This window comes from Corynebacterium parakroppenstedtii, from assembly GCF_019754935.1.
GTDB lineage: Bacteria > Actinomycetota > Actinomycetes > Mycobacteriales > Mycobacteriaceae > Corynebacterium > Corynebacterium parakroppenstedtii.
This window is the reverse complement of sequence record NZ_JAGSOA010000002.1, coordinates 230,687-288,357: the sequence shown is the minus strand read 5'-3', so window position 1 is coordinate 288,357 and position 57,671 is coordinate 230,687. Positions and strand designations below refer to the sequence as shown.

At 57.9% G+C, this 57,671-nt stretch carries 50 protein-coding genes, 3 tRNA genes and 1 other RNA gene (2 of these 54 running past the window's edge); 22 read left to right on the top strand and 32 right to left on the bottom strand.

Annotated features, from left to right (window positions below):
- A protein-coding gene (gene glnA / locus KCQ76_RS07810; protein ID WP_046205233.1) for a type I glutamate--ammonia ligase crosses the window boundary here: on the bottom strand, positions 1-1,134 show its 5' portion. The gene continues 204 nt to the left of window position 1, outside the view; the window shows 1,134 of its 1,338 coding nt (coding positions 1-1,134); it begins with the start codon at positions 1,132-1,134; the stop codon falls past the left edge of the window.
- A 180-nt stretch (positions 1,135-1,314) separates the two neighbouring features.
- Here glnA and panB point away from each other — a divergent pair, with 180 nt between their 5' ends.
- Both panB and KCQ76_RS07800 read left to right on the top strand, forming a co-directional pair.
- Positions 1,315-2,172, top strand: a complete 858-nt coding sequence (panB, locus tag KCQ76_RS07805) for a 3-methyl-2-oxobutanoate hydroxymethyltransferase (RefSeq protein ID WP_046203037.1) — start codon at positions 1,315-1,317, stop codon at positions 2,170-2,172.
- A gap of 28 nt (positions 2,173-2,200) precedes the next feature.
- The gene (locus KCQ76_RS07800) at positions 2,201-2,944 is read left to right on the top strand and encodes a CYTH domain-containing protein (protein WP_052722330.1); all 744 of its coding nucleotides are present in this window, start codon (positions 2,201-2,203) and stop codon (positions 2,942-2,944) included.
- 33 nt (positions 2,945-2,977) lie between these two features.
- Here the strand turns inward: KCQ76_RS07800 and KCQ76_RS07795 are convergent, their stop codons facing one another.
- On the bottom strand, positions 2,978-3,172 hold the full coding sequence (locus KCQ76_RS07795; protein WP_046203038.1) for a hypothetical protein: 195 nt from the start codon (positions 3,170-3,172) through the stop codon (positions 2,978-2,980).
- 181 nt (positions 3,173-3,353) lie between these two features.
- Between KCQ76_RS07795 and KCQ76_RS07790 the strand changes: the two genes are divergently transcribed.
- Entirely contained in the window at positions 3,354-4,664 is a 1,311-nt protein-coding gene (locus KCQ76_RS07790; protein WP_046205234.1) for a hypothetical protein, read from the top strand.
- A gap of 58 nt (positions 4,665-4,722) precedes the next feature.
- Here KCQ76_RS07790 and rnpB read toward each other — a convergent pair.
- The 5 genes from rnpB to cobC form a co-directional block, all read right to left on the bottom strand.
- Positions 4,723-5,182: RNase P RNA component class A (rnpB, locus tag KCQ76_RS07785), an RNA gene on the bottom strand.
- A gap of 11 nt (positions 5,183-5,193) precedes the next feature.
- A complete protein-coding gene (locus KCQ76_RS07780; protein WP_046203040.1) occupies positions 5,194-5,871 on the bottom strand; it encodes a histidine phosphatase family protein in 678 nt (225 codons plus the stop codon).
- Complete coding sequence (locus KCQ76_RS07775; RefSeq protein WP_052722332.1) at positions 5,780-6,619, bottom strand: zinc ribbon domain-containing protein; 840 nt, start codon at positions 6,617-6,619, stop codon at positions 5,780-5,782. The genes KCQ76_RS07780 and KCQ76_RS07775 overlap by 92 nt, the downstream gene beginning before the upstream one ends.
- Before the next feature lie 157 nt (positions 6,620-6,776).
- Entirely contained in the window at positions 6,777-7,895 is a 1,119-nt protein-coding gene (locus KCQ76_RS07770; RefSeq protein WP_060941944.1) for a Nif3-like dinuclear metal center hexameric protein, read from the bottom strand.
- A gap of 74 nt (positions 7,896-7,969) precedes the next feature.
- Complete coding sequence (gene cobC / locus KCQ76_RS07765) at positions 7,970-9,130, bottom strand: pyridoxal phosphate-dependent aminotransferase (RefSeq protein WP_046203168.1); 1,161 nt, start codon at positions 9,128-9,130, stop codon at positions 7,970-7,972.
- 234 nt (positions 9,131-9,364) lie between these two features.
- Here cobC and KCQ76_RS07760 point away from each other — a divergent pair, with 234 nt between their 5' ends.
- Both KCQ76_RS07760 and KCQ76_RS07755 read left to right on the top strand, forming a co-directional pair.
- Positions 9,365-9,862: a low molecular weight protein-tyrosine-phosphatase gene (locus KCQ76_RS07760; protein WP_046203041.1), complete on the top strand. Its 498-nt coding sequence runs from the start codon at positions 9,365-9,367 to the stop codon at positions 9,860-9,862.
- 2 nt (positions 9,863-9,864) lie between these two features.
- On the top strand, positions 9,865-10,989 hold the full coding sequence (locus KCQ76_RS07755) for an SURF1 family cytochrome oxidase biogenesis protein (protein ID WP_046203042.1): 1,125 nt from the start codon (positions 9,865-9,867) through the stop codon (positions 10,987-10,989).
- Between the two features lie 17 nt (positions 10,990-11,006).
- On the opposite strand, the gene KCQ76_RS07750 is transcribed toward KCQ76_RS07755, so the two are convergent.
- The 5 genes from KCQ76_RS07750 to KCQ76_RS07730 all read right to left on the bottom strand — a co-directional run bounded on the left by KCQ76_RS07750 (position 11,007) and on the right by KCQ76_RS07730 (position 14,811).
- A complete protein-coding gene (locus KCQ76_RS07750) occupies positions 11,007-11,960 on the bottom strand; it encodes a CobD/CbiB family cobalamin biosynthesis protein (protein ID WP_060941943.1) in 954 nt (317 codons plus the stop codon).
- Complete coding sequence (locus KCQ76_RS07745; RefSeq protein ID WP_052722334.1) at positions 11,954-12,928, bottom strand: hypothetical protein; 975 nt, start codon at positions 12,926-12,928, stop codon at positions 11,954-11,956. Before KCQ76_RS07745 ends, KCQ76_RS07750 begins: the two co-directional genes overlap by 7 nt.
- Positions 12,929-12,999: 71 nt before the next feature.
- On the bottom strand, positions 13,000-13,842 hold the full coding sequence (locus tag KCQ76_RS07740; protein WP_146003171.1) for a hypothetical protein: 843 nt from the start codon (positions 13,840-13,842) through the stop codon (positions 13,000-13,002).
- A gap of 316 nt (positions 13,843-14,158) precedes the next feature.
- A tRNA-Val gene (locus tag KCQ76_RS07735) sits at positions 14,159-14,231 on the bottom strand.
- 199 nt (positions 14,232-14,430) lie between these two features.
- Positions 14,431-14,811, bottom strand: coding sequence for a DUF3052 domain-containing protein (locus KCQ76_RS07730; RefSeq protein ID WP_082089925.1), 381 nt, complete (start codon positions 14,809-14,811; stop codon positions 14,431-14,433).
- A 293-nt stretch (positions 14,812-15,104) separates the two neighbouring features.
- On the opposite strand from KCQ76_RS07730, the gene aceE reads away from it, so the two are divergent.
- Positions 15,105-17,825: a pyruvate dehydrogenase (acetyl-transferring), homodimeric type gene (gene aceE / locus KCQ76_RS07725; protein ID WP_046203044.1), complete on the top strand. Its 2,721-nt coding sequence runs from the start codon at positions 15,105-15,107 to the stop codon at positions 17,823-17,825.
- Between the two features lie 102 nt (positions 17,826-17,927).
- Positions 17,928-18,155, top strand: a complete 228-nt coding sequence (locus KCQ76_RS07720; RefSeq protein WP_046203045.1) for an acyl carrier protein — start codon at positions 17,928-17,930, stop codon at positions 18,153-18,155.
- 44 nt (positions 18,156-18,199) lie between these two features.
- Here the strand turns inward: KCQ76_RS07720 and KCQ76_RS07715 are convergent, their stop codons facing one another.
- From KCQ76_RS07715 to KCQ76_RS07695, 5 genes are all read right to left on the bottom strand, one after another.
- Positions 18,200-18,619 carry a DUF3145 family protein gene (locus tag KCQ76_RS07715; protein ID WP_082089896.1) on the bottom strand — a complete coding sequence of 140 codons (420 nt, stop codon included), beginning with the start codon at positions 18,617-18,619 and terminating at the stop codon, positions 18,200-18,202.
- A gap of 194 nt (positions 18,620-18,813) precedes the next feature.
- Positions 18,814-19,608: a serine hydrolase domain-containing protein gene (locus KCQ76_RS07710; protein ID WP_046203046.1), complete on the bottom strand. Its 795-nt coding sequence runs from the start codon at positions 19,606-19,608 to the stop codon at positions 18,814-18,816.
- Entirely contained in the window at positions 19,532-20,290 is a 759-nt protein-coding gene (locus tag KCQ76_RS07705; RefSeq protein ID WP_046203047.1) for a trimeric intracellular cation channel family protein, read from the bottom strand. The genes KCQ76_RS07710 and KCQ76_RS07705 overlap by 77 nt, the downstream gene beginning before the upstream one ends.
- Positions 20,291-20,359: 69 nt before the next feature.
- A tRNA-Ile gene (locus tag KCQ76_RS07700) sits at positions 20,360-20,433 on the bottom strand.
- Positions 20,434-20,582: 149 nt separating this feature from the next.
- Positions 20,583-20,655, bottom strand: a tRNA-Asn gene (locus tag KCQ76_RS07695).
- A 210-nt stretch (positions 20,656-20,865) separates the two neighbouring features.
- Here KCQ76_RS07695 and KCQ76_RS07690 point away from each other — a divergent pair.
- Both KCQ76_RS07690 and KCQ76_RS07685 read left to right on the top strand, forming a co-directional pair.
- Positions 20,866-21,576 (top strand): hypothetical protein, encoded by a 711-nt coding sequence (locus KCQ76_RS07690; RefSeq protein WP_046203048.1) that lies wholly within the window; start codon positions 20,866-20,868, stop codon positions 21,574-21,576.
- Between the two features lie 82 nt (positions 21,577-21,658).
- Entirely contained in the window at positions 21,659-22,051 is a 393-nt protein-coding gene (locus KCQ76_RS07685) for a hypothetical protein (protein ID WP_146003170.1), read from the top strand.
- A gap of 126 nt (positions 22,052-22,177) precedes the next feature.
- On the opposite strand, the gene KCQ76_RS07680 is transcribed toward KCQ76_RS07685, so the two are convergent.
- Both KCQ76_RS07680 and KCQ76_RS07675 read right to left on the bottom strand, forming a co-directional pair.
- Entirely contained in the window at positions 22,178-23,071 is an 894-nt protein-coding gene (locus tag KCQ76_RS07680; protein WP_046203050.1) for a hypothetical protein, read from the bottom strand.
- Between the two features lie 231 nt (positions 23,072-23,302).
- Positions 23,303-25,741 (bottom strand): MFS transporter, encoded by a 2,439-nt coding sequence (locus KCQ76_RS07675; RefSeq protein ID WP_060941942.1) that lies wholly within the window; start codon positions 25,739-25,741, stop codon positions 23,303-23,305.
- Between the two features lie 366 nt (positions 25,742-26,107).
- Here KCQ76_RS07675 and KCQ76_RS07670 point away from each other — a divergent pair, with 366 nt between their 5' ends.
- Positions 26,108-26,980: an aldo/keto reductase gene (locus KCQ76_RS07670; protein WP_231725383.1), complete on the top strand. Its 873-nt coding sequence runs from the start codon at positions 26,108-26,110 to the stop codon at positions 26,978-26,980.
- Between the two features lie 33 nt (positions 26,981-27,013).
- Positions 27,014-27,271 carry a hypothetical protein gene (locus KCQ76_RS07665; protein ID WP_046203051.1) on the top strand — a complete coding sequence of 86 codons (258 nt, stop codon included), beginning with the start codon at positions 27,014-27,016 and terminating at the stop codon, positions 27,269-27,271.
- An 82-nt stretch (positions 27,272-27,353) separates the two neighbouring features.
- Here KCQ76_RS07665 and dnaG read toward each other — a convergent pair whose 3' ends face one another.
- On the bottom strand, positions 27,354-29,291 hold the full coding sequence (dnaG, locus tag KCQ76_RS07660; RefSeq protein ID WP_046203052.1) for a DNA primase: 1,938 nt from the start codon (positions 29,289-29,291) through the stop codon (positions 27,354-27,356).
- A gap of 75 nt (positions 29,292-29,366) precedes the next feature.
- Between dnaG and KCQ76_RS10865 the strand changes: the two genes are divergently transcribed.
- Entirely contained in the window at positions 29,367-29,918 is a 552-nt protein-coding gene (locus KCQ76_RS10865) for a guanyl-specific ribonuclease (protein WP_082089897.1), read from the top strand.
- On the opposite strand, the gene KCQ76_RS07650 is transcribed toward KCQ76_RS10865, so the two are convergent.
- Together KCQ76_RS07650 and KCQ76_RS07645 are read right to left on the bottom strand one after the other, a co-directional pair.
- Positions 29,915-31,225 (bottom strand): deoxyguanosinetriphosphate triphosphohydrolase, encoded by a 1,311-nt coding sequence (locus KCQ76_RS07650; protein WP_102215053.1) that lies wholly within the window; start codon positions 31,223-31,225, stop codon positions 29,915-29,917. The genes KCQ76_RS10865 and KCQ76_RS07650 overlap by 4 nt on opposite strands.
- Before the next feature lie 60 nt (positions 31,226-31,285).
- Positions 31,286-31,936: a YdcF family protein gene (locus KCQ76_RS07645; RefSeq protein WP_052722338.1), complete on the bottom strand. Its 651-nt coding sequence runs from the start codon at positions 31,934-31,936 to the stop codon at positions 31,286-31,288.
- A gap of 98 nt (positions 31,937-32,034) precedes the next feature.
- Here KCQ76_RS07645 and KCQ76_RS07640 point away from each other — a divergent pair, with 98 nt between their 5' ends.
- Positions 32,035-34,305: a TPM domain-containing protein gene (locus KCQ76_RS07640; protein WP_052722339.1), complete on the top strand. Its 2,271-nt coding sequence runs from the start codon at positions 32,035-32,037 to the stop codon at positions 34,303-34,305.
- Between the two features lie 86 nt (positions 34,306-34,391).
- On the opposite strand, the gene KCQ76_RS07635 is transcribed toward KCQ76_RS07640, so the two are convergent.
- Entirely contained in the window at positions 34,392-35,054 is a 663-nt protein-coding gene (locus KCQ76_RS07635; RefSeq protein WP_052722340.1) for a hypothetical protein, read from the bottom strand.
- On the bottom strand, positions 35,055-36,437 hold the full coding sequence (locus KCQ76_RS07630) for a glycine--tRNA ligase (protein ID WP_046203056.1): 1,383 nt from the start codon (positions 36,435-36,437) through the stop codon (positions 35,055-35,057). It lies immediately after the preceding gene.
- 203 nt (positions 36,438-36,640) lie between these two features.
- Here KCQ76_RS07630 and KCQ76_RS07625 point away from each other — a divergent pair, with 203 nt between their 5' ends.
- From KCQ76_RS07625 to KCQ76_RS07615, 3 genes are all read left to right on the top strand, one after another.
- Positions 36,641-37,531 carry a hypothetical protein gene (locus KCQ76_RS07625; protein ID WP_052722341.1) on the top strand — a complete coding sequence of 297 codons (891 nt, stop codon included), beginning with the start codon at positions 36,641-36,643 and terminating at the stop codon, positions 37,529-37,531.
- 50 nt (positions 37,532-37,581) lie between these two features.
- A complete protein-coding gene (locus KCQ76_RS07620) occupies positions 37,582-41,616 on the top strand; it encodes an ABC transporter ATP-binding protein (protein WP_221914844.1) in 4,035 nt (1,344 codons plus the stop codon).
- Positions 41,617-41,748: 132 nt separating this feature from the next.
- The gene (locus KCQ76_RS07615) at positions 41,749-45,651 is read left to right on the top strand and encodes a multifunctional oxoglutarate decarboxylase/oxoglutarate dehydrogenase thiamine pyrophosphate-binding subunit/dihydrolipoyllysine-residue succinyltransferase subunit (protein ID WP_414017601.1); all 3,903 of its coding nucleotides are present in this window, start codon (positions 41,749-41,751) and stop codon (positions 45,649-45,651) included.
- A 129-nt stretch (positions 45,652-45,780) separates the two neighbouring features.
- Here the strand turns inward: KCQ76_RS07615 and KCQ76_RS07610 are convergent, their stop codons facing one another.
- A complete protein-coding gene (locus KCQ76_RS07610) occupies positions 45,781-46,560 on the bottom strand; it encodes a type 1 glutamine amidotransferase family protein (RefSeq protein WP_146003169.1) in 780 nt (259 codons plus the stop codon).
- A gap of 19 nt (positions 46,561-46,579) precedes the next feature.
- Entirely contained in the window at positions 46,580-46,909 is a 330-nt protein-coding gene (locus tag KCQ76_RS07605) for a hypothetical protein (protein ID WP_046203059.1), read from the bottom strand.
- 133 nt (positions 46,910-47,042) lie between these two features.
- On the opposite strand from KCQ76_RS07605, the gene KCQ76_RS07600 reads away from it, so the two are divergent.
- The gene (locus KCQ76_RS07600; protein WP_052722343.1) at positions 47,043-48,215 is read left to right on the top strand and encodes a magnesium and cobalt transport protein CorA; all 1,173 of its coding nucleotides are present in this window, start codon (positions 47,043-47,045) and stop codon (positions 48,213-48,215) included.
- A 30-nt stretch (positions 48,216-48,245) separates the two neighbouring features.
- Here KCQ76_RS07600 and KCQ76_RS07595 read toward each other — a convergent pair whose 3' ends face one another.
- Positions 48,246-48,767 (bottom strand): general stress protein, encoded by a 522-nt coding sequence (locus KCQ76_RS07595; protein ID WP_046203060.1) that lies wholly within the window; start codon positions 48,765-48,767, stop codon positions 48,246-48,248.
- A gap of 55 nt (positions 48,768-48,822) precedes the next feature.
- Between KCQ76_RS07595 and KCQ76_RS07590 the strand changes: the two genes are divergently transcribed.
- From KCQ76_RS07590 to KCQ76_RS07580, 3 genes are read left to right on the top strand one after another with little or no spacing between them, the layout of a single operon-like run.
- On the top strand, positions 48,823-50,283 hold the full coding sequence (locus tag KCQ76_RS07590) for a magnesium transporter MgtE N-terminal domain-containing protein (protein WP_046203061.1): 1,461 nt from the start codon (positions 48,823-48,825) through the stop codon (positions 50,281-50,283).
- Between the two features lie 22 nt (positions 50,284-50,305).
- Complete coding sequence (locus KCQ76_RS07585; protein ID WP_012731297.1) at positions 50,306-50,893, top strand: DUF1003 domain-containing protein; 588 nt, start codon at positions 50,306-50,308, stop codon at positions 50,891-50,893.
- 12 nt (positions 50,894-50,905) lie between these two features.
- A complete protein-coding gene (locus KCQ76_RS07580; protein ID WP_046203062.1) occupies positions 50,906-52,042 on the top strand; it encodes an Mrp/NBP35 family ATP-binding protein in 1,137 nt (378 codons plus the stop codon).
- A 19-nt stretch (positions 52,043-52,061) separates the two neighbouring features.
- On the opposite strand, the gene KCQ76_RS07575 is transcribed toward KCQ76_RS07580, so the two are convergent.
- The 3 genes from KCQ76_RS07575 to sigE form a co-directional block, all read right to left on the bottom strand.
- Positions 52,062-52,706, bottom strand: a complete 645-nt coding sequence (locus tag KCQ76_RS07575) for a twin-arginine translocase TatA/TatE family subunit (protein WP_146003168.1) — start codon at positions 52,704-52,706, stop codon at positions 52,062-52,064.
- A gap of 60 nt (positions 52,707-52,766) precedes the next feature.
- Positions 52,767-53,321 (bottom strand): anti-sigma factor family protein, encoded by a 555-nt coding sequence (locus tag KCQ76_RS07570; RefSeq protein ID WP_102215035.1) that lies wholly within the window; start codon positions 53,319-53,321, stop codon positions 52,767-52,769.
- 117 nt (positions 53,322-53,438) lie between these two features.
- Positions 53,439-54,122, bottom strand: coding sequence for an RNA polymerase sigma factor SigE (sigE, locus tag KCQ76_RS07565; protein WP_082089900.1), 684 nt, complete (start codon positions 54,120-54,122; stop codon positions 53,439-53,441).
- Positions 54,123-54,337: 215 nt separating this feature from the next.
- Here sigE and KCQ76_RS07560 point away from each other — a divergent pair, with 215 nt between their 5' ends.
- A complete protein-coding gene (locus KCQ76_RS07560; protein ID WP_046203063.1) occupies positions 54,338-54,994 on the top strand; it encodes an O-methyltransferase in 657 nt (218 codons plus the stop codon).
- A gap of 9 nt (positions 54,995-55,003) precedes the next feature.
- Here the strand turns inward: KCQ76_RS07560 and glgC are convergent, their stop codons facing one another.
- A complete protein-coding gene (gene glgC, locus KCQ76_RS07555; protein ID WP_012731291.1) occupies positions 55,004-56,239 on the bottom strand; it encodes a glucose-1-phosphate adenylyltransferase in 1,236 nt (411 codons plus the stop codon).
- A 113-nt stretch (positions 56,240-56,352) separates the two neighbouring features.
- Here glgC and glgA point away from each other — a divergent pair, with 113 nt between their 5' ends.
- Positions 56,353-57,531 carry a glycogen synthase gene (gene glgA, locus KCQ76_RS07550; protein WP_046203064.1) on the top strand — a complete coding sequence of 393 codons (1,179 nt, stop codon included), beginning with the start codon at positions 56,353-56,355 and terminating at the stop codon, positions 57,529-57,531.
- 106 nt (positions 57,532-57,637) lie between these two features.
- On the opposite strand, the gene KCQ76_RS07545 is transcribed toward glgA, so the two are convergent.
- A protein-coding gene (locus tag KCQ76_RS07545; RefSeq protein WP_082089901.1) for a MarR family winged helix-turn-helix transcriptional regulator crosses the window boundary here: on the bottom strand, positions 57,638-57,671 show its end. 863 nt of this gene lie beyond the right edge of the window; the window shows 34 of its 897 coding nt (coding positions 864-897); its start codon lies off the right edge, out of view — the gene reads right to left on this strand; its stop codon occupies positions 57,638-57,640.

The window sequence follows — 57,671 nt, the reverse complement described above, 5'->3', positions numbered from 1 at the left end:
TGTCAGGGACGATATATCGTCCTCAGCCTGTGGCGGGAGGTCGTACCCTTCGCGCACGCCTTTCAATCCCGCCGCGAGGAGCACCGAGAATGCCAGATAGGGGTTACATGCGCAGTCGGGGCTTCTCACTTCGACGCGACGTGATGAGGCCTTTGTCGAGGTGTATCGGGGTACACGAACCAACGCCGATCGGTTAGACAAGCCCCACGTTGCCGACGTCGGCGCCTCATCCCCAAAGACCACGCGCTTATACGAGTTGACCCACTGGTTCGTCACGGCCGAAATCTCGTTGGCGTGCTCCAAGATTCCGGCAACAAAGGACCGCGCGGTGGCCGACAAATTGAATTCGTCATCGGGATCGTGGAATGCGTTGGTGTCGCCTTCAAAGAGGGACATGTGGGTGTGCATGGCGGAGCCCGCTCTATTAGCGAATGGCTTGGGCATGAACGTCGCCCGAACCCCGCTTTGCAAAGCAACCTGCTTAATGAGGAAGCGGAAGGTCATAATGTTGTCCGCCATGGAGAGCACATCGTCATAGCGGAGGTCGATTTCTTGCTGGCCCGGCGCGGTTTCATGGTGCGAAAACTCGACGGATATGCCCATCGACTCGAGGGCTGTGATAGCATCCCGTCGGAAGCCCGGGGCTTCATCGTGAACGGCCTGGTCAAAGTATCCGCCATTATCGGTCGGGGTCGGTTCTTTGCCTTCCGTCATGAGGCTTCTGACGAGGAAGAACTCAATTTCGGGGTGGACGTAGGAGGTGAATCCGTCGTCGGCTGCTCTGTTTAATTGCCGACGTAGGACTTGGCGGGGGTCGGCGTAGGAGGGTTGACCGTCCGGCAGGGCGATATCGCAGAACATTCGTGCGGACGTGAGTTGGCCGTCGTACGGGAAGGGCAGCATTTGGAATGTGGATGGGTCCGGCCGGGCGATGGTGTCGGACTCCGAGACGCGGGAGAAGCCCTCGATGGCTGACCCGTCGAATCCGATGCCTTCGGCGAATGCGCCTTCGAGCTCGGCGGGAGCGATGGCCACGGATTTTAAGTATCCCTGAACATCGGTGAACCAGAGGCGCACAAAGCGGATGTCGCGTTCGTCAAAGGTTCGGAGGACAAATTCTTGTTGCCGATTCATACCTACAGGGTAGTCGGTGGGTGGGACATGGGCGCGTGTTAGCCACAGAGCGCGTGTATGTGAATAGAGTTTGATGCGTGGGAAAGCCCCCACCCCCCTGGCACATACGGTGGTCACACCAGTAGAAATACCCAGAGAAAAACCCGAAAACCCTGTTTATTTGAGAGAGGAATCTAGCCTATGTCTGCTCACCCCGACGCTCCGCAACAGTCAGAAAAGCCGAGGCGGAAAACTCGGATTCATCACCTCGATCAGTTCAAGCGTGAGGGTAAACGCTGGGCAATGCTGACTGCCTATGATTTCACGACGGCTCGCATTTTTGACGACGCCGACATCCCCGTGCTTCTGGTCGGTGATTCCGCGGCCAACGTCGTTTATGGGTATTCATCGACGACGACGATCACGATGGAGGAGCTCATCCCTCTGGCTGCAGCTGTGGTGAGGGGCGCTCCCCACGCACTCGTCCTCGCGGATCTGCCGTTCGGCGCCTACGAGCAATCGGATGAGCACGCCGTCGCTAATGCTGTGCGGATGGTTCATGGTTCTGGTGCCGACATGGTGAAAATCGAAGGTGGCGAGCGAATCGCGCCACGTATTCGGGCGATTACTCAGGCCGGGATTGCCGTGATGGCGCATATTGGGTTTACGCCTCAGTCGGTGTCTTCGCTGGGTGGTTTCCGGGTGCAAGGGCGTGGCAGTGGTGCTGAGCAGCTGAGCCGCGACGCGAAGGCTGTGTGTGAGGCCGGCGCGTCTGCCGTCGTTCTTGAAATGGTGCCGGAGGACATTGCCCGGGAGATCACGAAGGAGCTTCCCATCCCCACTATCGGCATTGGTGCTGGCGCTGGCACTGACGGCCAAGTACTCGTGTGGCAGGATATGGCGGCGATGCCAGCGGGTCGACGCACTCCGTCGTTCGTCGAGGAATTCGGGCAGATCGGCCAGGAATTACGCGACGCTGCTCAGCGGTATCGGGAACGAGTAGCCGAAGGCACTTTCCCCGACGCTGACCATGCTTTCTCGGACAACCCGAAGGCTTAAACGGCGGCGCGCACCTACACTTAGCGTCATGAGTTCTACTGATCAGCTGGAAGTCGAAGTTAAGTTTTCCGTGGACGACGCCACCCCGGTGCCTGATTTTTCCTCGGTGGAGGGAGTCGCTGGGGTTGGGGCTGAACAGCGGTTTACGCTCTCGGCGACGTACTACGACACGCCAGACCTCCAGTTGACCAGGAATAAGATCACGTTGCGACGTCGCAGCGGGGGCCCCGACGAAGGATGGCATCTCAAACTTCCGGGAACGCGCGGGCGTCGCGAAGTCCATGCCCCATTGGACGCGGGGGACGCAACGGATTCCCACCATGTTCGTCCGCCTCGTGCGCTCCTTGAGACACTTCATGAGGCACTGCCTGCTGCACCGGCGGACGATGACTCGGCGGACTTTATCGCCATCGCACAAGTTGACAATGAGCGGCACGTGACCGACGTGATGGTGGACTCCCCTAGCTCGCGCGGAGATGCTGAATCAGGCAAAAGTGCTACCTCATACAAGGGAGCTGAATTCTGCGATGACCACGTCTCATCGCGCGGGCTCCTCGAAGGCGGACAAGCCCAGCACTGGCGGGAATGGGAAATTGAGCTCAGCCCCGAGATCCTCGACGATCGCAACGATGGTGACGGCCAACGCGATAATCATAGCTTTGCTGATGACTTCTTAGACCGACTCTCTCAGCACGCTCTAGCAGCTGGGGCGAAGAAATCGTCGAGCCCGTCCAAGCTCGTCATGGCTATGGGCGACACCATGCCCGACTAGGCGTCGATAAGACCTCGGCCGTGGAGCCGTCGGCTAGTCCTCCTCGTCTTCCCACTCTTCATCGGCTTCGTCGGCCTCTTGATTGCGCTCGTGAGCTCGCTCAAGCGCGTGCTCGGCTTCTTCTTTGGAGTCGTACGGCCCCATGCGGTTAAGCCAGCTCGACTTCTTCCCCTGCGAAACTTCCTTAGTTTCTGAATTGAAGTACCACTTTTGATCGTCGGTGGCCATGGTGAGTGCCCTTTCTGCAGTATGTGGAAACCGTCACCGCGCAAAAATCGCAGTTTTTTCACAGGCGCATAACAAGTTTATTTCACTCTCGCCTACATCGCCCGCAATAGACCATTATCTACCTACCATTGTTCGTAGGCCTCAGCGTCTCAGAAAACAGTCTCACAGCAGAAAGGATTTCATGTCCGGTTCACCCTCCCCTGCTTTGCTTACTGATGCGCATACTCGGGCATGGGGTGTTGATCCGACATGGATTGTTTCTACACCCGGAACACTGGCCTGGCTGGGCGAATATGTCGCGCCCATTGGTGGAACCACGATCGCGCAGACGATCGAGCCGTCGGTTCAGGTCGCGATCAGTCTCACAACGACACCACCTCAGGGCAACCACGATCAGCTAAACCCATCTGAAACCGGTATGTCCTTCGGTGTTCATTCGGCCGGTCCTTACCCCATTGCCGACGCTGACGACGTGGTGCGCACCGTGCTGGACACTGTGGCACACCAGCAAAGTGGGCTTCGACGGTCGATTCTCCTCTACGTGACGATCATGTCCTCTATTCCACCCGGTGAAGGTTTCGGTGAACACGCTGCGGCCACTGCCGCGATAACCATGGCACTAGCGACGGCGCTCTCCGGCAAGGATGACCCACCGTGCCCGCCCGCGCTGGCCACACTCACGGCGAAGGCACTCCGACAGTCCGCGTACTCCCCCACATCGTGGTGGCGACCGTCGGTCATTTTCCGCAGTCAGCCCGGAACGCTCACTCATCTCACACAGTTCGACGACGCCGTCACCGCGCTGCCTTTTACTGACAAACGGGAGCCTCTCCACCCAGTAATGCTCTCTGCTACGCCTACCGACGAAGACCTCGATCACGCACAGGGATGGGCATCGAAAACCCAGCGTAACGATGCTTTCTTGTGGCGCGCATGTTCCACCTTCGGCGTCGAAACGCTATGGGACTTGCCGTCTGCTCCGCAGCGTGTTCTGGAGTGGCTTGATATTTCCCGGCGCGACACGACTGCTGATGAACAGCAGCCGGACTATCCGTCAGTCATGGAGGCGCGCCGGTGGCTGCAGTTATGCGGGCGGGATAGTTCACGTGCGCGCCACGCGGCGATGGACGTGAAATCGCGACGCACGACTCGGGTGGCCTCGACGCTCACGACGTCAGGCCGCGAACTGATCGAGCTGGTTTCTGCTGCAACGCCCACCCAGCAGCGAATACTGAGAGACATTGCAACGCCAGCTGGCTGTGACGTTATCGGGGAAATTCCCGGCCAGAGGATTGTTGCTGCACGGCCTGTCACCGGCGCGTCCACGTCGGTACTCGCATTGGTGAAGCCGAATAAGGATGAGACTCAACCACAAACTGGCGACAAGATGCGGAGCGACGGGCCACGGAGCGAAAGCGCGAGAAACAGCGGAATAACAGTCACGGAACTATCTTTCGCCGAGCCGGCACACATACAGCTCTCACTCACGTAGCCAACAAAGCCACAGCCCCCACACATGTAGCCAACAACCCTGCACTCCCGCACAAAAACGAATGAGCCGGCCTATAAGCCGGATTTTGTCTGCCATGCGGGGTCTCCCCTGGCATGGGAGGTAATCATCTATCTCGGGCTGCCATCGCTAGCAGCCTCACGCGGCTTACCCGCGGACTTGGACGAGCAGCCCTCAAACGCCCGCGCCGGCGCACCAAAGCAGCGGTGCGCCATCATGCCTTGCTCCCGGAAGGGTTTACCTAGCCACCACAGTCACCTGCAGTGCTGGTGCGCTCTTACCGCACCCTTTCACCCTTACCTGCAGATGTTGCGTCTGCAGGCGGTCTACTTTCTGTTGCACGTGCCCTCAGGTCGCCCTGGGTTGCTGTTAGCAACATCCGTGCTCTGTGGAGTCCGGACTTTCCTCGACGACGGTCTGCGCAGCATCAGGCACGGTCTCTGCAATCAGAGATCTCGCTCTGCTGTCGATTCCGCCCCCGCGATTACCCGGCCGGCTCAATCGCGAGGCTTCACTCTACCCCATCAACAAGGTGCGCGGTGGAATTGATAGCCTGCACGCAGATCGGGCCGTCGCTATAAAAATCAACGATGCTGATTGACGACGTATCCAGGTGAAGCCGAACAAAGAAGTCAGAGTCGGCACACAAAGCGCGACGCAGAACCGACTTGATGGGGGTCACATGGCTAACAAGGAGCAGGTTATCTCCCCAGTGCTGGTCAACGAGTTCCGTCACCGCCTTGTGAACCCGCTGATCAACAGCCTGAACACTTTCTCCACCCGGTACGGGCATGGTCCAATCCGTGAACCACTTTTCTTGTGTTTCGCCGAAATGGTCATGAACGTCCTTGAACGTCCGCCCGTCCCATTCGCCGAAATCAAGTTCGATGAGGTTATCGACGACGTCGACGGGCAACTCCGCGGGCTGGTCCGCCCCAGGGACTAATTCGTCTGTGAGGTCATCAAGGGTTTGACGGCAACGCAACGCTGGCGATGTCACCGCGGCGGTTAAGTCGGCGTCGCGCAGCCATCGGCCAGCTCGACGTGCCTGGCGGTGTCCTTCATCGGTGAGAGGTATGTCGTCGCGGCCCGCGTACTTACCTTGTGTGGAGTACGGCGTTTGCCCATGACGGAGCAACACTAACCGGCAGCGCTGCGTCTCGGATGATCCCGGTAGCCAGGCAGCCATCAGACCGCTCCTTCCAGTTCGGGGTTGTACCGAATGAGGTACGTATTGCACTCCGGGCATTGGAGGAGCTCGTCGGCGGGGCCTTGCGAAATGCCGTTAACGTGGCATTATCCAGCGACATGTGGCACCCCTGGCACACGCGGTCTATCAGCTGAGCGGCTCCGACTCCGTGATCCTCACGCTGTATGTCGTAGGCCTCGACAATCTCGTCGGGCAACTCGTGTTTAATAACCTGAACTTTTCGATGCTTTTCGTCTATCCGCCGACGCACCGCCATGATCGAGTCATCCAATGCGCGACGAGCGGCTGCAACGGAATCACCTGAGTCAATTGTTTCCGGCGGCTGGTCCTGACCCTCAGGGCTTTTGAGGTGCTGGTCACGCTGGGTTTCGACGTCATCCCGTCGAGATTCTAACCGTGCTCGGATCCGCTGGGCAGCGTTAATGTCGTGGTTAAGGTCGCGTCGTCGCTCTCGGTCTGAGGTCACGGTGAGCCGTTGACGATCATCGGCCTCTCGGCGACGAAGCTTGGCAATATCACTATTGAGCTTGAATAATTCAGCATCCATCTCTGAGAGCGTGACCGAAGCCGCGACAGTGCGGGACCGTGCCAAGGCTTTCTGCCTCAGGACTTCATCAAGCCGCTGTTTTTCTGGCAGGTTGACTGCCCGCGCTTCCAGAACCTCAATGTCGTTGTGGAGCCGGGACATATCAAGAAGCCTCTTTTGATTCCGCACTGAGCATTTCATGCTGTCCTCCTCCATCGTGACGGTTGAAGCGCCTGGTGCGCCAGCACTAGCAGTTATATCTCTAGAACACTGATCTCTAGTAAACCAGCAAACCGGCCGTCCGTGTGGCACTTAATGCCGCGCATCTCGGCAGGCCGTTGAGCTATTCGGACTCGTCCTACCGCTTCTTGGTGGCGTGGACTGTCCAGGGATCCGTCCTCACCTCAATCACCTCGGCGGGCAGACCCAACTGCTCACGCATCATGGTGGCGACGGATGCACACCACGGGAACTCGCTGGCCCAGTGCGCTGTATCCACCAAAACAGGCCTTCCGCGGCGAAGGTGCTCGTCGGCAGGATGGTGGCGGAGGTCCGAGGTCACATACACATCGGCACCCACCGCCCGCGCTTGATCCAAGAAACTGTCACCCGCTCCCGAGCACAACGCCACTGTTTCAATGCGCGTATCGGGATCGCCAGCTGCTCTGATTCCCTCCACGGTTTCCGGTAGCGCGTCCGCAACCCTCTGGGCGAATTCCTTCAGCGTCGTCGGGCTAGCGAGTTTCCCGACGCGGCCAATCCCACCGATCACACCGCCGCTCATGGTGACGCAATCAAAAGCGGGTTCTTCATATGGATGAGCGCGAGCAATAGCGTCGATAATGTCGTTGTCGAGGTTTGGACGAGCAACAAATTCCACTCTTACCTCGGTGGCATGCTCGATCTTGCCGACGCTACCTAACGCCGGGTGGGAACCGTCCTCCGGCAAAAACTGGCCTGTGCCCTCGGTCTCGAAGCTGCAGTGGGAGTACTGGCCGATCTTTCCCGCCCCCACGGCGAATACTGCGTCCTTCACCTTCTCAACATGGTCGACGGGGACCATTACGCCCCACTTGTGCAGCGTCGACTTAATAGGGTTGAGCGGCTTTGTCTCTGTCACGCCTAGGAGGTCTGCCAAGATATCGTTGACGCCGCCCTGAGCAGCGTCGGCATTGGTGTGGGCGGCGAATAACGCGCAGTCGTTTTTAATCAACCGGTGCAGTAACCGGCCCTTCGGATCATCCGTCGCCACGGAATGAGTGCCCCTCAACAACAAAGGGTGGTGGACAATGAGTATGTCCGCGTCCTGGTCGATGGCGTGATCGACGACGGCATCCGTGGCCTCTAACGCGACGGCGACTCGGGAAACACTCGCGGATGGATCCCCGCAGATGAGGCCCACGCGATCCCACTCTTCTGCCAGGGGCGGGGGGAAGGCGGCATCCATGGTCTGACGAATATCAGCGACTGTAGTCATAGACCTATTGTGACATGAGGCTAGGACACGACTGAGGCAATAACGCTTCGTGGGTGTGCGCGACGGCCACGTGGCTATGCCCGACGGCTACTTTGAATGTGCTGCACAGCGTCAATGAGTTGTTCCACGTCACTCGGGGGCCGCACAGCTAGTCGGAGTGCGCTGCCGTCGAGTCCGGGGAACGTGTCTGTACGCCGAACCGCAATGCTGTGTGCAGCGAGTTCCTGAGTCAGACGACGCGTCGATTCCGGCGATACCGGGCCATCGTTTTCCGGAGGAATGACCAGCATAAATGGCGCTGCAGAGGGGTAAACATTCCAGCCCGCCGCGGTCAAGGCCTCCGCCATCGCCGCCCGGTTGCGCACCATCTCTTCTTTATCGCGTCGGGACCACTCGATGCCGCGGGGACTCACCGCTTGACGCATCGCTTCCAATGCCAACGTTCCCACAGACCAGGGCGGGCGTCCGTGGCTAAGTCTCTCGATCACGTCCGCGTCACCGACGAAATATCCGCACCGCAGCCCAGCCACCGAGAATGTCTTCGTCAACGATCGTGCTACCACCCCCCCGGTCGGCCGATGAGGCACAAGCGACTCGGGGCACTCACTCTGGTTCGCAGACTGGTTTTCAGAACACACACCAACACTGCAATCAGTGTTATCAGTAGGCCCTGACGTGGCCATATCGATAAACGCCTCATCCACCAGAACGATCCGTCCCGGTTTCAGCGCCCGCTCAATATCCTCCCGGCGGTGAAGAACTCCTGTCGGATTCGTCGGATTACCAATCACCACGAGATTCGCATCGGCAGGAATCACGCCGGGCCAATCTTCGTCGGTAAGAGACCACCGAATAACACGCGTGACCGGAATATTAGCGCTGGTCAGCGCAAGATCGGGCTCGGTGAAGGAAGGATGCAGAAGAGCCGCTCGAACGCCATCCCCCCGTCGGCTAGCGGGACTCCCTGTGGCAGCAACTCGGCCTCCACCAAAAATCTGGGGAAGCAACGAAAAGCCCTCAGCCACACCATTAAGAAGCATGATTTCCGACGGATCACACCCATGAAAATCGGCGATGACCTCACACGTTTCCTGCTCTTCCCACGGATACGCGCCGAGATCACCCAAGCGATGTGCCAAGGCCTCCTGCAGCCACGCCGGGGGCACAGGGTGCCGAACATTCACTGCGAAATCAAGGTCCGCCCCCCGGGCGGCTTGATCCCCATGAATCTTCATCACGTCATTCACAGTGAACACAGTACCCACGGGGCACGGCCCCCCATCCCAACAGCACCCAGAGGTCACGGTCCCCATCCCAAGCGCGGCTCATCCCAATCCCTGCTGATCCCATGCCGCACTTCAGCGAGCCCCACGCCACCACTACGATAGATAGTCGCGTCGGCAATAGGCTCTTCCTGCACCGTGGATATCCCCATTGTTGGCGTCAACACCACCACGAAAGGATCACCTGTGACGGGTACCGAAACCTTAAAAATTGTCTTCGTATGCACGGGTAATATTTGCCGTTCGGCAATGGCTGACGTGATGGCGCGTGATGCCCTCGAGCGCGAAGGACTCCTCAGCCAAGTGCGCGTGGAATCGTGCGGGCTTGGTGGCTGGCATGTGGGACAAGGCGCCGACAATCGTGCCGTCGAAACCCTCCGCGAGCACGGGCTCGATGGGACTGAGCACCGCGCAAAACAATATGGTCCCCAATTTGCCGACGCGAACTTGTTCATCGTCATGGACGACGGCCATCGACGTGCCCTCCGGAATGATGGTGTCCCGTCGCACAAGATCCGTTTCCTTCGCTCCTTCGATCCCGCTGGTGGGCGCCATGAACCACTGCAGGATCCCTACTACGGGACGAAAGAGGATTTCACTGATGTTTATCACTCCATCGAAGCTGCGCTGCCGGGGCTATTGTCGTGGGTGACACGTGAATTAGAGGATCGATCGGACCGATAAGAATGGCTCAACGGGGTTGGCGAACATTCCTCAAACCAGGATGGGTAATTACCGCAATCCTGGTGATCGCGTTCGCCTATGTGGCGTTCACAGTCCTAGCACCGTGGCAACTCGGGAAAAATTCACGGACGCAGGCGACCAATCACAGGTTGGAAAAAGCGTTCCATGCGGACCCCGTACCTTTGTCGAAGGTCATCACGAAGACGGCGTCGGCACCAACCGGTACCATCGACGAATCGAATGAATGGAAGCGCGTCAAACTCCAAGGTTCTTTTCTTGCCGACGAGGAGCTGGTGCTGCGCAATCGCCCGGTCAATTCTGATGCCGCGTACCAGATTCTGACGCCGTTCCGTGCCGACGATGGCACGGTCATCATGGTGAACCGCGGCTATGTGAGGCCTGAATCCGGAAGCAGGATTCCATCCTTTGCTCCGCCACCCAGCGGGAAAGTGACGATCCAAGGCTATACTCGGTTGGACGAGCCCGCCCCCGAAGAGCCGAAAACAACTCATGACGATGGCTACACAGAGATCACGAACCTATCGTCATCCTGGTATAAGAAAGAGATTCCCCAGGAAAATTTTGTTAAAGGTTATGTCCAGCTTGAAGAGAATCAGCCGGGGGCGCTCAACGCTATTCCGCTTCCTCAGTTGGATTCTGGCCCCTACCTGTCCTACGGCATCCAGTGGATTACGTTCGGGATTTTAGCTCCTCTGGGGCTGGGATATTTTGCGTGGGCTGAGATTCGGGAACGCCGCAAAGCCCGCGAAGAAGAGCAAGAATACGGTGCACTGGGTGAGGAAGACATCACCTCAGATGGCACGCCAACAACCGACGAGACAGCTGCCGATGATCGGGATGCTGGAGAGAGTGCAACGATTTCCGGCGAGGATGCTGGCTCGGTTAAGCGCGTGGACTCCGAGGAAGGCCAAGGACCGACGTCGGAGCACGTGCCCTCAGACCAGCGAAGTCAGGACAAACCATCCAGTGCCGACGAGGACACCACCGACCGCGACTCACAACCGGAGCCGACGTATCAGCAGGATTTGTACGATAACCGCTACGGGGGAACTAAACGCCGTAACGCTTTCGCCCAGCGTTTTAAGAAGGACGAAGAGCGGTTCTAGTTGGAGACTGGTTATAGTTATCGCCGGTCCATGCATCGCTGAAGAACAAGCGCGATCCCCAAGGCCGCGTATTGAACACCGCGTGACAGTGTGACCGCGCGTCGGACGTCGGCAATAGTTGGCGCGGGGCCCTCCCCCATGACTGGGCGCATTTCAACTCCGTAGGAGTACTGTGTGGCGCCACCCAATTGCACGCCTAAAGCACCGGCGGCGGTAGATTCCACAACTCCCGCATTAGGGCTGGGATGGTTTTGTTTCCGCCACGCCGTGATCGATCGTCGCCCGCCAACGGCGGAGTGAATGAGCGCTGTTACCCGCGCGACCGGCCAATTTGCCAGGTCGTCCAGCTTGGCAGCAGCCCACCCGAAATTCATATATCGGTCGCTCTTGTAGCCCACCATCGCGTCGAGGGTGTTAATGCAGCGGTGCGCCACGACTCCGGGAGCTCCCGCCAGCGCTCCCCAGATCAGGGTTCCGACGCCGGCATCGGAGGTATTTTCGGCCAGGGACTCGACCGCAGCGCGGGCAATGCCATCGGCATCGAGTGAGTTAGAGTCGCGGGAACACAGCCACGGAACCCACTGGCGTGGCTCGTCGATAGTAGTCATGCCGGATTGGTACTGCTCCAGTGCCGTGGCAACCCGGCCTCCTGTCCGAGCAAGGCTTGTCCCGCCGAGGCTAAAGAATGTGACGACGCCGAGCACAACCGCGTGTCGTGTGGTGCGACGAGGGCCGGCGAGCGCTGTGGTGACAAGTACGGGGATACCGACTGACAACGCTTCGAAAGCGACGCCGCGTGGACGGGAATCTGCATAAATCCGCTTTTCCAGGGCTTGTGCCGCGCGCCCAAATAATGCCACGGGGTGATAGGACGCTGGGTCTCCAAGGATAGCGTCGGCAAGAAAGCCCCCGGCTAGCCCATATTGTTCCGGAGCGAGATGAAGGGAGCGATGCGCACCACGGCTTAGCATGGCGATGAATAACTATCGTCATTGTTGAGCCGACGGGGGAAAGCACCACTTGTCCTTGAAGCGGCCTCGCATACAGCATCAAGATCGTTCCCATAATCGACTAACACGGGATAGACCAGGTTGCCGTTGGAATCCTTCTTCCGCAATGACGGGCAGGCACCGGGGTAGGTGTAATAGGCGTCAGAGTTGCTCGCCAACGCTGACCGCAACTTCCCTTTCGTGTCCCCACCCGGTTGGTCGATGACGGATTGCACGATCAAGACATAATCACCGTCACACCTGACATTGCGAATGGAGCGGGTGCTTCCATTAACCGACACCGAGGTGATAGTTCCGTCGCTGTTGTTATTGTTGGAATGTTTTTCTTCTGTCCATTCAGGCACGCACCGACCAAACCGGGTCTGAAGGTTTTTAGGAACACCATCGCGCTGCATTCTTTCATCGCTGTAGCATCGGCCACCTAAATGCGAATTGGGGTTATCTTTGTCTGGCATATACGCTTCCCATTTGGACCCCGTCCAATGAAGCGGAAAAAGCCAATCCGTACCGTGCTGGTTTGCTATCGCCCAGGTGCCGTCGCACTCTAATACATCATTAAGATCGTCGTAGATCGCACCGGTTTCGTGCATATAATCAATGGTGCACCGCTCGCTTACTGACGGGCCACTTTTGCTGTCGTTATCGTCAGCCGCTTCTGCAGAGCTGGTTGTCTGATTCTCTTCAGCCGGCGAGGTCGTGGATTCTGAGGACGCCGCACCACCGTCGGCAGAAGTGTTGTTATTGGCACGGTTGTTAATGAATTGCACCGTAACTACAACGACCGCGGCGATCACAATCAGCGCCAGAATGGTCCACAAGAGGGGGATGGCACGTGAGCGTTTTTTCGGCTGCTGGGGAACCTGCTGGTTCGGGGCACCACCATTAACACCCCATTGATTGTTTCCATCAGGTCTGCTGGTGTCACTCATTGTTTCATCCTTGGTGGGCTATCACAGTGTGATTAGCACGGGGAGCTAAAGTCACCACGATCGTTGAGGGTTCATGGATACCAGTTACTTCTCGACTTCGCTTCTTGGCACATGGCGCTTCTGTCGGAGCCGAAATCTCCATATACAGGATAAATGTCATCGCCATTGAGCTGTCCACGTAATGACGAGCAATGTCCCGGCGTCATAAATTCAGAACCAGGGTTGGCTGCGAGTGCCCGTGAAATATCCCCGGCTGTGGCGTCTTTATTCGTATCAACGATTGAATTCTTGATAACAATATTTCTTCCGTCACACGCCGGCGACGAGGCACGCACTGTCCGACCCGAGACGGTTACCGACGAAATATAGCCATTAGAATCGGTGTTGCTGGACGAATCTGACTGATTGCTCTTCGCGGTGTCATCGGGGCCGCATTCGGTGAATCGTGATCGTATCTCTGATGGCACCTGATCAGCATCTAACCGTGAGCTAAGGTAACAACCATATCCGCTGATTCCGGAAACTCCGTCCCGTTCATATTTGGACCAGTGGCCATTGGCCCAGTGGTAGTAACTCACGTCGTCAGTTCGGGGAACTCCGAACAACAACCAGTCCCCGGAGCAATACACCACTTCATGTTCGCCGGTCATCTGCGGAATATTTTTGCGCAAGTAGGATTCAGAGCAACGATCAGTCGCAGCTGCACCTTCATCATCAGACGCAGATTGAGATGAGGGGTTGGCGGAAGCCAACTGGTGCGGTGACTCTGACTGGCTTTCCAGTGTTCCACTACTGGCCGCTGCGACGGATTCATCCTGGCCGTTGTTCTTATCGGCATTCTTCAATGCAATCCAAATGATTGAAGCCCCAATGACAAGAGCGACCGTTATGACGGCTGTGATGCCAATGGGCATGAGGTTCCGCTTTTTTGGAGGCCCGGGCTCGTTATTTGGGGGGGTATAAAAGGATCCCCATTCGCCATCAGTTCCAGAAGTCGAATTCTCCAAACGTCGACCGGGCTCGTGATTCATGGAGAATACCCCTTTATAAAAAGTCAGCGCGTGAGCAATGGAAGGCAGTTGGTCACAAGCAGTGTACCCAGACGACCACAGCGACATAGAGTCCGGTACATGTATCAGCCAGGCCCTCTACCCCAGCCTGAGGGTGAAAATGGGGGTCTATATGACAAAACCTCCATCCGCTGTGCGAATAGAGGTTTTTATTTTGCTGTGCGCCCTGACGGGTTCGAACCGCCGACCTGCTGGGTGTAAACCAGCTGCTCTTCCAGCTGAGCTAAAGGCGCTTAAGTGCTCATGGCTCAAGGCCTGACTGCTCTTAAGCCGTAGACAAAGCTAGCATATGCCGTACTGGAAAGAGAAAACCGCTGAAAACCGGACTTTCCGCACCGGCGAAAATCGCAAGCGAGCGCAGAAAACCAACACCGGCCTTACGTCGCAAGGCCAGCACCTGCTCTAGCTTGGGAGCCTGCGTTAATTCCCGCTTTAGTTCCGACGCACCCCACGCTGAACCAGGCAGGAACCTTGCCAGTCCCCCAGCCGCAATGCGGAGGTCTGCACCAGCCCGGCCAATTGAGCGTTCTCAGCGATATCTCCCGGCGGAACGGTGCCTGCTTGCCCTGCTCCTGGGGTCACCAACCAGATTTGGCCGTCTTCCGCTAGTGCACGTGTGGCATCTACGAGTCCATCAACGAGGTCTCCGTCGTCGTCTCGCCACCATAACAAGACGACGTCGACGATTTCGTCGGTGTCGGGGTCATCCAAGAGAGGTTCGCCTATGGCATCTTCAAGTGATTCGCTTACTGCTGAATCGCAGTCGTCATCCCACCCGAGTTCCAGGATGATGTTTCCTTTTGTCACGCCCATGCGATCAGCAAAGTCTTTGTCGCGCGTGGCCGCCTCGCCCACGGTTTGGTGCCTCCTTGACAATATGGATTGAATTATTAGCGAGGTTACCGTTTTTACGTGAAATTATCTCATCGACTCTCCCACGAAGTCCCCCAGAATGACGCCCCTGGGATCAATAATGCTGTCACCCCCACCCAAATTGATTGGTTTCTGCTGGAAAGAGTGCTGCTGCGTAGAATCGATTCAGATAAAGATTTTGGCCATTATCCAAGAATCTTGGCCACATTCCACAAGTTCAGGAGTACACGTCGATGACTGATACCTCGCCCGATTCGTCGCGCGACAGCAATTTCGCCCTCATTCGTGATGGCGTCGCGTCCTACCTCAATGACAGCGACCCCGAAGAAACTCGTGAATGGCTTGAGTCCCTGGACGGGATGCTGGAGAACGCAGATAGTGATCGTGCGCGCTACATCATGTTGCGCATGATTGAGCGCGCAACGGCGAAACGCGTTTCCCTCCCGTCACTCACATCGACCGACTATGTCAACACTATTCCGACGACGATGGAGCCCGAGTTCCCCGGCGACGAGGACATCGAGAAGCGCTATCGTCGCTGGATCCGGTGGAATGCAGCGATCATGGTTCACCGCGCTCAGCGCCCAGGTATTGGAGTCGGGGGACACATTTCCACCTATGCCGGCGCTGCCCCCCTCTACGAAGTTGGGTTTAACCACTTCTTCAAAGGCAAGGATCATCCGGGCGGCGGGGACCAGGTATTTTTCCAGGGACATGCTTCGCCCGGAATGTACGCCCGTGCATTCCTTGAGGGCCGACTAAGCGAAGAAGACATGGACGGCTTCCGCCAGGAAGTCTCCCGCGAACACCGTGGCCTCCCCTCCTATCCTCACCCGCATGGGATGCCCAACTTCTGGGAGTTCCCGACGGTGTCCATGGGACTCGGCCCCATGGAAGCAATCTTCCAGGCGCGGTTCAACCGCTACCTCCTTAACCGTGGCATTAAGGACACATCACAGCAGCACGTGTGGGCGTTCCTCGGCGATGGCGAGATGGATGAGCCAGAATCGCGTGGCCTCCTGCAGATCGCGTCGCTCAACAACCTGGACAACCTCACCTTCGTCGTGAACTGTAACCTACAGCGTCTCGACGGCCCTGTCCGCGGTAACACGAAGATCATCCAGGAATTGGAATCCTTCTTCCGCGGAGCCGGCTGGTCCGTCATCAAGGTCGTGTGGGGACGTGAGTGGGACAAGCTCTTTGCCGCCGACAAAGAAGGCGCCCTGGTCGACCTCATGAACAACACGCATGACGGCGATTTCCAGACCTTCAAGGCCAACGACGGTGCCTACATCCGCGAGCACTTCTTCGGCCGCGATCCCCGCACCGCGAAACTCGTCGAAAATATGTCGGATGAGGACATTTGGCATCTTCGCCGCGGTGGCCATGACTACCGCAAGATTTTCGCCGCCTACCAGCGTGCATTGGCGACGAAGGACCGGCCGACCGTCATTCTGGCCCACACGATTAAGGGCTACGGCCTGGGCCACAACTTCGAGGGCCGCAACGCCACCCACCAGATGAAGAAGCTGACCCTCGATGACCTCAAGCTCTTCCGGACGAAGCAGGACATTCCGATCTCTGATGAGGAATTAGAGAAGGATCCGAAGCTGCCTCCGTACTACAACCCCGGCCCCGACGCCCCCGAAATCAAGTACATGCTGGAGCGCAGGAAAGAGCTGGGCGGTTTCCTGCCAGAGCGACGCAACACGTTCACGCCGCTCTCGGTTCCTGGCGTGGACAAGCTCAAGCAGATGCGTAAAGATTCCGGCAAGCAGGAAGTGGCTACCACGATGGCCATTGTCCGCATCATGAAAGCGCTGATGCGTGACAAGGAAATCAAACGTCGCGTGGTGCCGATTGTTCCGGATGAGGCTCGTACATTCGGGTTGGATTCATGGTTCCCGACGAACAAGATTTACAACCCGCATGGTCAGCGGTACACGGCTGTGGATCATGATTTGATGCTGTCTTATACCGAGGCTACCGACGGACAGATGATGCATGAGGGCATCGATGAGGCCGGATCGGTGGCGGAGTTCCAGGCGGCGGGTACGTCGTATGCCACCCATGGCGAACCGATGATTCCGCTGTACATCTTCTACTCCATGTTTGGGTTCCAGCGCACTGGTGATTCGATCTGGGCTGCCGGCGATCAGATGGCACGTGGATTCCTCATCGGGGCCACAGCCGGACGGACCACCTTGACCGGCGAAGGCCTCCAGCACATGGACGGCAACAGCTTGACACTCGCCACGACCAACCCGTCCGTCGTCTCCTACGACTGCGCGTTCTCCTACGAGTTGGCGCACATTATTCCTCGCGGAATTGAACGCATGTACGGGGATTGCCCTGGTGAAAACGTCATCTACTACCTCACCTGCTACAACGAGCCGATACACCAGCCCGCTGAGCCGGAGAACCTCGACGTCGAGGGCGTTCACAACGGTATTTATCAGTACCAGGATGGTAAGGATGCGACCATCATGGCGTCGGGCATCGGTATGCAGGCTGCTCTGAAGGCCCGCGATATTCTTGCCAACAAGTTCGACGTCGATGCGGCTATCTACTCGGTGACGTCGTGGACGGAATTGGCTCGTGATGGTGTCCGCCATGATCGCGAACAGTTGCGTCATCCGTCGAAGGATGTGGGCACGGCCTTCCTGGAGAAGCAGCTGAGCGGCGCCCACGGGCCGTTTGTTGCTGCGTCCGATTTTGATACGACGATTGGTGAAACAATCCGCAAGTGGGTGCCCGGTGATTACACCGTGCTCGGCTGCGACGGTTTCGGGTTCTCCGATACTCGTGCCGCTGCCCGCCGGTACTTCAACACCGATGCGGAGTCGATTGTCGTCGCCGTCTTAGCTGGGTTGGCCCGGGAAGGGAAGATCGACGTCTCGGTGGCTGATCAAGCTGCGAAGGACTTCCACATCGACGACCCCACTAAGGCATAACAACCTGGGCCGGCTCTGGGTACGGGGCCGACCCGCGACACACCAATTTGTTGACAGTCCACGGGGCACGGCATCAGGCTTCACGCCTGGTAGCCTGGCCTCGTGGACGTTTTTCATGAGGTCAAAAGCATTGTGGCGAAATATGGACACGTTGACCCGGACGACATCACCCTCGACTCCACCGTGGACAGCCTTGGCCTGGATTCGCTGTCGGTGATCGATATCGGCGTGGGTATTGAGGAGCACTCAGGGCGCCAGGTGGACCAAGAACAGATCGATTCGTTCACGTCGATTAGGGACATGGTCGACTTCATGGAGCAGGATTCCTAACCGCCACGGTGTCACCCGCATCCCCGCGCAGCATCACAGGCTTGTCATGTTTGACGCACGAGCGTCGCGTCGTAGTCGTGGTCTAGATCCACGCCCGCACCGTCGTCGGCGGCGGGCACGAGTTCTGGAGCATAGTCCCAGGCCTCACCTAATGCGCTGCGGATGGCAGCGTCGATGCCCTGACGGGTTGTTGCCTCGGCAAGAATTGCGCGAAGCCGGTGCTCCGTCAGGACGACATTTCCTAATTCATCAATATCTGCAACGTGCAGCCCTAGGCTTGGCGTAAACCTCCACATGCTTTTTCCGTGTTCAATAACGCAAAAGGGCTCCCCGGTACGCAAAAGTTGGCGCACCAATTCGGCCCCACCGTTGTCGACGTAAATCATCACCGTTCTCCTTAGTTTGTCACCAAGAAGCGCGGTGAGCTGGCTTCCCTCCAGCTCCGACGGCTTGCTTTCTCCCATATTCCGGAACAAATTCCCGACGTCGCAACCTCAAGTAGGGCTTTATCCCCCGTGTGGGTTTGCTGCATAAGCGCAGGTCATAACACATGTTGCGCATGTTAACTAGTGTGACCGATGGTACTAGTCGGCGAGTCCCTCGTTAGCGGTCCACTCCCCCGCTCATAACCCGCTCATGGCCAGTAACAACCGGTGAGTTACGCACCGTATCCGAGTTCACGGGCCTTTTCATCGTTCCATTCGCTCCACAACGGTTTAGCCCAGTCGCCGAAGTCCCGGTCGGTGAGGACCACAGCGTAGTGCTCACCTGGGACGGTCCACAGGAATGTTCCGCTTTGCCCGAAATGGCCAACGGTGTGTGAGGGCAAAGCGGTGCCGGTCCAGTGTTCACGGCCCGACCCTCCCCGTTCGCGCGGGAGTCCTTTCTTCCCCTTCACTTCAGGCCCCAGAGCCCACGGGCACGGTTTGAACATGCCGTAGCCGGGGACGACGCCGGCCAGATCCGGGTACCACACTTCATAGTGAGGGTCCGCCACCAGTTGGGGATTAATCATTTCCTGGGCGAACAAATCCATGTCGTGCAGTGTGGATCGCGCGCCGTGACCAGCCGATCCATAGAGTTCAGTCTGGGTCATTCCCAGGGGCTGGCACACCGCTTCTTGCAGATACTCCGGGAAGGGAATCTCGGTTTCTTTTTCGATGTAGTCCGCGAGGATATCGTAACCGGCTGACGAGTAGATGCGTCGAGTTTCCGGGGCCTTTTCAGGTTCGGTCGTGGCAAACCCGACGCCGCTAGCGTGGGCGAGCAAATGCGCCACAGTCGCTGGACCTACGGGGGTTGTCAGGTCGCAGACTCCCTCTTCCACGGCGACTAGCACAGCGCGGGAAGTCAGGAGTTTGGTGACGCTAGCGAGCTCAAATACTCGAGTGGGATCCCCCGTCATCTTTCCGTCGACGGAGCTTGCGGCGTTGTTTACGGGCCAATCGTTCATCAGGTTCAACCATAGCGCGCGTGAGCATGAGCCGTCGGAGTTGACCTGCTGTCATGGTAACTGGTGCCCAATCGGGGTTATTGGGCAAGCCCCACCCTTTGAAGTAGGCGACGATGGACAAGATGGAGGCAAACGACGCTGAGACCACCATGCCCACGGTTTGAAGTTGGAAGCTATTAAAAAGCACCATCATCCCGCTACCGAGCAGTGCCGACGTCGCATAAAGGGTGTTACCGCCGAAAATCGCGGGGACAACACCGATGGTGATATCGCGGATCATCCCGCCGCCGACCGCGGTGATCATGCCAAGGAGCATCGCGGAGGGCCATAGCAACCCGGCGTTGAGGGCTTTTATTGTTCCGGTTACTGCCCACACTCCGAGGACAATGCCGTCGCCGATTTTGAGGAGTTTGTTCCACTGTTCCCGCTCTAGCGAGACTGTCATGGCGACGAGTCCGCCCGATAATGCGACGCCGAGGTAAATGGGCTCTTTTAATGCAGCGGGGAGACCGTGTTGAAGGAGCGTATCTCGGAGCAAACCGCCGCCGAGGCCAGACAAAATAGCAAGGAGGCCGAACCCGATAGCGTCGAATTTTCGACGACGCGCGATGGCGCCTCCCAGAATGCCGTTGATGAAGACGCCGGTTAAGTCGATAATGCGATAGACGGAGATAATGTCCATGGTTATTCACCAATCTGAACCATGTGAAGCTAAAAATCCCTTGCCTACGAGAATAGACAAGGGATGATGTGGGGCCAGCGGGGCTCGAACCCGCGACCAACGGATTATGAGTCCGTGGCTCTAACCTACTGAGCTATAGCCCCGTGAGGATGATAGCAAACGATCGGGAGAATACCGCTATTGCTTCACCCGGTTTCTACGCCACGTGAAAGACACGGGTGACCAGCCGGGAAAAGAAGGTAAAAAATAAAAACACGGGCCGTTACAGCACAGGCCCGTGGATATGAAAAAGCTCCCCCAACTGGACTCGAACCAGTAACCCTTCGATTAACAGTCGAATGCTCTGCCAATTGAGCTATGGGGGATTCTGCGGATGATGTCCGCAACGAGATAGAACTGTACAGAGAGACCACAGCAGAGGCAAATCAGTGGATTGAACTGGGCTTATGCGCGCGAACCGCTAAGCACGGTTCCATAGTGTCGCCGCCTCATCCATCCATACGACGCCCACCATAATGCGGGTACCGTACCCTAAGGCCATAGACCGAAGTTAGCGACAATGATAAAAATAGAATATGTCTGATCTCAACGTTTCTTTGCGCCCCAACGAAAATGGCGTCCACCTTACTAAGGTTCCATCGAGACTGATTACCTTCTGGCAGAAAACCACGTTAGCGGTTACTGACAAGCGCATCGCCATTAACCGGCCACGTTTATTGTTCGGTTTAATTCCCCTCGGTAATCGGCTCAATAACATCGAGTTGGGCTCAGTATCACATACCGAACCGAAGAAAACGTTTGACCTCACCTATTTAATTACGTCGGCGTTCCTTTTTGTTCTCAGCCTGATTTGGTTTATCAGCTCTTTCCATGCGAAGAAGCCTGGAATCGACGAATACTACAGCGAACATCCCAACGGAACGATCAGCCCACTGATTCTGATCGTGTCACTGATCTGCATGCTGCTCACCATCTGCCTGGCTGCCAACTCATACCGATCGAGGCTGGTGATTGCCGATAACTTTGATGGCCAAGACGAAGTCGACCTTTCCGCCCTGGCGCACGCGGACGTGACCAACTTTTCCAATGGGTTTAACCAGTACATCGGTTACAACCCACAAAACCAAGCCCCACAGTCGCAATTCAACACTCCGCAACAGGGAGGAGGCCAGCAAGCAAACCCATCCAACTATCAAAATCCTGGTGTCGCTGGCGGATACAACCAGCCGCAACAGACCAACGGAAATTCCTCAAACACCCAAACAGCGGAAAATGGCTGGGGCTAGCACAACACGGGGATAGCTCTCCGACCACACCGACATAACCCAAAGCTCCCTATGCCTCTCCTTTACGACGATTAGGCCCCCAATGCGCAATAAACTACTCCCCCTCGTTAGCATTTCTCTCGTCTCCTCAGTTTTACTCTCTGGATGTTCATCGAACGACAAGCTTTCAGACGGAAAATGGAGTAAGTCCGACTCGAGCGGCAATGAAGTGATATTAAAGGTTGACGGAGATAATTTCAGTCTGAAATCGTATGACGACGATGACCTTGAAGCCAAACTTGCCGGTAAAGTAAATCGCCCAAAAAGAGCATTCCTAATACATAAACAAGATTGGGGCGACGGACGCGCATTTTCACTCAGCACTCAAGAAAAGAAATCCATCACCAAGGACGATGTGATTGAGTACAGATTTGAAGGGAAAGCCCTCAGTCTTAAAGGAGAGAACGATGAGGAGTTGGGCTTGGCAAAAGAGTAAACCTACTCACACACCCAAAGAATGGCGATATATAAATACTGAAGTGCCCTTCCCGGTGCAAGAATTTCCACCGGGAAGGGCACTTTCATGCCTTAGCGTGGTTCAATTCCAGCAAACGATAAAACCTTATTCACCGGTTGATTGGGCGCCATCTTTGTGAACCCTTTTCCACAACAAGACGCGAATGTTCCAAAACAGCTGCAAAAACACCAGCATTGCGACGGTGTGAAGCAGGGTAAACACGATGTTTAAGAGCACACCCAACGAAGCGTCAGCTTTATTCGCTGAGTCAACAAGGTCAGACATCCAGCTATCGTCACCCGATGATGAAGAACCGGATGTGAACGCAACTCCCAACAGCCGAATACCCAGATACAGCCACACAATGGCAATAATCCCCAGACCGATGGTCCACATCAGCGATTCACGCCGTTTACGCTCCGGGCTTACCGCGAATTTTGCCAAATCAATGTTGACAGATGATGACGAACTCGATTGCCCGAAGGCATCATTTCCGTTATTCGGTTGTGGACTACCGAAATCGTTGGACTGAAAACCCGCTGGGGAATTATTCTCGACAGAATTGTTACTCCCATTCCTGAAGCTAGCCGCACCTCGGTTAACCGAGGTTGTTGGCTTACTAGGCGATTCGTATGACAGTGCCGAATGCCTAGCAAAAGTTCCTTCGCCTGTAGACTCGGCCGACGAACTCCCAATATCAGCTTGCGTAGGAGTGAACCCTGATGTCACGGAACCATTTGAATCAGCGTCTTTACCACTAGCTAGGCTGTGCAAACGGCGAACAGTCCACTCGGGCGAGTTGGGATCGGCAAGACCCTTATCATAAACAGCCCGACGCTGCGAATTACCCAAAATAGCTCGCGAGGTTGCCAACATATCCCGGCGCGCATTGTCACTCTCAGGCGTTTCTGCAAGCTGTTGAGCTAACCGTTTATCAATCTCTTCACTATCTAGCGAACGATCCAAAGAAAGCTCGCTATATAAATCGATGTGACTCATCGTCCTAGAAACCCTTTCAATCAATGGAGAGCATATGGAACATAAGTGGCAGCACGCTCACTACATGAACTGATGCTAACTCATTTATGTTAATTAAGACACTGTTTTTGATTAATTGTTACTGTTTCTTCACAGTGTGCAGGGTTCCTATTAAAATAACTCCAAGCCAACCACAAAAATAACGGCCACATCAATATGTGTGAGTGGCCGTTTCGCTGTTAACGATAAGTCCTAGCTGTGCTCTTTCTGGCTCCGAATTTCATAACGGTCTTTGTCGCGAATAAAAATCAGTGCGACAAGAGCACCGACAGCAGCCAGCACCGCAGCGATAATCAGCACGTTATGTAACCCGTTGATGTACGACTCCAAAGCCTTGTCAGCAAACATCGGGGCGTGCTGGCGAATCAGCGGGAACTGCCCACTCGACGCTAAATCGACAATCTTCTGCGGAGCATCCATCGTGATAGTCGATTTATCCGGCGACAACACCGCTCCCGGCGGCAACTGAGGCGCAGGCGCCGGAACTCCCGGCGGCAACTGCTGCGCACCCGCCTGCGTATTCATCACCGATGCCGTCGGGAAGGACACTGCCTTCAACCCCGATGACGTTGCCGCTGTCAGAATCGCACCATAAATGGCCACACCGAAACTCGTCCCCAAGGGGAAAGCTGTGTTGGCAATACCAGTCGCGGTACCCGTTTTACGCGGAGAAACAACAGAGACAGCAACGTCCATCAAGTGCGGAAGCATCAGGCCGGTCCCGATGCCGACCACGATGTACATCGGAATGATATCCACCCAGCCAGAGTTGGAGTTCAGCTTCAGGCCGAGAAGCAGACCAGCGGCAATAATGATCATTCCCAAGGCCTGAATGGCAGAAACCCTGATCTTCTTACCCAGCTGAATCGCTACAGGCGAGAACAGAATAATCGGGATAGCGAGCGCCGTCGTCACGTACCCAACTTCTAGAGAGCTTAAGCCGACCGCCCCGGATAGCCAGAGAACGATGTACGGCATCATCCCGAAACTGAACAGTCGGGCGGCAAACGCAACAATGGTCACTGCAGAGAAGGACGGGATGGCGAACATGCGGACGTCGATCATGGCCTTGTCGCCCTTGGCCAATTGCATCCACACCAAGAGGACCAAACCAGCCAGGCTGACGCCGAAACCAATGAAGACTTTGCCGTCAGTCCAGCCATCATCCGGGCCGGTCAGGAGGGCATAGTTCAGGGCAAAGAGGAACACCGACGCCACGATGAGCGTGAGCCACGAGATCGGCGGCACCGTCTCTTCAACCTGCTGGTCTTCAAGCTTTTCTGCTTCGTCGACGTGCCCTTCAGCGAGTAGCCGCGCTTTCCTGTCTTCCAAAGCTTGCCGACGCCACTGCTGCGCGTCTTTTGGCACACCGATCAACGTTCCCACAATGATCAGTAGCCCGATCGGAATATTGATCGCGAAGATCCAACGCCAGTCGAAGAATTCAACAATGGCGCCACCGACGAGTGGACCCAACGCCACCGCCGCAGCACCGGCTGCCATGAACACAGCTACCGCGCTCGTCCGCTGTTTTTCCTCGCCAGGGCCAAAAACGTCGGAAAGGAGGGGCAAACTGGACCCGAAGACCATGGCACCCCCGGCGCCCTGGATAGCTCGAGCCACAATCATCCAGTTTTCGGCATCCGCCGTCATACATCCGACCGATGCCGCGACGAACACCAACTGCCCGACTATGAAGATGCCTCGGCGTCCCACGAGGTCGGAGAGGCTGCCGACGCCCAGCAACAGTGCTGCGAACGCCAGGGTGTACGCGTTGACGATCCACTGTGAACCCGACAACGACAACTTGAGGCTCTCGCCAATATCCGGCAGTGCCACCAGGACGATCGTCATGTCAAGGGTCATCATAAGCGAGGCAACAGATCCCGCTACGGTGGACCAAAACTTCGCGTGAGGGTAACGACGGCCGGTCGGTTTCTTGACCGATTCGGCCGGCTTTGTCTTCGCTGCGGAGGATTTAGCCTTCTTTGTGGAAGGCTTCGTCTTTGTTGCAGGCTTGGTCTTCACTGCAGAGGACTGTGGCGCTGCTGCATCAGTGGCAGGCACCTCATCACTGTCGACGTCTCCGTCTCCACCCATGAGGTCGTCGGGACGAGCATCCGTGTCCCGAACTTCAGGACGATCGAACGCATCTTGCGAGGCGTGGGTATAAAGGCCCTGATCATGGGAAGAACCATTATCTCGGCCCGGCGCGTCGTCTGCCGCGGCGTCGGTACCGAGGACTTCGCCCTCTAGGATTTCGCCGTCATAGCCCGACGCATCCGTCGGCGATGAAGGAAACCCCGGGTAACCCGCGCCCGAGGGCCCCGACTCATCCTGCCGCTGGCGCTGTCCGCCACCGGTAAGCGGGTGCCCCATGAAAGAAATCTCGTCTTCGGGGCGGAGAACATCGACTTCACGGCGCCGGTGGCGGCCACCCGACGAGGTCAATTCCTTCAAACTTGGATCGAACGTAAGAAACGGAAACACCGGCGCATTTCGTTCTTCCGGCGCTGACGCGTCATCCACGCCTGACGGATCACCCTTCCACGGGTCATACGCACTGTCCACACTACCAGCTCGGCCAGCGAATTGGCTGTCCGACGCAGACGATGGCTCCTTAGAGTCCACGAGGTCCTCCCAGTGGTTAAAGCCGTCCCGGCCCTACGCAAACGCAGTGCGACCACAGCTAACTGCTACCCCGCCACCTATATGACCACGAGGCAGACGTCGCCACTAAAAGAGGAGCAACCACCGTGGGTGCGCGCCTTCGCTCGCGGCGATACGAAAAACGTAGAACAGAAACGCATTTAAGTTCGCTATCAACACTAGCTGTTCCTTGTCTGCCACGAACAACCGGACAACGTGTTAAACGAACATCGGGCTGGTCTCGACACAGAGTTTGGCCCGACATTGGCGCGCGTGAGGCCTACTCGGATCGCGGGATCCCACGACTTCCCATGGCCGGTCATCAGCGAGCGTGGTTACACTAGCCCTATGACCGATTCCTCCGCGACAAATAACCAACAATCAATTCCCATTCTGTCCACCGAGCGGTACACCCTTCCTGCGCTGGGATTTGGTACGTACCGGCTCTGGGGAAAAAGCGGGGCGCAGTCCACTGAGACTGCGCTCACGATGGGCTATCGGCTCATCGACTCTGCCTACAACTACGAAAATGAAGGCACCATCGGCGCGGGGATTCGCGCGGCCATTGATAAAGGAATTGTCTCGCGCGGCGACGTCACCGTGACCAGTAAACTTCCCGGCCGATACCACGAACATGACCAGGCACTGAGCGCCATTGAGGAATCCCTATATCGCACTGGGCTGGATTACATCGACCTGTACCTCATCCACTGGCCAAATCCGAAGCAGGGCAAATACGTTGAGGCGTGGAAAGCATTAATGGAAGCCCGGGACCGCGGACTTATCCGCAACATCGGTGTATGCAACTTCACACCGGAGCACCTGGACACCCTCGAACGGGAAACCGGCGAACTTCCCGTCATTAACCAAGTCGAGCTACACCCGTACTTCAACCAGACTGAAACCCGCGCCTATGACACGGAACACGGAATCATCACAGAGGCGTGGAGCCCCCTCGCCCGAGGCGCCGTCTTTGAAGAAGACACCATTGTTTCCATCGCGAAGAACCATGACGCTTCCGTCAGCCAGGTTGTTCTTGCATGGCATCGGGCAATCGGGAGCCTCGCCATTCCGAAATCCGCGTCGGAAAAACGTCAAAAAGAAAACCTCGATTCCCTACATGTCACGCTGACGAGCGATGAGATCGAGGCGATCAATGCTCTCACGAAGCCCGACGGCCGTGAGAAGGACCAAGACCCCGACGAGTACGAAGAGTTCTAATTCCAACCGAAGACACCACACGAAAGAAAACACATGCGTTTGACTACGTTCATCGCCGGTGCCACAGCGGGCTACGTCATGGGCACGAAGGCAGGTCGGAAGCGTTACGACCAGATCCGACGAGGCTATGAGGCAGCGATCAACTCCCCCGTCGCCAAATCGGCCCTCCACGCGGGGAGGAAGGCATTAGCCAACGCTCTGGACCCGGAACCGCGGATGCGAGAACTCCGGGCACGGAATATCAGGACCCGGCACGACGACACCACCATCTACGTCCCCGACGAGGACTGACACGGCGGCGGGACACGCCGCGCAGGTAACACAGGGTGGGGCGTGTACGAAATACGGTCGCAACAGATGCATCCAGCTGGCCTCATAGAGGCCGCTGCGTCGCCTGCTTAATTAAACCGGTCCTATATTGCTCTAGCGCCACCAAATCGCCAAACAAGTTGTTGTACTCATCGTCGCTAGGCCGCAGCCGTTCCAGCGTCGACTTGAGTTCGGCAATCTGGTTGCCCACCCACACTGCCTGAAGACGGACCATCGTGCTCCGCACGAACCACTCCATGTTTTCACCCTCATAGTGGATAGGCTCCACCATGAGCTCAGTCACCATCGACTCCCCCATCGGCTGCGGAAGATTCTCAATAACCTTCGTCACCCACGAGTTCCCGCCGGACTCGACATCCGCGGCTGCGGCACACCCCCCGGCGCGACGGATCCCTTCGGATACTTCCCGATAGGTCGGGTGCCGGAAGCTCTGGGCGGGCAATACATCGAACAATTCAGCGGCGGCAGCTGGTTCTTGCAGGGCGATCTTGAGCGCCTCACGTTCGCCGGCGAGTTCACCATTACGAGGGTTCGGCCTGGTGAAACGCGGCTGGCTGGAACTCTGTGGGCCATTCGCGGCTGGGGATTTCACGCTCCAGGTATTCCTCTGCTGACGCGCCCGTCCACGCTTCAGCCCGGACGATTGTGGCTTGCGAGCGGCTCGTCGGACAGCGGCTTCGACGTCGCTCACGTCATCCCAACCGAGCCACCCAGACAGCTTCCGGGCGTACGCCTTCTGCAACGTGGTGTCTTTGACGCTCGCGACCGCGGGCGCAACAGCTTCCATGGCCTGCAAACGCCCTTCCGGTGTGTGAAGGTCAAATGAGGCAAGCGTCGTACGCACGACAAACTCCACCATCGGAATCCGGGACATCACCAAATCCCGAACTGCGGCATCACCGCCGGACAAGCGCAAGTCGCATGGGTCCTGACCATTCGGCGCGACCGAGACGAAACTTTTACCCAGAAACTCTTGATTTCCCTCGAAGGCGCGCATAGCGGCTTTCTGCCCGGCTTCATCACCGTCAAAGGTATAAATCATCTCGCCGCGAAAATGGGAATCATCCAACATAAGACGCCGCACCATCTGCAAGTGTTCCGCCCCAAATGCTGTTCCACACGCGGCGACGGCTGTGGTCACCCCAGCGGCGTGCATAGCCATCACATCGGTGTAGCCCTCAACAATGACCGCCTGGTGGCGCTCGGCAATGTTCTTCTTCGCCTGGTCAATCCCGAACAGTACCTTCGACTTCTTGTACAACAAGGTCTCTGGGGTGTTCATATATTTCCCCAGCTTGTCGTCGTCGAAGAGTTTGCGAGCGCCGAAACCAATCACATCATTCGCAGTGTTACGAATCGGCCACGTTAGGCGTCGATGAAAACGGTCGATCGGCCCACGACGTCCCTGAGAAGTTACCCCAGCGGCCTCCAACTCTTTGACATCGAAACCCTTGCGAAGCAGGAACTTTGTCAACGTATCCCATCCGCCTGGCGCGTAGCCGCACCCGAATTGCTCCGCATGTTCCTGAGAGAACCCACGATCAAGTAAGAATTGCCGTGCCGGCGCAGCTTCATCGGTATCCAGGTGCTCGCGGTAAAACTCCTGGGTGGCTTTGTTAATCGCGACGAGCCGCTGACGAGTCCCAGGCTCCTCCCGACGCCCCGGTCCGCCACCCTGATAGTTAATGGTGTAGCCAATACGCTCCGCACACTGCTCCACAGCCTCAGGAAACGACACCTGCTCCATTTCCATGAGGAAGCTGAAAACGTCGCCACCCTTCCCCGTCGAAAAGCAGTGGTAGTAGCCCTTGTTCGGGCGGACATGGAAACTGGGGGTCTTTTCATCCTTAAAGGGCGATAGCCCCTTGAGCGAATCTGAGCCGGCGGGTTTCAGCTGCACATATTCGCCCACGACCTCCTCAATGGGCGTGCGCTCACGGATCGCATCGATGTCACTCTCCGGGATTCGTCCTCTGGCCATGGCAACTATGCTACGTCGTCATGTCAAGCTCGAGGAGTGCCGTGACCTTCGCCAGATTATGACACAATATCGACCATGCCGGATGCACCTCAGAAGAACACACAAGGCGGATCACAGAACGCTCGACGAGGGCGTCACGTGTTGTCCCTTCGTACGTTGACATCGATTCTTGGTGCTGTGGTGGCGGGTGCATTCGGCCTGTGGGGATGGGATTCCGTCAACAACCCGAGCCACAACGGATCACAGAGCAACGAGTCATCAACTGAGCCATCGAGCGGATCGGGAGGCTCGGGCGGCAGCTCGTCGCATATGGGGCGGTCGAACTCCATCCCAGCATGCAACGCGAACCAGCTGCCTGATCAGGCACGCGTGGTCGTCGACGATATCAAGTCCGGCGGGCCATTTGATTACCCACAGAAGGACGGTTCCCACTTCGGGAATTACGAGAACGCACTCCCCCACAAGAAGAACAACTACTACCGCGAATACACCGTCGACGAGGATAAGATGGATCACAGCCGCGGGCCTGCCAGGATCATTACGGGTGGTTCGACCGCCACGCACCCCGACGTGTGGTATTACACCAGCGACCACTACTCATCATTCTGTGAGATGCAGGAAAACTAACTCCACCCTACTGACCAATCCCGAGCCGACCTATCCAACCGCTCGAGCCGCGACTCTGTCATCGAAGCCAACTGGTCAATGACGACGCGCAACCGCTCGGCATCCGTCGAGGCCTCATTCCACCAGCCTTGGTACAGAGGATCCAAGCTCGTCGGCGCGCCCGCATACAGATAATCCTTCACGCGAAAGAGCCGATCACGCTGACGCTCCTGGTTCTTCTGATGCAGCGACTGATCCATGACGTAGAGCACGGCCACGGACTTCAACAGCGTGATTTCGGCCACAATATCAGGTGGCACAACCAAATCGTTGGAAAACCTCCCCGCGGCCATTTCCTCCGTCCACGCCGACTCGTCCCCATTCGTCATCGCACGTCGAGTAGCAGCGACCGTCGCAGAAATATAGCGGCCCACCAGCTGCGATGTCATCGCCTTCAAAGACACCGACGCGGCCAATGTTCCGTCATAATCAGCCGCCTCGGCAATGACCGGCAGCTGGCGCAACCGATCAGCAGCGTCGACGAGCTCATCGGGATCGCCGCCAAAAACACCCGCGCCCTCTTCCGCTAACTGGGCAATCTCGACCAGATCCCACAACACGTTGAGGCTGACGCGGCCGGACAAAACGGCGTCCTCCACGTCATGTACCGAGTACGCGATGTCGTCGCTGACATCCATAATCTGGGCTTCCAGGCACTTCCTGCCCTTGGGAGCACCACGACGGATCCACTCCAACAATGGAGCATCCTCGTCATAGGCCGAATACTTCTTCCTCGCCACCCCTTGCGGGCTCGATGCCGTCCACGGATACTTACACGTCGCATCCAACGACACACGCGTCAAATTCAACCCAACACTCACCGGGTGACCGTCGCGAACATCGCATACTTTCGCTTCCAGACGGCTCAAAATACGCAATGTCTGAGCATTCCCCTCAAACCCTCCACAATCCTGCGCTAGCTCATCCAAAGCCCGCTCCCCGTTGTGACCATAGGGCGGATGGCCAATGTCATGACTAAGCCCCGCTAACTCGGCTAAATCAGTATCCACCCCCAACCCGGCCGCAATACCCCGACTGATCTGAGCCACCTCAAGACTGTGGGTCAAACGGGTCCGCGGCGTATCCCCCGTCTGCGGAGTGACCACCTGCGTCTTATCCGCTAACCGACGCAACGCAGCGGAATGCAGCACCCGGGCACGATCCCGATCGAAATCGTCCCGCATTTCCGGCGTCGAACCCGCCGGTTGGGCCCCCTTCGGCCCCTCCACCACACGACGCTCATGATCCTGCTCTGAATACGGGTACACCATCCGCAATCTCATACCCGCTATTGTCGCACTACACGCCGCAAAAAATTAGAGGCGCGCCTACTTCAACAAATCCTCAACATTCTGCTCCGAGATCACATTGGATCGATGCGTCGCCTGATAAAAAATCAAACCTCCGGTCTCATGCAGAATCCCCGAAAACTGCGCGTCGCGCGACCATACCGACGGCCCGTGACGAGTCGACACAGAATGCGTCGTAAACCCTTGATCCCGAACCATCGTGCGCGCACGCAACGCGTGCCACGGATCGGTCACCACCACGGCCGAAGACCAATGACGATTCTCATTGTGCGAGTACTCCGCAAGGGTCCGCGCAGAGGTCAAGGTATCCGAGCCATCACTGATGGGAACAATTGCCGACGACGGGACGCCCAGCTTCTCCAAGTACATTTTTCCGGCCTCAGCCTCCGTGTACTGGTCACCCTCCTGTTTGCCGCCCAAAGTCGCGATAACGGGGGCAGTGCCCTCCTGGTACATCGTGGCCGCCTTGTCTAGGCGCGCAGCGAACCATTCACTCGGCGTGCCGTTGTACTGTGCGGCCCCCATCACGACGATCACATCAGAGGGAGTGTCGTCATCATGGCGGGCAAACTGCCAAATTCGCAACGCCGTACCGCAGACCAATACAGCGGTGACCAATACGGCACCAACCACCACACGCCAGAGAGTCCGGCCCAACCAACGCCCCACACGTCCTCCATCCACGACCGCCAGGTACAGCCCGCTAACCTACACCCATGCACACGCGTGTAGGCAAACACTCCACAGTTTTCTCTATTCTTTAGATCATGGCAGTCATCCGGAACGACCACTACACCACTGAGCACACCACACACGTCGCCCATTCGGCGAGCACCGCCCGCAGACGTGGTGCGCGGCTCACGGCAACCGCAGCCGCGCTCACACTCACGGGCGGGGTACTCCTGGGCAGCGCAACCATGCCCGAAGCCTCAGCTCAGGTGGCACAAACCGCGCAGACCAACGTCGTCGCTCAAAGTGACTCCACAGGATCAACCACCGACACTAGCGGTTCTAGTGTGGCCACCCGTGAACGCATCAATGACAGCGTTGGGGCCCTCACCGACAGTCAGAAGAAAGACCTGACGGAGAAAATCAAGAAGCTACAGGTCGACGATGACATCGCCATGACTGTCTACATCGCCAACAGCTTTGGCAGCATGTCGGGGAAAGAATGGGCGCACGAGCGGTTCCAGGAGAACCCGCAGTCCAATGTGCTTATCGTGGCTTTCGACGTCACTAAGCGCACGCAGGGGGTGTACGGGGGGCGGAACGTCGGCAATGCCGTGACAAAGAAGACGTATGAGGCCGCCAAGGAGCCTCTCGCGGAGGATAACCCCGACTGGAATACCGTCATTAGCGACAAGATCGACGCCGCGAAGGATGCGAATGATAATTCGGCGGCACTGTTCTGGCTGGGCGGTGGAGCTATCGCCATCATTGCGGCAGGTGGCGGCGTGTGGTACATGAACCGGCGGCGCACCAAGAAGCAGCAGGAAACGATGGTCAAAGATGCTCAAACCATCAATCCGGATGACACGACGTCGCTCAACGAATTGCCGTATTCCGTGCTGGAGGAACGCGCACAGGAAGAACTCACGAGTACGGACGCGTCGATTCGAACAGCCGATGATGAACTCCGGCTGGCCATTGCGGAATTCGGAGAAGACCGGGCACGGCCCTTCATGCGAGCCATGGATCACTCAAAGCGGACCCTGGAAAGGGCGTTCCAGCTGCGCAGCAAAATTAATTCAGGAACGGTGCGTTCCGAAGAAGAGCGCAAGGCCATGCTTGTAGATATTGTGAGCTCATGTGGGCAAGCTGACCGTGGCCTTGATAAGCAATCGGACGAGTTCGCTCGCCTTCGCGGACTGCTCATCGATTCAGACCGACGGCTCGACGAACTTACCCAACGCATTGTGTCTCTTCGCGCCCGGCTTCCCCAAGCGTCATCAACGCTGAGCGAGCTGCGTACGAAATACGCCTCCGATGCCCTGGCTTCCATTGCGGACAATGTTGATATTGCCACCGAGCACCTCGATAACGCCGAGCGCGCCGTCGATAAAGGCCGCGCCCTCACCCGCCAACCCGCAGGTGAACAGGGCGGGCTCGTGGAATATATCCGCACCGCGGAAATGACCACCGGCCAAGCGGACGACCTCCTCACAGATATCGAGCAGGCCGACGAGCGCATTGCCGAGGCCCGGAGCAATATTCGCTCCCTCATTGACGAGATCACTGACGAGCTCACCGAGGCCGGAAAGCTTCGCGCGCGGGCAAGTGCTCAGGGTTCGCAGTTCGACTTCGACAAGATGGACGCGATCGCGACTGAAGCATGGGATGCGATAGAGGATGCGCGCGCTATCGATGCGCCGACGGGGACGCCAGCGGCTGCTCTTACTACGGGTGGCGACCAGAACGAAAGTGGATCAACCAGCGCGAAGGGTGGAGAGCTCACGCGAGCCGGTGCTGATCCTCTGGCGATGTACAAGCGGTTGTTGGAGGCGGATGAAAAGCTCGACGCGCTGCTTGAACAAGCGCGTGACTCTGATCGGGACCGTAACCGGGCGCTTCGTGTTTTCGATCGGACGCGCGATGATGCGGCCGCACAGATTGAGGCAGCGGATAGTTTGATCTCGACCCGTGGTCAAGCTGTCGGCTCGCAGGCGCGAACTCTGCTCTCTGACGCTCAACGGCAATTGAGTCAGGCGCAGTCGATGCGGACCACTGACACGCGACGTGCGATCTCGGAGGCACGCCACGCTGGCGAATTAGGCAGGCGGGCCGAGCAAGCCACGCGTAACGACATCGATGACTTCACTCGACGCAATCAGAGTTACTTCGGTGGCGGCGGCAACGGCGGCGCCTTCATCGCCGGAATGCTGATCTCGTCGCTCTTCCACGGCGGTGGCCACTACGGAGGATACGGAAACTACGGCGGCGGGTTCGGCGATGGCTTCGGCGACGACTTTGGTGGCTTCGGCGGATTTGGCGACGGCGGTTTCAGCGACGGGGGCAGCGGATTCGACGGAGCGTTCTAACGCGCCCCGACGGTCCTCTGTGGTCGGCGGTCGCCCGGTGGCCGCCGCTCTCCTAGTGGCCACCCCCGCTTCCCGGCCATCGGGTCTTACAGCAAGAAAACCAACAACATAAATGGCAGGAGCACGATCAACAGCACCGTCCACATCCAGGTGCTCGTGACCAACTGCGACTCCAACTGCATCCGGGCAACCCAGGCCAGGAACACCTGTTGCTCGGTGGTCATCGCCGACTCCTGGCCAGGCTCTAACTCAACAACCACGTGCCGGACGCCACGATTACCGCCGGTGAACTGCCCTAATTTCGTCTCATCGGGTGTCTCGAACACGAAGTCCAACTTGCCGCAGTTGACGATGTTCACCGCGGGTACGCCATCCGACGTGCCAATGGATTCGGATACTCCCGCATTGTCCGAAGCAGGATCGGCAGATGACGTCTCGGCGCTCCCCATGTCAAGCGCCACGCGTTTCGCACGCCCGATCTGCCCTTCTTCCCCCTCGCGCTGAGATTGCGGGTCAGCGTGGAAATTCTGCCCATCAGGCCCTGACGCGGACAGTCTCCCCTTCGTGTGTGGAACAAATGTCCACTCCGACCATGACTCCGGATCCATACTCGGTTCCGAAGATGGCTTCACCCGCGCCGATGTCAGCTCCCTCGACTGAGAAAACCGCGCGATTAATTCGTCGTCACGGAAAAGATCGAGGTGGGCAACGCCACCGTCTTCTTTACGAGGACCCCACGATAGTTTCATTTAGCACCCTGCCAACCGCTCAGCCAGGTAACCCTGCAACTTGTCAATGCTGACGCGCTCCTGCTCCATCGTGTCGCGCTCGCGGACAGTCACCGCGTGATCATCCAGCGTGTCGAAATCGACGGTCACACAGAACGGCGTACCGATCTCATCTTGGCGGCGGTAGCGCCGGCCAATCGCACCCGAAATGTCATAGTCGACGTTCCACAAACCGCGCAGGTCCTGCGCCACCTTCTCCGCCGTCGGCGTCAACGTGTCCTTCTTCGACAGCGGCAGAACCGCCACTTTCACCGGAGCCAGGCGACGATCCAGACGCAGCACCGTGCGCTTATCCACGCCACCCTTGGCGTTGGGAGCTTCATCCTCGTGGTAAGCGTCGATAAGGAAGGCCATCAATGAGCGTGTCAGGCCAAACGACGGCTCAATGACGTAGGGGACATAGCGCTCGCCGGTGGGCTGATCAAAGAAGCTAAGGTCCTCGCCCGAGCCCTTAATGTGGCTCTGCAGGTCAAAGTCGGTACGGTTCGCAATGCCCATGAGCTCACCCCAGCCTGAGCCAGCGAAACCGAACTGATACTCCAGGTCGATCGTCCGATCGGAGTAGTGAGCGCGCTCATCCTCCGGAACATCGAACTTCCGCAGGTGATCGGGATCAATGCCCAGGTCAACAAACCAATTCCAGCAATCTTCAACCCAGCGGTCAAAGTGCTGCGGGGCATCAGCAGGCGGAACGAAATACTCGATCTCCATCTGCTCAAACTCACGGGTCCGGAAAATGAAGTTCCCCGGCGTGATCTCATTGCGGAAGGCCTTGCCCAGCTGGCCAATACCGAACGGCGGTTTCTTGCGGGACGTCGTCTGAACATTCTTGAAGTTCACAAAAATGCCCTGGGCCGTCTCCGGGCGGAGATAATGCAGCCCCTCTTCATTGTCGACGGGACCGAGGTAGGTCTTCATCAAGCCGGAGAACATCTGCGGCTCCGTCCACTCCCCCGGCTGTCCGGTCTCTGGATCGGGGACATCCGCAAGACCGTTAGCCGGCGGGTGGCCATGCTTGGCCTCATAGGCCTCGATGAGGTGGTCAGCCCGGTACCGCTTGTGCGTGTGCAAAGACTCGACTAGCGGATCTGTGAACGTCTTCACGTGGCCCGAGGACACCCAGACTTCACGCGGAAGAATAATGGACGAATCAAGGCCCACCATGTCACCGCGGGACTGAACGAATGTCCGCCACCACTGTTTCTTGATGTTTTCCTTCAGTTCAACGCCGAGCGGACCGTAATCCCACGCCGACCGAGTTCCCCCGTAGATTTCACCACTCGGATACACCAAGCCCCTGCGTTTACACAGGTTCACCACAGTGTCAATTACCGATGCAGCCACGCAAATCTCCTTGTACTTCACACGACGCGGTACGCCGAACGACGCGTTCTTCACTTCCGGTACATTCTGCGTCATGCGCCCAGCGATAAGCCGCCGACGCACCACACATAATCGCGTCCACCAGCCTAGCCCACAGGCACGACACGTCCACACACGGACACAGGAGAACCCGCTTGTCATAGGCTCCTAATAGAATTGTCTTCATGGCTTCATTACTTAACGTTGTACCCAGCGCGATAAAAGACCGTTTCTCATCAAAAAAGCACTCTGACAAGCACTCCGACGACGAGCTCGATGGCAGCGATAACGTCGAGAATGACAACCTCGAAGCTAATGAAAAGCCGTCGCGGATCCTTTCGGCTGTCGAACGCGCCGCAGAAATACAGGTGAGACCCATTGCGCGTTATGTCGACATGGTGAAATCCAAGCACGAAGGGGATCGCCCCGCCCAGGTCCAGGAAGTCATTAATAAACACTTCCGACGCCTCGCGACGACGACAGGTGTGGGTGCTGGAGCGTCCGCTGCGGTTCCCGGCGTTGGCACACTCGCGTCTTTAGGTGTCTCGACGGGCGATGCGTTCTTATTCCTCGAGCTCACGACGTGGTACACGCTGTCCTCGGCGTACCTTCGAGGAATCGACATTTCGCGTCACAAGGACCGCACCGCGCTCGTTTTGCTCGCGATCAATGGGTCGTCGGCAAACGAAGCCATCGCGACAGTGTTGGGAAGCGGAAGTGTGTTCCGCTTGAGGTCTTTGAGCCAGCCGGCTGTTGGGCAGGTCAATAACCAGCTGGCCTCGATGGCGCTGAAGAAGATTCGTAAACGGGCCGCCACCAGCATGGTTGCCAAGGCTCTACCGCTGGGTATTGGCGCGGTCATGGGCGGCACCCTCAACAGGAAAATCGCGTCGAAAGCCATCGAGCACGTCAGCGCAACTTTGGGCGACCCGCCGCTCGTGTGGCCCGACACGAACCGTGCCCTGGAGCAAGGTGACTCCGGAACATCCGACGCCGCCACGGCGTTAGAAAACGCATGGGAAAAGATGGCCCAGAGCGGGGATGACAAGAGCGACGACAAAAGTAGCAGCGATTAACGAGCAAACGCTAACAATCATCAGAAGCAAGGGACACAACAACGACGAACATCAAGGACACCTCCACTGGCGCCGTCGCCAGTGAGAAGACTGATGCCGAAGCCCCACGGAAGCATGATCTACGTGGACTTTTCCACGTATGCATGATTCACCCGTACTACACGTGGGGAGCGATGGCGGCCACGTTGGCCGTTACCATCGCAGAAATCTTGATTCCGCTTGTCACCGCGCGGGCCGTCGACACGGCAACGGAGCAAGCACGCCCGACCGCCTTGTGGTCGTGGATAACGTCGTCGACCGGGTGGACGCCACTGACCGCTGTGATCGTTGTCATGGTGGTTATCGCGCTCTTGAGGTACGCGTTCCAGTTCTCGCGACGCTACCTAGCTGGGCAGATGAGCCAATGGGCGCAGCATGAGCTCAGGATTCGTGTCCTTAGCAGCCTTGTTCGACTCGGCGGTAAGGATCAGGACGATATCCGCACGGGGCAAGTTGTATCCCGTTCAATTTCCGACCTCAATATGGTCCAGGGGCTCCTCGCGATGTTTCCGCTCGCCGCAGGAAGCGTCGTCAAGTTTGCCATCATTCTTGTGGTCATGTTCACACTGTCGTGGCAGATGTCGCTGGCTGCGGTGATCGTGACGCCGATCCTGGTCATCGTCGGTTTATGGAGTAAGCGATCGATTTTCGCGTCGACCTGGACGGCTCAGCAGCAGGCCGCGAATGTTGCTACCCACGTTGAGCAAACCGTGACAGGTGTGCGAGTGGTTAAGGGGTTCGCGCAGGAGGAGCGCGAGATCACCACTCTGGACAAGCTGGGGCGGACGCTCTACGCGCTGCAGATGCGCGCTGCTAATCAACAGGCGAAATTCTTGCCGACGCTTGCTGAGCTGCCGAACCTGGCGTTGGTGGCCAATGTGGCGATCGGTGGTTGGCTGGCATTGAACGGGCACATCACCATTGGTATTTTCCTTGCGTTTTCGACGTACTTGACGACGCTGACCGGCATTTGCCGCATGTTATCCAACATGGCGATCTCGATGCAGATGGCCTTGTCATCCGTGTCCCGCGTCTTCGATGTTGTCGATCTGGAGGCGGATTCTGATCCCGCTTCCCCCTCGCGTATTCCCGACGGGCCGCTGGGGATTTCCTTCGATAACGTGTCTTTCTACCAGCCGCAGACGGACGTGGATACTCAAACGGGCATTGGCAGTGAGCCGTCGGACAGTACAACGACGAACTCGACGGACGCCTCAAAGCCCGCGGGTGAGCGTATTCTCAACCACTTCTCCCTAGACATTGCTCCCGGCGAGACCACTGTGCTGGTCGGCCCGCCTGGCGCGGGTAAAAGTATGCTCGTCCAGCTCGCCGAGGGATTTTACCCAGCCTCAGAGGGGACAATTCAATTAGCAACCTCGGGGCATCCCTCCCCTGCACACGACGGCACCCACGACGGCACCGAAGTCGATGGTGACGATAGTGACGTCGGCGCTGGCGTCGGCACGCACGAATCACTCGTCGGCCGATCTGGATCCGACCACGAGTCCGTCGATATCACGGATGTCCGGAAATGCGATCTACGGCACGCAGTCTCCGCTGTCTTCGATGAGCCCTTCCTGTATTCGCGGTCTGTGCGCGAGAACATTGCGCTGGCGAACCCGCGGGCGACGGATGAGGACATTATCTCCGCAGCTAAGGATGCCAGCGCCCATGACTTCATTATGGAGCTGGAGGACGGCTACGACACCGTCGCTGGGGAACGTGGCCTGACGCTATCGGGTGGTCAGCGACAGCGGATCGCATTAGCGCGGGCACTGGTCTCTGGTGCGCGGGTGCTTATTTTGGACGACGCGACCTCGGCTATCGACGCCACGACCGAAGCGGCCATCATCGCGGCGTTGAAGGCCCGCAAGGGGTCCGTCGCTCTGCTCCTTATCGCGCACCGCCATTCCACTCTTGCGCTGGCCGACCACATCGCACTCGTCGAAGCCGGCACCGTCACCGCGTACGGAACGCTGGAGGAGCTTCAGGAATCGAGCCCACACTTTTCCGAGCTCATGGCCTTGCCCCGCCACGACGCCGACGCATCCGTCGTCCCGTTCGACGACGGACACGAACCGGACTTGGCGACGCTGTGGCCCGCGGATCAGGACATGGATGAACCCGGCGCAGCAGCCACCGCGGGGGACGACCTGTCTGCGTCGGGAACCGCACTTGCAGGTAGCGGTTTAGGCGCTGGCCTGGGCCAAGGAAGCTCAGCCACCGGAATGCCCGCCACACCCGAAGTCCTAGCGATGGTGGAGAAGCTCTCCCCCGCTACCGAACAACCCAAGATTGATGCGGAATCGTTCCGCAATGACTCAACGCCGTTCAGTTTGCGCGGGTTACTTAGCACAGTGAAGTGGCTACTCGTAGCGATCATCGCCACGTTATGCGTCCTCGTGACTGCCGACGTCGTCTTCCCCACCCTCGTGCGTCACGCCATTGATGCCGGCGTCGGCAATAAAGATACGGGCGCTCTGGTCACCGCAACCGTGTTGGGGCTGATCATCGTGGTGGCGGCATGGATTGCCAGCACGATCAACACCATTTTGACCTCGCGGGCGGGTGAACGGTTGCTCTATGGGCTTCGTTTACGGTCCTTTGCTCATGTTCAGCGGCTCGGGCTCGATTACTTCGAAACGACTCAGTCCGGGCGGATCATGACCCGCATGACCACAGATATCGACTCCCTGTCGAAGTTCCTTCAGGAGGGGTTGGCCCAGGCCATCGTGTCGGGGGCGACCTTGATCGGTGTCAGCATCATGCTGCTGGTGACCGCTCCTCGCCTGGCGCTGGTGGCACTGACGTCGTTACCCATTGTCATCGTGGCCACGGTGATCTTCCGGCGGATTTCGTCGCGGTTGTATTCCGAGGCTCGCGGCCAAATTTCGACGGTGAATGCGGATTTTCAGGAACTGGTTAATGGCATCCGCACCTCGCAGGTGTACAACCAGCAGGACTCCGATGTCGAGCGCTTTACGCATAGTGCGCTGGAATATCGGCGGTTGCGTATGCAGGCGCAAACCGTGGTCTCCATTTATTTCCCTGGCATTAATGCGCTCTCCGAATTGGCTTCCGCTGCTGTCGTGGGAGTGGGCGCGGTCATGGTGCTCAATGGCACGGTGACGGCCGGTGTGCTTGTGGCGTTCATGATCTACATGAACCTCCTTTTCGCGCCCATCCAGCAGTTATCTCAGGTTTTCGACATGTATCAGCAGGCCGAGGTCGGGTTGCGACGCATTAGTGACTTGCTGTCACAGTCGACGTCGGTCCCCGACTCTGGGCGCGAGACGCATGTTCCAGAAGGCTCGTTGTCCTTAGACGACGTCACCTTCGCGTATTCGAACGGTGTGGACGTCCTCCACGAGGTGTCAGAGACTATCGACGAGGGCTCCACGGTGGCAGTCGTCGGGGCGACTGGCGCGGGTAAATCAACGATTGTGAAGCTCTTGGCCCGTTTTTATGATCCGACGGCTGGCGCGGTGCGGGCGGTGGATACCGATATCCGCGACGTCACCCTGGCGGCGTGGCGTGGATCGCTCGGATTCGTCCCGCAGGAATCACACCTTTTTGCCGGGACTATCGCCTCGAATATCGCCTATGGCAAACCTGAAGCAACGCCGAATGAGGTCATTCATGCCGCGCGCTGCATCGGTGCCCTCCGCGCCATCGCCGCCATCCCCGGAGGCTTCCTTGCACCGGTGGGTGAAGACGGGCGCGGCTTATCCTCCGGCCAGCGGCAGCTCATCGCACTCGCACGCGCAGAACTGGTAAAACCGCAGCTCATGCTCCTTGACGAAGCGACGTCGACACTTGACCCAGCCACGGAAAAAACGATTCTTTCCGCCAGCACGCGGCTGATGTCGAATCGAACGAGCGTGATTGTGGCCCACCGTTTGGCTACCGCGGCACAAGCGGATCGCATTCTCGTCATGGATGGGGGGCGGATCGTCGAAACGGGGAATCACGATGAACTTCTCGCCCGCCAAGGAATCTACGCCGACCTGTGGAAACACTCTGTCTCCGGAGGAAGCGACACCTAGTTGACACCAACGGGGGCACCCTCTTGTGCGGAAAAGACCTCCAAAAGGGCCCCGTTTTGGGCGACAAAAGGCATAAGCGGTTACTCTGTAGAGAAGTGAGTCACAATCGACGAAATGAGGCGAGCACCCGCTGTGAACAGCGATAATTCCTTCGGCCAGAACCAGTGGCTGGTCGACGACATGTACCAGCAGTTCACGAAGGACCCGGAGTCAGTGGATAAGGAATGGCGCGAGTTCTTTGAGAAAAATGGCGCCCCCGAATCGTCGGCTGGCACCGAACCCTCCGGAGCTCACAAAGCTACCAATAGCAATACTGCTGCAAAGAAATCTGATACAGCTTCTTCCGCATCTGGCGAAGCGAAAACTATTAAGGGCAAACGCGCTGAACACCAGGCCGCAGAGAAGAAGCCCTCTCAACAAAACGTGGCAGAAAAGACGGCTGACCGAACAAAGTCACACATTGAGGAGCCTTCTGCCCACGCCCGGAACACGAACCAAGCATCGGCACCTGCCGCGGCGAAGCCCGCCCGTCACGACGAACCGAAGGTTCATAAGCGCGCACAAGTGCAGCGCGAATTACGGGCCAAGAAAGAGGCACCTTCTCAGAAGCGTGACCACGTAGATATCCCTTCATCCTTGCCTGAGGCTGGGTCGAAGAAGATCCGTGGCCCGCAAAAGGCCATTGCGAAGAATATGGACATCTCGCTGGAGATTCCGACGGCAACGTCGGTGCGCGATATGCCCGCGCGGCTCATGTTCGAAAACCGCGCCATGATTAATGAGCAGCTCAAGCGTACGCGTGGCGGAAAGATTTCCTTCACACACATTATTGGGTACGCGCTGGTCAAAGCCGTTTTAGCTCACCCGTCTATGAACAACCGCTACGAAGTTGTCGACGGCAAACCCACCATCGTCACGCCAGAGCACATCAACTTGGGCCTGGCCATCGACATGACGAATAAGGATGGCAGCCGCAACTTGGTTGTTGCCTCCATCCCAGCTGCGGAGACGCTCTCATTCTCCGAGTTTGTCGACGCCTACCAAGACATTGTCGTCCGTGCCCGCAACGGCAAGCTGACGATGAAAGATTTCCAAGGCGTCACCATTTCGCTGACGAACCCGGGTGGCATCGGTACTCGCCACTCGATTCCCCGGTTGACAAAAGGACAGGGAACGATCGTCGGCGTCGGATCCATGGATTACCCCGCGGAGTTCCAAGGTGCGTCAGAAGACCGCCTCGCGGAATTAGGCGTCGGCAAGCTAGTTACTATTACGTCGACTTATGACCACCGGATTATTCAGGGTGCGGAGTCCGGAGAATTCCTCCGTGAGCTGGGCCGTCTCCTGATTAACGACGAATTCTGGGATGACATTTTCAAGTCCCTGAAGATCCCGTATGTCCCCTTCCGGTGGGAGCAGGATCTGCCCAACATTGGGGTGGATAAAAATACGCGCGTGATGCAGCTGATCGAGGCGTATCGGTCGCGTGGTCACTTGATCGCGGATACCGACCCGCTGCAGTGGCACCAGCCGGGGCTTCCCATCCCCGACCACCGCGATCTCGATTTCGCGACGCACGGGCTGACCTTGTGGGATCTGGACCGACGTTTCCATGTCGGTGGATTCGCTGGGCAAGAGGTCATGACGCTCCGCGAAGTACTGAGCACCTTGCGGTCTGCCTACACCCTCAAAGTCGGCTACGAATACAACCACATTCTGGACCGCGACGAGCGCCTCTGGCTGGAAGAGCGCATTGAGGCCGGACAACCCAAGCCATCACGGGCTGAGCAAAAGTACATTCTGCAGAAGCTCAACGCTGCGGAGGCCTTTGAGAACTTCCTCCAGACGAAGTACGTCGGGCAGAAACGATTCTCCCTCGAAGGTGCCGAGTCCCTCATTCCGCTCATGGACGCCGCCATTGACACCGCCGCTGCTCAGGGGCTCGACGAAGTGGTCATCGGCATGGCTCACCGCGGGCGGCTGAACGTCCTGGCGAATGTCGTCGGCAAGCCCTTCTCGCAGATCTTCACCGAGTTCGAGGGCAATATTGATCCTGCCTCCCCCGGTGGTTCCGGTGACGTGAAGTACCACTTGGGTGAAACCGGCCACTTCATCTCCATGTTCAATGACGGTGAAGTCGACGTCACGCTCACGGCGAACCCGTCCCACCTGGAGGCCGTGAACCCCGTCGCAGAGGGCATTGCTCGAGCCAAGCAGGACATTCTGGACCGCGGCAACGAGGGCTTCTCTCTGATGCCCATCCTGGTCCACGGCGACGCTGCTATGACGGGCCTGGGCATCATGCAGGAAACCGTCAACCTGTCGCAGCTTCGCGGCTACACCGTCGGCGGAACTGTCCACATCGCGGTGAATAACCAGATCGGGTTCACGACGACCCCGGATTCGGGCCGCTCCAGCCAATACGCGACGGACCTGGCCAAGGCATTCGGGTGCCCCGTGTTCCATGTCAACGGGAATGATCCCGAAGCTGTGGTCTGGGTTGCCAAGTTGGCCGTCGAGTACCGACGCCAGTTCGGTAAAGATGTGTTCATTGACCTCATCTGCTACCGACGCCGCGGCCACAACGAGGCTGACGATCCGTCAATGACGCAGCCCGAGATGTACCAGATCATCGATAACAAGCCGACTGTGCGTGACATTTACACCCGCAGCCTGGTCGGGCGTGGTGACCTCTCTGAGGACGAGGTCGAGATTGTTAAGCGAGACTTCCGCGAACAGCTCGAAACCGTGTTTAACGATGTCCGCGCTGCAGAGAAGGGCGGCAAACCTGCCGAGCAATCGGGTATTACCTCGGCGCAGGAACTGCCTCGTGGGCTGGATACCTCGATTACGGAAGAAGAAGTTGCCGCTATCGGCGATGTATTCACCAACCCGCCCGAAGGGTTCCACCTCCACCCGCGCGTCGCTCCTCTGGCGAAGAAGCGTGGCGAGATGTCCCGCAACGGCAAGATCGACTGGGGATTCAGCGAGCTTCTCGCGCTCGGTTCGTTAGCGCGTGAGGGCAAACTCGTTCGCCTGGCCGGTGAGGACACCCGCCGCGGTACCTTCACCCAGCGCCACGCGGTCTACATCGACGCCGAAAACTCCGACGAATACAACCCGCTGCAGAAGTTGGCGCAGGACGGCGACAACGGTGGCCGCTTCCTCGTCTACAACTCCGCGCTGACCGAGTTCGCGGGCATGGGATTTGAATACGGCTATTCCGTCGGCAATCCCCATGCCGTCGTCGCGTGGGAAGCACAGTTCGGTGACTTCGCCAACGGTGCGCAGACCATTATCGACGAATATGTGTCGTCGGGTGAGGCCAAGTGGGGCCAGCAATCGAGCTTGATCCTCCTTCTACCGCACGGCTATGAGGGCATGGGTCCGGACCACTCCTCCATGCGTATCGAGCGCTACCTGCAGCTGTGCGCTGAGGGATCCATGACTGTGGCTCAGCCGTCCACGCCGGCGAACTACTTCCACCTTCTCCGGCGTCATGCCCTGGGTGATCTTCGCCGTCCGCTGATCGTGGCGACGCCGAAGTCGATGTTGCGTAACAAGATGGCGACCTCCTCCGTGGAGGACTTCACCAAGGTCAAGCGCTTCCACTCGGTGATTAATGACCCGAACTTCGTCGATGCCGACGGCAACGCCACCGGTGATACGTCGAAGGTCAAGAAGATCCTGCTGGTGTCCGGCAAACTGTACTGGGATCTGGAGAAGCGGCGTCAGAAAGATGGCCGCGATGATCTGGCCATTATCCGTCTGGAAATGCTGCACCCGGTACCGTTCCGGCGACTGAAGGAAGCGTTCGACATGTACCCGAACGCCACCGAGATTCGGTTCTGCCAGGATGAGCCCGCCAACCAGGGACCGTGGCCATTCCTCGCGCTGCATCTGCCGGAGCTTGTGCCCGACATGCTCCCCATGAGGCGTGTGTCCCGACGGGCTCAATCCTCGACGGCGACCGGTGTATCGAAGGTGCACCAGATCGAGGAGAAGCAGCTGATCGAAGAAGCTTTCGCGGACTAAGGCGCAACACTCCTACTCCACGAAACCAGTGGCCCGTCACGTACTCACGTGGCGGGCCCTTCGTTTGTTCTGATGCGGGAAGCGCACTTCCCTACCGGATGCGGAAGCGCCTACTGGCTGCGGAACCGCCTAGTCTTCTTTGGAAAATGCCAGCCCTTGTGATTGCAAATAGTTCTTCGCCACACGGTCAGCTGGCGCAGATTCCGCTTTCTTGTAGAGCTTATCCAAGTCACGTGTCGAGCCAAGGTTGCCCGACACCCATGTGAGAGAACGCCGGTCCTCGGTGCTCATCGTGGGCTTGAGATACACCGGCACGATGTTCTGCGGAAGCGTGACCTCGTCCTCGGGGGTATCACTACTGGCGTTCCGCGTCTCCGTTTCCGTGGAGCACTGCGCATTCGACGCATCCGTCACGCTGATATCAGACGGCAGGGATTGCGCAATTTTCTCCCACACCTTGCCTATCGTATTGCCCGGGGCTTTGCCCTGCCGGACATTCTTCTTCATCTGGTCGAGGATCGTGCTGGCCGCATTCTTGTCCAGATAATTCAGCAAATCACCCGCGCACACCAGGACGAGCGTATTTTTCCCGGCGCGCACGGACTCAATCGCGTCCTGCACATTATCTTCCGACGCCTGCGTTTTCGCTTTTCTCGGCGTTGAACGCCCGGCGTTGGTGGTATCAAACACCTGGTCATAGAGCGCGGCGGTAATGTCGTCGTATTTCCCGACGGCTGCCGAGATCAGCACGGGGTCGGTGTCGGTGTAGGGTAGCTTTTGCACAGTGGAGACCGCGGTTGACGAACTCCCTGAGTGACCGTCATCGCCAAAATCTGCTGTGACATGGCATGATGTCAGTCCGCTGAGGGCAAAGGCGGCCACCACACTGGCGGTAACGCTCTTTGTCATTCTGGTGACTTTCTTCATGCTATGACCACCACATCCACCACAGAACAATTGCAATAATGACCAGCGCCCCCACCGACCAGAGAGCCGCCCCGAGGCTCCTCGAGCGGTCCGCGCGGTGAACCATGAGAACGGCCACGACCGCGCTCACAGCATGGGCAACGACCATCTGTCCCCCATGTGTTGTCCAATCAGTGCTCGGCACCAGCTGGACCACGATTAAGATCACCGTAGCCAGCACCATTCCCGACGCCAACCCCGCGGCTATGCCGCGAATCAACGACACGAGAGGGGTGACCCGAGTTTTCTGATACCACTGCCGCGTTTCCGCAACGTCATACTGTCCGACCATCGTCTCGAGTTTAGCCAACCCGGCCGCTAAACCAACCTACGGCTCTGCATGGGACACCACGAACCGCAAAAGACGACCCGCACGAGACACGGTGGTGAGGTTTTCTCCCCGGCGCTCGGTAGCATAAGTAACTATGCCTCGGAATGATGACTACCCCGACACCGGTGAGCTAGTTCGGGCTGTGGAACATGAAGCCGTAATGAACGCGCCGGACTGGATTATCAACACCACCGACGCCACTCATTCCCCCGAGCCCTCACACCATCCCGTGGCGCGGTGCGCGGTTTTCGTTGAGGGATGCAAAGTCGATGGCCCCTTCACCATTGCGTCGGCTCTGGACCGTGTTCACCAGGAAAACCAGCACGGTTCATCTGATTCCCACACCTCACACTCCGAGGAGGACTCCACCCCACGGGCGTTTGTCTGGGTGTCGCTGGTCTCTCCCACCATGGAGCACATTGAGCCCATCGCGCGTCTGTTCCATCTCCATTCCTTGACGGTGGAGGACATCGTCAAAGCCCGCCAGCGTCCGACGCTCGAGATCCTGGGCGATTATGTTTTCATCGTCGCGCGCACGGTTCATTACGACCCCTCCCCCATCGACAGTACGAATGAGTTCATTGAGACCAATGAGCTCCATATCATCCGGGGTAAGGATTTCGTCCTCACTATCCGACACGGCGACGTGCCTATTCCCGACAATGTTCGGCAACGGCTTGAGCGTTCGCCTCAGCTGACGTCGGTGGGGCCGGCGTCGGTGGCGTATGCCCATTTGGACTGGCTTGTCGACGACTATCTCCACATTGCGGAGGAACTCGAGGAGAAGGTGGACACCATGGAAGACCAGGTGTTTATCCCGGATTCGCCCGTGCATATTGAGCCGATTTATATGCTCAAGCGGGAGAACCTTGAGATGCGGCACGCCCTCGACCCCATGACCGCGGTGCTCAAGACGCTGACGGTGACCAAAGGGACTGCGGGTAAGAGTGTTCGGTCGTTGTATGGGGACATCCTGGATCACCACACCATTGCGGCTGATCGGATCATTAGTTACGACGAACGCTTGTCGACGCTGCTCGATTCCGCCGTCGCCAAGGTGTCGCTGCAGCAGAATACGGATATGAGAAAGATATCGGCGTGGGCTGCGATGGCGGCGGTGCCGACGTTGATCGCCGGTATTTACGGCATGAACTTTGATAATATGCCGGAGACGCATTGGGCCGCCAGGTACTTCATCGTGCTCATTATCATGTTGTCCGCGTGTGTCGGTTTGTGGATGATTTTCCGACGAAACAAGTGGCTGTGAGGGCTACGTCACGCCACGTACTTCCGGGCCTTACTTCCTGCTTGACCAGTTTTTGCGCGACAAAATCTCGCGGCCACGTTGTGCTGACCGGGGTTTACTCAGAACGTCGTATCGGCCCGCGACGATCTGCGTCGTCGACGCAAAATCTCGGCGTCCCTTCATCGCACCATACGGAATAGCGACGGAAATCAGGCCGAAGAGAGCACCCATTGCTGCACCCAAAGCGAGCGGGCCAAGAAATTCGTTGGTAAATAATCCGACGAGGAGGCCGAAGAAAACACCCATCCATGCGCCTGAGATCGCACCGCCAGAGAGCACCTTGCCCCATGACAAGCGTGATGTGACACGTTCAACCTGCATCAAGTTCACACCGACGATGGTGATGTCGTCCACCGGGAAATCTTCCTCGTCAGAGAGAGAATCCACCGCGTGTTGTGCAGATTCGTAATCCTCGAAGCTACCGATGGGCCATCCTTCGGGGCGTTGAGGAAGCCCTTGGTAACCTTGTGCGCCCAAGGTGGCACCGAAACCTGAGGCAGAGGGTGTAGTCATGCCCTTAGCCTACTGAAATACGGCTATGAGGTAAACACCCAGTACACTGTCGGACGTGAGTGCCGTGAATCGAGTTTTTGCTGGTCGCCTAGCGGGAATGGTTGTCCTTGGCCCCGATGGTGAATCGATTGGTCGCGTCCGCGATATCGTCGTCACCATCCGGCCCCGTGGCATGGCTTCCCGCACGATTGGCCTAGTTGTTCAAGTTGCTGCGCAAAACAGACAGATCTTCGTCCCTATGCTTCGCGTCGCGTCGATCGATCCGCGGGAAATCACCCTTGTTTCAGGTTCTGTCAACCTTCGCCCGTATCAATCCCGCGCCGGTGAATTGCGCGTGATGTCCGAGTTAGTGGGCTCCAAGATCCACATTGACGATCCTGAGCATGAGGATTTGCATGGTCGCCCGGTGGATATCGCGGACGTGGAGATTGAAAAGTCACGTACCCGTGATTGGATCATCAGCCGCGTGGCGGTGTCTAAAGAGCGCAACCGGTTCGGCCGTCGGCCACCTCTCTCGGTGGTGGAGTGGAACCATGTTCATGGTTTATCCGTCTCCGGTGCGGGTCCTGCTGATGCAACGGCGGAAATCCTCGCGGAATTCGACGACATGCGCCCGGCCGACATTGCTCAAATCCTGCATGACCTTCCCAGCACCACACGAAATAATGTGGCCTCTGAGCTGGAAGATGCCCGCCTGGCCGACATCCTCCAGGAGCTCCCTGAGGACGAGCAAATGGGCGTCCTGGAAACGTTCGACATCGAGCGTGCCGCCGACGTGTTGGAAGAGATGGATCCCGATGACGCCGCGGACCTCTTGGGCGAGATGCCTGATGATAAGGCCGATGTCCTCCTTGAGTTGATGGATCCGGAAGAATCGGAGCCGGTCCGCCGTCTGATGAGTTTCTCCCCAGAGACCGTGGGTGGCTTGATGACATCGGAGCCGATCATTCTGACTCCGCCGGCCACAGTGGCTGAAGCTCTTGCTCATGCTCGTAACCCCGATTTATCGACGTCGTTGAGCTCGATGGTGTATGTGGTGCGCCCGCCGAAGGCAACGCCGACGGGTAAGTATCTGGGCACGGTTCACATCCAGAAGCTCTTGCGTGAAGCACCGTCGACCCTGGTCTCCAGCATTTTGGATCCGGATCTTCCTCCACTTTTTGCCGACGACACCCACGAGACGGCTGCCCGTTACTTCGCAACCTATAACCTGGTGTGTGGTCCGGTCCTGGATGAGGACAATCACCTGCTCGGCGCCGTCGCGGTGGATGACTTGCTGGATCACCTCCTCCCCGAGGGGTGGCGTGAGCAGGAAATCCGCCCTGAGGCGGGATCATCGGGCCACCAGGCTGGCACGTTGGGGCGCGCTGCTGGAGCGCACGGTGCCCCCGGCCGCAGTTCTCGTGCCCAGACGGCGGGGTCGGTCATCGTGAAGAAAGCTGGTGAGCGGCGACGCGACCGCCAACAGGGATCCACTCCGCAGGGTCCGTCGGCAGGGAATTCTCACTCAAACTAACCCACAAGAGGGGCTTACTTATATGGCTGATTCGTTTGCTCGAACTGACCTGGACACTCCGGTCCGCGCTAAGCGCCGCTCGTTACTGTCGATGGATGGTGATGCGGTTGGTGTTGCTGCAGAAAAGGTTGCGCGTTTCCTCGGAACCGGTAAGTATTTAGGCTGGCAGACCATCATCGTGACGGCCTGGATCCTGCTGAATATCGGTGGAATGTGGTGGAACTGGGACCCGTACCCATTCATCCTGCTTAACCTCGCCTTTTCCACGCAGGCGGCCTATGCAGCTCCCCTGATTTTGTTGGCGCAGAACCGCCAGGATGACCGCGACCGCGTCACGCTGAATGAGGACCGACGCCGTGCTGCGCAAACGAAGGCGGATACGGAATTCTTGGCGCGCGAGCTCGCCGGGGTTCGTATCGCCCTGGGAGAAACCGTGACCCGCGACTACCTGCGACACGAGCTGGAGGACCTCACCACAGTCCTTCAGCGCATTGAGGGCCGCCTGGATGACGCTGCCGCAGATGCGCCGGTGGACCTGGAATACATGGGCGATGATGAGCGTCGCGCGGGATTGGACAGCCCTAGCGGCCAACACAATGAGTCGTCGTAGGATGGTGGCGTTATGGCATCTGAATCTTCTATCACCGAATCCACTGTTCGCGACGCATTAGCCCAGGTCAAAGACCCCGATATCGGCATGCCACTCACCGATTTAGGCATGGTGAAATCGATAGCCGTCGACGGCGCTGATGTTTCGGCGGAGATATATCTCACCATCGCCGGCTGCCCAATGAAAAATAAGCTTGTCGACGACTCTCGCGCCGCCATCGAGGGCATCGAAGGTATCGGCAAAGTCACCGTCACCACGGATGTCATGAACGATGAGCAACGCCGCGAGTTGAGGAAAAAAGCCCGCGGTGGCGTCGACGAGCCAGAGATTCCGTTTAGTAAGCCTGATTGCCACACGCGCGTGTACGCCGTGGCTTCTGGCAAGGGTGGCGTCGGTAAGTCGTCGATGACGGTCAATATTGCCACTGCGCTGGCCGCGAAGGGGCTGAATGTCGGGGTGCTTGATGCCGACATTTACGGCCACTCGATCCCCGGAATGTTGGGGTCGGACGACCGCCCCTATCAGGTTGATGACATGATCATGCCCCCGCAGGCACATGGCATCAAGATGATCTCCATCGGCCACTTTATTGAGGGCAACTCCCCTATCGTGTGGCGCGGCCCGATGCTGCACCGCGCTATCCAGCAATTCCTTGCCGACGTTTTTTGGGGCGATCTTGATGTCCTGCTTCTCGATCTTCCCCCCGGCACCGGTGATATTGCGATTACGGTCGCCCAGCTCATACCGAATGCTGAACTCCTCATCGTGACGACGCCACAGATGGCCGCGGCTGAAGTTGCTGAGCGGGCGGGTTCCATCTCGCAACAGACTCAGCAGCGCATCGCCGGTGTTATCGAAAATATGAGCTATTTCGTCATGCCCGATGGCTCACACAACGAGATCTTCGGTGAAGGCGGCGGCGAGATTGTCGCCGATCGGCTGTCCCGGATTACGGGGTCGAAGGTGCCGCTGATGGGGCAGGTTCCTCTTGATCCCGCTCTGCGCGAGGGTGGCGACGGTGGAGAACCGATCGCTATTTCTTCCCCGGAATCTGAAACTGGTGCGGCGCTGAATGCCATCGCGGACCAGCTCACTCACCGTCGGACGTCCTTGGCGGGTAAGTCGCTGGGCCTTGGAGTGACGCCGTAGCGCGGTGCAACGGGCACTTTTAGAGGACTTCATCGAACCCGCTCCAGGAGCCGTACACCGGCTTCTTAGCGTCGGTGGATTGTTCCTTTCCTGGCTCCCCTGTTACCGTTCCCTGGCCGCCCTCACGGCCCTGTGAACCCGAGTGAGCACTCACCGCGTCACTACCGCCGCCGCCCTGGCTTCGTTTCTCCACTGAGACACTCGATGCTTGGGACCCCGCGCCCGACTCTGCCGTCGACGTAGCGTCGTCGGCATCTTTCGCCGAGGAGGGGTTGTCAGCGGCGAAATAGTCTTGGATGGCCCGCTGCGGGGTTGTTGTCCTTATGGTCTGCAGGGGCTTTTCGATGGCGTCTTTCGTCGCATCAAGATCGGTAGTGTCATCGTCGAAGAGAGCTTTGGCGATGAAGCCCTTCGCGCCCATTGATCGGTACGAATTGAATTGCCGGAGAGGTTCACGGAATTCTTTGATCGGCTCGCTGAATTCTCGGAGATCCTCGCCTAGTTCACCGTCGATTTGTTTCCGCGCATCTGCGACGGCGTTTTTAATGGCCAGCCGGACCGCACGGATTTCCTTCATAACGCCTGGTAAACGGTCGGGGCCGATGATGAGGAAGCCCACCACCACAATGATGATGACTTCCATCCAACCGATACTTGAGAACACGTCAGATATTGTACAGAGCTTGGCAAATGGGACGACGGAGTGACGGCGAGACTTCTAATGTCAGCGTTTCGGTGAGTTACTTCGATCTTTCCATGCACATCGCAGCTGGTCAGCGTATTCACCGACCGTGTCCATGGCGCTCATCGCCCCGTTCTCGACGGTGCGCATCACCCCAAAGGCAGCACTTTTCGCGGCGCTCAACGCGTTGTCGTGCCGTAGGTCGCTCAATTCGTCGCCTGCTGCATAGACATCAGGGCGGTCGGAATCGGCATTATTATGACCACCGGTAGCCTGAGCTTTCTTCCCCTGGCCATGGTGTTCGGTCTTCGCCGGTGATCCGCTCGGATTCTGCGGGTCACAGTTAGTCGGGATCGCGGCCAGCTTATGCAGCAGCTCCGTCGACATGTGGACGGGTTCGTTAGCTGCTTCCCTCATACGCTGGGCCGCATCCCGCTGAGCTTTGACATCGCGTCGACATTCCTCGCAATGCACGAGGTGGCGGAGAACTCGACGTTGGGCTCGCGGGGGCATTTCGCCGTCGACAAATGCGGCGACGGCTTCTTCTGACAGATGCTCAATCGAAGAGAATTGTCGTGGCTTTGACGAACGGCCCATTGGACATCACCCCTTGCACACTACAATTCGCCCGGCCAAACTCAGCACGCGAATTATCGACGATGCAGCTCCACCATCAGGTTATGTTCCGACAATGGGCGCGTCGATGATCTCTTTCTACCCAACGTAGTGCAAAATGCCCTCGGATGACTGCAAGCTCTTCCTCAACTGGGCACGACCACGGTGAATGCGGCTACGCACGGTGCCCATTTTGATCCCTAAGGTGTCTGCAATTTCGTCGTAGCTCATGCCGACAACATCACACAGCACAACGGCTACGCGGTAATCGGTCGGCAACGAATCCAGGGCTTTTTGCAGTTCCGGATCAATATTGGCGTCGATATAGGACTGCTCGGGATCGTTCCGGGTCCCCGGTACTGCGTCATAATTCTCAGGCAGCGCTTCCATTCGGATGGTCTGACGTCGACGCACCATGTCCAGGAACAAATTAGTCGTGATCCGGTGGAGCCAGCCCTCAAAAGTTCCGGGCTTGTACCGTTTGAGCGACCGGAAAACCCTCATAAACGTTTCCTGGGTCAGATCTTCCGCGTCGTGCGTATTACCACTCAGGCGAAGAGCGAGGCGGTACACACCATCCGCATGCTCCGAAACAAGCTCACTCCAGCTCGGCATTTCCCCCGATCCAGCATCGAATGCTGCGGTACCAGTGCGAGGTTCGCTCCCCGCAGGGTGGTTAGCCATTACATCATCGCCTTTGTGTGGGTCGATTGTAGAAGCTGAGGTCGTGCGAGTGGGTGTATTCCGTTCGGAACGGTAAAAAGCGCCTGACGCCAGTGTCATGATTTAACTGTCACATGCATTCGTTTCCGAAGCATGAATTCCGCCTGGGAAATTCCTGTGAAGGTGAACCACTGAAATCACGAACCCGCGAGGGGCATGTCACGAGGGGAATTGTAAATCATTCCCGCAGTAAAAGCCACGAATGTCTACTTCATTATCGCAGTTATGGGCGAGCCACACCCTTTACTCCGTCTCTATCACTAGCATGAATAACCGTGACCGATTCTGCTCTTGACCTGATGACTGACTTTATCAACGCCACCACCGACGAATCCGACGCGATGGGCTTTGCGCGCGATGCCGCCGACGAGCTCGGCCTCACCGCTCCCGACGAACTCACGGCGTCGTTTTTAACAACGATTAGTTCCTCATACTGCAGGGATAAGTCGGCAGTTGTTGTCTCCCCCTCCGCGTGCGTCTCAGGCTTGGCCATCCTCGCGGGAATGGGCCCGAACGGTCATGTGACCTGCATTGACACGGAAGCGATCCACCAGCGGGTTGCCCGCCAGGCATTCACCGCGGCCAACATTCGCTCCAACCAATACCGTTTCCTCCCCTCGCGCCCACTCGAGGTCATGACCCGGCTGGCAGCGCGCTCATACAACCTGATCTACGCCGAAATTGCCCCCGCCGACGCATCAACACTCGTCGACGAGGCCCTCGAGCTGCTTGAACCGGGCGGGTTGATTATCCTCGCGGATATCCTTCTCGACGGCACTATCGCGAATCCGGCACGAAAGGATCGCGATACCGCGGCGGCCCGTCGCCTCAACGAGGCGCTCCGCGAGCGCGAGGACATCTACCTCTCCCGGCTACCGCTGGGTGCCGGGATGGTCCTGATCTCGCGGAACGAAGACGCACCGGCGAGCTAGCGTCGGCTATTAATCCTCGTCAGCGCCGTGGAGTTCGTAATTCTTCGGGACACACACGACACCGCCCTGGGACAGTGTGAACCGTTCAGAATCGCGAGCCCGATCTACGCCGATGAGCGCGTTATCTCCGACGCGGACATTCTTGTCCAAAATGGCGTGACGAACCACAGCGCCTTTGCCAATCCGCACGCCATCCATTAGAACGCAGCCCTCGACGCTGGCGCCTTCTTCGACAACAACGCCCGGCCCGAGAACTGAATTGCGCACGGTTCCAGCGGAAATAATGCACCCTGCAGCCACAATGGAGGACTGCGCAATTCCGCCTTTGACGAACTTCGCCGGCGGCAAGTTGCTGTCGTCAGACGTGTGAATAGGCCACTTGCGGTTGTACAGGTTGAAGACGGGGTACACGCTGATGAGGTCCATATGGGCTTCATAGAAAGCGTCGACAGTACCGACGTCGCGCCAATATCCGTGGTCACGATCCGTTTCCCCCGGCACAACATTGCGGGAGAAGTCGTGAACGTGCGCCTCGCCCCGGTTCACGAAATACGGGATGATGTTGCCGCCCATGTCATGCGCCGAGTTTTCGTCTTCGGAATCCTCTTTCAGCGCATCGATTAACGCCTGGGTTGTGAAGACGTAGTTGCCCATGGAGGCGAAGGTCACGTCGGGGTCATCTGGGGTGGCCGGCGGATCGGCTGGCTTTTCCAGGAACTCGGTAATCGTGCCGTCGTCGTCGGCTTGAATGCAGCCGAATGCGGTTGCTTCTTTGCGTGGCACACGAATTCCGGCGACGGAACACGCCGCTCCCGACTCGATATGTTCCTTCACCATCTGTTCGGGGTCCATGCGGTACACGTGGTCCGCGCCGAACACGATGATGTATTCAGGATCTTCGTCATAAATGAGGTTGAGCGATTGCAAAATGGCATCCGCTGAACCCGTGAACCATCGTTTCCCGAGCCGCTGCTGGGCGGGCACTGGGGTGATGTATTCACCTGCTAATCCGGAGAGTTGCCACGATTGCGAAATGTGCCGGTCAAGTGAGTGAGATTTGTATTGAGTTAAGACACAAACCTTCATGTACCCGGCGTTGACCAGGTTCGATAAGACAAAGTCAATTAAACGATATGAACCCCCAAAAGGAACAGCTGGCTTGGCACGGTCGGCCGTGAAGGGGAAGAGTCGCTTCCCTTCGCCGCCCGCGAGGACAATGGATAGGACGTGTGGTTGGCTCCTCATGGGTACTAATTTATTCAGTCCTCACTATTTATGCTGGACAAGTACCCCTGTTCTCTCCCCCGTTGCCTTTGTCGGCGGGCAGTGTGCCACCCCGACCGACTAGGCTCACAGTCATGCGCGTAGCGATGATGACTCGAGAATATCCCCCGGAAATCTACGGTGGCGCCGGTGTCCACGTGGCTGAGCTCACCCGGCATTTGCGCGAGCTGTGCGATGTCGACGTTCACTGCATGGGTGGGCCACGTGACGAAGCCAATGTGTACGTGTCCAACTCCGATGATGCTCTTGCCGACGCTAATCCTGCCCTCAAAACCTTGTCGACGGGGCTACGGATGGCGAATCTGGCGTCGGCATCAGATATTGATGTTATCCATTCACACACGTGGTATGCGGGGCTTGGTGGGCATCTGACCGGGCTGCTCAAGGGTATTCCCCACGTAGCGACGGCTCACTCCCTTGAGCCGCACCGACCGTGGAAGCGTGAGCAGCTGGGCGGCGGGTATGACGTGTCATCGTGGTCAGAGAAGAACGCGATGGAAAACGCCGATGGGCTGATCGCTGTTTCGCGGAAAATGAAGGACGCCATCCTGGATGCGTATCCGCGTATCGATCCGGACCGTATTCACGTTGTTCTCAACGGTATCGATACGAAGTTGTGGCGTCCTCGCCCGACGTTTGCCCAAGCTGAGCACTCGATATTGGCTGAGCTGGGCGTTGCCGAAGATAAACCGATTGTCGCCTTCGTGGGGCGAATCACACGGCAAAAGGGTGTGGCCCACCTGGTGAAGGCCGCGCACAACTTCGACGAGGATATTCAGCTCGTGTTGTGCGCAGGTGCACCGGATACTCCGGAAATTGAGGCTGAGATCGCCAACCTGGTCGAGGAGTTGAAGTCCACTCGCGACGATGTGTTCTGGGTGCGTGACATGCTCCCGCACGATTCACTGCAGGAGATCCTCAGCGCCGCCTCAGTTTTCGTGTGCCCGTCCATTTATGAGCCTCTGGGAATCGTGAACCTGGAGGCCATGGCGTGCGATACCGCCGTCGTCGCCTCTGATGTGGGAGGTATCCCTGAGGTTGTCAATGACGGTGAGACCGGTGAACTGGTCCACTACGATGCCGACGATATCGGCGCATTCGAAGAAGGGCTGGCCAGTGCGGTCAACCGCATCGCCGGCGACCCTGACCTTGCGGGCCGAATGGCGAAGGCCGGGCGCGAGAGGGCCGTCACGACATTCAGCTGGTCGACGATCGCACAGCAGACCCTCGATGTGTATCGGTCATTAATGTAGGATCCCCCGAACTACACCACGTGGACCTGCGCCACGTTCAACCAGTACGTGCGCCCGGTACCTGAAGGCGGGCCCTAGGCAAGGGCCCGCGCCAATCACGCTCCGATTAGCGCTCGCCTTCGCTGACAAGCTTGCGCATC

Coding starts and splice junctions, on each gene's coding strand:
- cobC (WP_046203168.1), bottom strand. CDS start 9,130: ATGAAGATTCATGGGGATCAAGCCGCCCGGGGGGCGGACCTTGATTTC.
- KCQ76_RS07795 (WP_046203038.1), bottom strand. CDS start 3,172: ATGGCCACCGACGATCAAAAGTGGTACTTCAATTCAGAAACTAAGGAA.
- KCQ76_RS07680 (WP_046203050.1), bottom strand. CDS start 23,071: ATGAGTCACATCGATTTATATAGCGAGCTTTCTTTGGATCGTTCGCTA.
- KCQ76_RS07770 (WP_060941944.1), bottom strand. CDS start 7,895: ATGACTACAGTCGCTGATATTCGTCAGACCATGGATGCCGCCTTCCCC.
- KCQ76_RS07595 (WP_046203060.1), bottom strand. CDS start 48,767: ATGACTACACCCTCTGCCTCAGGTTTCGGTGCCACCTTGGGCGCACAA.
- KCQ76_RS07730 (WP_082089925.1), bottom strand. CDS start 14,811: ATGGGCGTGACAAAAGGAAACATCATCCTGGAACTCGGGTGGGATGAC.
- KCQ76_RS10865 (WP_082089897.1), top strand. CDS start 29,367: ATGCCGGATGCACCTCAGAAGAACACACAAGGCGGATCACAGAACGCT.
- KCQ76_RS07665 (WP_046203051.1), top strand. CDS start 27,014: ATGCGTTTGACTACGTTCATCGCCGGTGCCACAGCGGGCTACGTCATG.
- KCQ76_RS07670 (WP_231725383.1), top strand. CDS start 26,108: ATGACCGATTCCTCCGCGACAAATAACCAACAATCAATTCCCATTCTG.
- KCQ76_RS07710 (WP_046203046.1), bottom strand. CDS start 19,608: ATGAACGATTGGCCCGTAAACAACGCCGCAAGCTCCGTCGACGGAAAG.
- sigE (WP_082089900.1), bottom strand. CDS start 54,122: ATGACACTGGCGTCAGGCGCTTTTTACCGTTCCGAACGGAATACACCC.
- KCQ76_RS07635 (WP_052722340.1), bottom strand. CDS start 35,054: ATGAAACTATCGTGGGGTCCTCGTAAAGAAGACGGTGGCGTTGCCCAC.
- KCQ76_RS07790 (WP_046205234.1), top strand. CDS start 3,354: ATGTCCGGTTCACCCTCCCCTGCTTTGCTTACTGATGCGCATACTCGG.
- KCQ76_RS07780 (WP_046203040.1), bottom strand. CDS start 5,871: ATGGCTGCCTGGCTACCGGGATCATCCGAGACGCAGCGCTGCCGGTTA.
- KCQ76_RS07570 (WP_102215035.1), bottom strand. CDS start 53,321: ATGGGCCGTTCGTCAAAGCCACGACAATTCTCTTCGATTGAGCATCTG.
- KCQ76_RS07750 (WP_060941943.1), bottom strand. CDS start 11,960: ATGCTAAGCCGTGGTGCGCATCGCTCCCTTCATCTCGCTCCGGAACAA.
- KCQ76_RS07740 (WP_146003171.1), bottom strand. CDS start 13,842: ATGCCCATTGGCATCACAGCCGTCATAACGGTCGCTCTTGTCATTGGG.
- KCQ76_RS07685 (WP_146003170.1), top strand. CDS start 21,659: ATGCGCAATAAACTACTCCCCCTCGTTAGCATTTCTCTCGTCTCCTCA.
- KCQ76_RS07585 (WP_012731297.1), top strand. CDS start 50,306: ATGGCTGATTCGTTTGCTCGAACTGACCTGGACACTCCGGTCCGCGCT.
- panB (WP_046203037.1), top strand. CDS start 1,315: ATGTCTGCTCACCCCGACGCTCCGCAACAGTCAGAAAAGCCGAGGCGG.
- dnaG (WP_046203052.1), bottom strand. CDS start 29,291: ATGGCCAGAGGACGAATCCCGGAGAGTGACATCGATGCGATCCGTGAG.
- aceE (WP_046203044.1), top strand. CDS start 15,105: ATGACTGATACCTCGCCCGATTCGTCGCGCGACAGCAATTTCGCCCTC.
- glgA (WP_046203064.1), top strand. CDS start 56,353: ATGCGCGTAGCGATGATGACTCGAGAATATCCCCCGGAAATCTACGGT.
- KCQ76_RS07610 (WP_146003169.1), bottom strand. CDS start 46,560: ATGACAAAGAGCGTTACCGCCAGTGTGGTGGCCGCCTTTGCCCTCAGC.
- KCQ76_RS07690 (WP_046203048.1), top strand. CDS start 20,866: ATGTCTGATCTCAACGTTTCTTTGCGCCCCAACGAAAATGGCGTCCAC.
- KCQ76_RS07625 (WP_052722341.1), top strand. CDS start 36,641: ATGGCTTCATTACTTAACGTTGTACCCAGCGCGATAAAAGACCGTTTC.
- KCQ76_RS07605 (WP_046203059.1), bottom strand. CDS start 46,909: ATGGTCGGACAGTATGACGTTGCGGAAACGCGGCAGTGGTATCAGAAA.
- KCQ76_RS07600 (WP_052722343.1), top strand. CDS start 47,043: ATGCCTCGGAATGATGACTACCCCGACACCGGTGAGCTAGTTCGGGCT.
- KCQ76_RS07745 (WP_052722334.1), bottom strand. CDS start 12,928: ATGAGTGACACCAGCAGACCTGATGGAAACAATCAATGGGGTGTTAAT.
- KCQ76_RS07640 (WP_052722339.1), top strand. CDS start 32,035: ATGGCAGTCATCCGGAACGACCACTACACCACTGAGCACACCACACAC.
- KCQ76_RS07580 (WP_046203062.1), top strand. CDS start 50,906: ATGGCATCTGAATCTTCTATCACCGAATCCACTGTTCGCGACGCATTA.
- KCQ76_RS07705 (WP_046203047.1), bottom strand. CDS start 20,290: ATGGACATTATCTCCGTCTATCGCATTATCGACTTAACCGGCGTCTTC.
- KCQ76_RS07755 (WP_046203042.1), top strand. CDS start 9,865: ATGGCTCAACGGGGTTGGCGAACATTCCTCAAACCAGGATGGGTAATT.
- KCQ76_RS07800 (WP_052722330.1), top strand. CDS start 2,201: ATGAGTTCTACTGATCAGCTGGAAGTCGAAGTTAAGTTTTCCGTGGAC.
- KCQ76_RS07775 (WP_052722332.1), bottom strand. CDS start 6,619: ATGAAATGCTCAGTGCGGAATCAAAAGAGGCTTCTTGATATGTCCCGG.
- KCQ76_RS07715 (WP_082089896.1), bottom strand. CDS start 18,619: ATGGGAGAAAGCAAGCCGTCGGAGCTGGAGGGAAGCCAGCTCACCGCG.
- glgC (WP_012731291.1), bottom strand. CDS start 56,239: ATGAGGAGCCAACCACACGTCCTATCCATTGTCCTCGCGGGCGGCGAA.